The organism is Paenibacillus sp. FSL E2-8871 (assembly GCF_038000345.1).
Taxonomy (GTDB): Bacteria; Bacillota; Bacilli; order Paenibacillales; family Paenibacillaceae; genus Paenibacillus_AQ.
This window is the reverse complement of the sequence record NZ_JBBOBV010000001.1, coordinates 2422201-2479871: the sequence shown is the minus strand read 5'-3', so window position 1 is coordinate 2479871 and position 57671 is coordinate 2422201. Positions and strand designations below refer to the sequence as shown.

Below are 57671 nucleotides of genomic sequence, written 5' to 3'. Positions count from 1 at the left end.
CCTCACCATTGCGCTTGCACCACTGGGCGGCTGGGTAGCTGTGACCGGTAGTGTGAATTGGACTTCAATGGTATTTTACTTCACAATTGTGTTTTGGACGGCTGGTTTTGATGTTATATACTCTTGTCAGGATGTTGAATTTGATCTTAAAGAAGGCCTGAAATCCATTCCAGTGCGATTTGGGGTCCAAGGTGCACTCGTTATTGCCCGTGTGTTTCACATTCTTACGGCGATTGGATTCGTATCGCTGCTGTTTTTGACGGATTTAAGCTGGTGGTATGTGGCTGGTATGATCCTCGCATATATTATTCTCTTTTATGAGCATTATATTGTGTCTCCGAGTGATCTCAGTCGTTTACAGACCGCTTTTTTCACTATGAACGGCGTGCTAAGCATCGTGGTGTTCTCTTTCACTTTGATTGACTTGGTGGTGCATTTCAAAAAATGACGCTTACTAAACCGAAAAACTTCGTGGTAGGAATTACAGGGGCAAGCGGTGCTATTTATGGTATTCGTCTGATCGAAACGTTGCTATCGCTAGGCTACTCCGTTCATTTGGTAGTAAGTAATGCGGGCTGGCGCGTTTTTAAAGAAGAACTAGGTTATATCGCATCAGACCGGGAAGGCTTTTTGAACGAAAAGTTCAAAGGCTATCCCGGTTCTCTACTTTATCATCCTGTCGCTGATATCGGTGCATCTATTGCAAGTGGTTCGTTTCGTGTGGAAGGGATGATTATTATGCCTTGTTCCATGGGAACATTGTCTGCGGTTGCTAATGGAACCTCCGACAATCTGATGACTCGTGCTGCTGATGTTATGCTTAAGGAAGGACGTCCACTGGTCCTTGTTCCTCGTGAGACACCTCTGCATGCTATTCATCTTGAGAATATGTTGAAGCTGTCCCGTCTGGGGGTTCGGATCATTCCGGCAATGCCGGCGTTTTACTTTGGGCCACAAAGTATGGATGATCTGATTAATTTCATGGTGGGTAAAGTGCTTGACAGCTTTAATATTGAACATCAATTATTTCGCAGATGGGGGGATTGAAAGGATGGAGAATAACAGCCACACCATCATAGGTAAAATCAGCTATACTAACTCATGGCCGGTATTTCACAATTTTCATCCCTCTGCACTGAAATATCCGGCAGAGATGGTGAGTGAGGTACCTGCCATTCTTAATCAGGGGATGAGTCGTGGAACGATTCATGTGGGTGCATTATCCTCTTTTGCGTATGCTGAAGCCAGTGATAAGTTATTGCTGCTACCTGATTTATCGGTAAGTGCGGACGGTCCTGTGAGGTCTATTTTTCTTTTTTCTCGAGTGCCTCTTGCACAGATAGGTGCAGGTACGATTGCTGTTACGAACACTTCTGCAACATCGGTAAATTTGCTGAAAATTTTAATGGAAAAGGCTTTTGGCAATAAACCAGAATATATTAGCGCTAATCCTGATTTGGATGCTATGATGCATCAAGCAGATGCCTGCTTACTCATTGGTGATCATGCGATTAAAGCCTCTTGGCAGGATCAAGGGTATATCGTTACGGATCTGGCGGAGCTTTGGAAAGAATGGACGGGCTTAGGGATGACCTTTGCGGTCTGGGCAGTGAATCGAAAAGCTGCGAATGACAAACCGGAAGCCATTGCGGAGATTGCAGAAGCTTTTGCTGAGAGTAAACTGCGGGGATTAAGTGATTTAGATCCTATAGTACTTGCAGCCTGTACGACAATTGGAGGAACTAAGTCTTATTGGGAAGGGTACTTTCGCAATTTAAGCTATGATTTTGGAGAAAGGCAGCAGAAAGGTCTGAACCTCTATTTCCGCTATGCCTATGAGATGGGTCTGCTGCCGCAGGCAGTGAAGATGGAGATTTGGAGTCATAAACTGTTGACACGGGTGAAGGAATGAAACGACTGCAAATATTCGGATTACTGAACAGAGACATGGATCAGATTGAAAAAGATTTGTACCGTAGCGTACAGGGTGATGACGACCTACTAACCGAGACTTCTCTGCATTTACTAAAAGCTGGCGGTAAAAGATTGCGTCCCGTATTTGTTTTGATGGGTGGGAAATTTGGAAAGTATGATCTTGAGAAGCTGAAGCGTGTGGCGATACCGCTAGAACTAATTCATAGCGCTTCACTAGTTCACGATGATGTCATTGACGATGCAGAACTGCGCCGAGGTGAACTTACTGTTAAGGCCAAATGGGGCGATAAAATTGCTATGTACACCGGTGACTACATATATGCGAAAGCACTGGTGATGACGACGGAGCTGAAGAATCCGCGAATTCATCAGATTTTGTCCAAGGCTATGATTGAAATGTCGATCGGTGAGATGGAGCAGATTCGTGACTTCTTCAACAGTGAGCAAAGTGTGCGTCATTACCTGCGGCGGATTCGCCGTAAAACAGCGCTGTTGATTGCAGTCAGTTGCCAATTAGGTGCACTTGCTGCTGATGCTGAACCAGAGGTGGCTCGTCTACTTTATAATTATGGATATAATGTAGGGATGGCTTTCCAGATTCGTGATGATTTACTTGACCTCTCAGGCACTGAAAAGCAAATCGGTAAACCTCCAGGAAGTGATATGCGGCAAGGGAACATCACCCTTCCTGTCATTTATAGCCTGGAGGATGAAAGATTGCGAGCTCCGCTTCTTGAAGAGTTGAAGTCTATTCGTGAAGGGCACAGCACAGTAGGGCGTGCTATTGATCTTATTCTTTCTGGAGACGGAATCACCCGTTCGGAGGAGCTGGCTTCGCGATATATCGCGAAGGCACTTGCTGCACTAGATCAGTTGCCTAACAACAAGACTAAGCGTAATCTGCGCGATATTGCCTTTTTTGTAACAGGTAGAGCTTATTAGTATTTTGGTGATCATGAAATTAAACGTTTCCAGAAAGCTCGGTTTCTGTTAAGATAGCGTCAAAACAACCCAACTAATGGGAAATTGGAGAGTGCCTCTATGGAAAAGACGTATCTGATGGTCAAACCGGATGGAGTACAACGTGGATTAATTGGGCGTATTGTCTCACGCTTTGAAGATAAGGGCTTTAAGCTGGTCGCTGCAAAGCTGATTACAGTTAGTGAAGACCAAGCAAAAAGACATTATGCGGAGCATGCTGGTAAGGACTTTTTTGGGGAGTTGGTTTCTTTTATAACTTCAGGTCCAGTGTTTGCAATGGTATGGGAAGGTGATGATGTTGTAGCATTATCCCGTACACTCATTGGTAAGACGAAGGTAGGAGAAGCCTTGCCGGGTACGATTCGAGGCGACTTTGCCAGCCATACACCGCTTAATTTAATTCATGGATCAGACTCGCCTGAAAGTGCAGAACGAGAAATTGCTAATTTCTTTACTCCAGATGAATTGAATCTTTATAACAAAGAGATCGCAGTCTGGATGTAGGAGCCAAGCGAGAGGCGGGGGATTAACATGTCTGATCGTAATGTTGCAGCATTAACAGCAGATTCAGATTACATCGGGTTTATTCATCATGTTAAGCAAAGCACCGGAATTGATCTGGCTCAGTATAAAGAAGCGCAGATGAAGCGGCGTTTAACGACTCTTCGTGTGAAGAATGGATATCAAACCTTTAGTGATTTTTTTGCAGCAATGATGAAGGACAAGGAATTATTTTATGAATTTTTGGACCGAATGACGATTAATGTCTCCGAGTTTTGGCGGAATCCGAATCGGTGGGAAGTACTGCGAGATATCATTCTTCCTGACATACAACAATCTGGTCGCAGATTGAAACTGTGGAGCGCTGCATGTTCCACTGGAGAAGAACCCTATACGCTGGCTATGATTTTATCGGATAAGAATTTATTGGGACAGACTGGTATTCTGGCTACGGATATTGACGACGGTGCGCTTTCCAAAGCAAAGCAAGGTTTGTATCTGGAACGTTCTTTAAAGGATGTGCCTAAGGATGTTGCTGCGCGTTATTTTAAACCCGAGGGTCATTTATTCAAAGTTAGCGACACGCTTAAGAAAAACATAGATTTCCGTAAACAGAACCTACTGCTGGACAAGTTCGATGAGGGTTTTGATCTTATCATTTGTCGCAATGTAATGATCTATTTTACTGAAGAGGCGAAGAATAAGCTCTACCATAAGTTCTCGGCTAGTTTACGTCCAGGCGGGTATTTGTTTGTAGGTAGTACAGAGCAGATCTTTACGCCAGCGCAATATGGCTTTGAATCGACGGAAACCTTTTTCTATCGTAAAAAATAAATACTTCTTGCTCCTTCGTCTGTGTACTTTTATAGGTATACTTTCGCTATCGTTCAGTGATACTGGGTAGTAGAATCTGTAAGCTAAGCGAAAGGATCGTTAAACCGATGGACAAAAGCAAGGTCATTGCCGCGTACAAACGAGGCTTTATTACCGTTCGTGAGTGCGGGCAAATTCTCGGTGTAGAAGAAATGCAATTGAAGCGCCTTCTGCAACTGGAAGAGCGTAAGTCTACATTTCCTTCAACAAGTCAGCGGATCGGAAGCTAACAAGTGCCGGACCGAGCCGAGGAGCGCCATTCATACTCTTTAGAGTATGAATGGCGCTTTTTCTTTACACAAAAACCAATTCATTTTGTCACGAATGGAGTCGTTTTAGGGAGATCCCTTTCTTGTCAAAGAGGATTGCCTATACTATAATGAGCAAAGATCATTAGGATTTTAGCGGTTTACAGTTTAAAAGTATAAAAGGGGGAACGCAGCATGAGTTTGCGCTATTTAACAGCGGGGGAAACGCACGGCCCCCAGCTTACGGCCATTATTGAGGGATTGCCAAGTAATTTGACATTGGATTTTGAAGAGCTTAATTTTCAATTGCAGCGTCGACAAAAGGGTTATGGACGTGGACGTCGCATGCAGATTGAGAAAGATACGGCACAAATTGTAGGTGGAGTGCGTCATGGCTATACTACAGGTGCTCCAGTAGCCTTGGTAGTAGAGAATAAAGACTGGACCCACTGGAAGAACATCATGAATATCGAGCCTATTCCTGGCAGTGACGAAGAAAAACGCCGCGTAAATCGGCCGCGTCCTGGCCATGCAGACCTGAATGGCGGATTGAAGTACAACCATACGGATCTTCGTAACGTACTGGAGCGCTCCAGTGCTCGCGAAACAGCAGCCAGAGTAGCATGTGGCGCTGTAGCCAGACAGCTGCTTGCAGCTTTTGGCGTGAAGGTAGCAGGGCAAGTTATTCGTATCGGTGAAATTGAAGCACCTGCTAACGATCTGCCTATCGATGAGCTGATTGAGCGGACAGAACAGTCCTCTGTCAGAGTTGTCGACAAAGAAACGGAACAGAAGATGGAGGCTTACATAGATCAGATTAAGGAAGAGGGCGACTCCATCGGTGGAATCGTTGAATGTATCGTCGAAGGACTTCCTATTGGACTTGGCAGTTATGTACAGTCTGATCGGAAGCTTGACGGAGCAATCGCTGGGGCGGTAATGTCGATTAATGCATTCAAAGGCGTTGAAATCGGCATTGGGTTTGAAGCTGGCAAATTGCGTGGATCGCAAGTCCATGATGAAATTATGTATGAAGCTTCTAAAGGATACTACCGTGCAAGTAACCGCTTAGGTGGTTTTGAAGGTGGTATGACTAACGGCATGCCGGTTGTAGTTCGCGGTGTCATGAAGCCGATCCCTACCCTTTATAAACCGCTTCAAAGTGTGGATATTGACACGAAAGAACCATTTACAGCGCAAGTTGAACGCTCCGACGCTTGTGCAGTTCCAGCGGCGTGTGTTGTTCTGGAAAACGTAGTAGCTTGGGAAATCGCAAAAGCTTTCCTTGATAAATTCGGTGGCGACTCACTGGAAGAAATTAAAGCGAACTATGAAAATTACCTATCACAGCTGGAGAGCTACTAATTATGCGTACTATTAATGTAGATTTGGGCGACCGCTCGTATCCTATACTTATCGGTAGTGGTTTACTAAAGGACATCGCCCATTATTGTACTGAGGCCGGATTTTCGGAGCGTAGTCCACTGTTAGTAGTGAGTGATACTGAAGTAGCGCCAAGGTACTTGCCGGCACTTGAAGAAGCTTTACGTTCTCACGGTTATACTGTGGTTAGTCACATAATGACGGCAGGTGAAGCCTCTAAATCATTAGCCGTGTATGAAGAAGTCATGACAACCGCGATTCAAGCAGGATTAGACCGCAATTCAGCAGTTTTAGCTTTAGGCGGCGGCGTGGTTGGCGATTTAGCAGGATTTGTAGCAGCAACCTATATGCGTGGAATCGGCTTTCTGCAAATTCCAACGACGATCCTAGCTCATGATAGTAGTGTGGGTGGTAAAGTGGCGGTCAATCATCCATTAGCCAAAAATATGATAGGGGCTTTCTATCAACCGTCAATGGTACTCTACGATTTGGATACATTACGTACTCTTCCAGCACGGCAAGTGTCATCAGGTCTGGCTGAAGTGGTAAAGCACGGTCTCCTCGTGGACAAAGAGTTCGCATATTGGTGTCGTGATCATGCCGAAGAGCTGCTAGAGCTGAATGTCGAAGCCTTAGGTTATGCTTTAGAGCGTGGCTGTGCAATTAAGGCAGAGGTAGTGGCGAATGATGAGCGTGAGCATGGACTTCGAGCGATATTGAACCTTGGACATACGATCGGACATGCCATTGAAGCAGTTGGTGGGTATGGTGTGTTTCTGCACGGAGAAGCGATTGCGATTGGGATGGTGGGTTCAGCGCTATTGGCTGCGAAGCTTGGGCGGGATACTTCCATTTATGAGGATACTGTATCTATGCTGACCGCGCTGTCACTGCCTGTACGGCTTCCTTCCGAGTATGATGAAGATGAACTGATGGACGCTATGATGCATGATAAGAAATTCAAGGAAGGCAAGATGACCTTTATCGTGCCTGATTCCATAGGCTCTGTAAGCATTGTGAACGATGTGCAGGAGTCGCTTGTGCGAGAGGTTCTCGCAGAGCTTAAGAAGGAGGGAAGACCGTGGTAAACCGAGGAATTCGCGGAGCAACAACCGTGACTAAGAACGAAGAGGCAGAGATTTTACGTGAGACCGTTATATTACTGCGGGAGATCGTAGAACGTAATGATGTTATAGCTGAGAATATAAGCAATGTATGGATTACGATGACCAATGATCTGGATGCTACTTTTCCTGCAAGAGCTATTCGTGAGATTGAAGGCTGGGAAATGGTTCCACTTATGTGTTCAACGGAAATCCCGGTTAAAGGAAGCTTGCCGATGTGTATCCGGTTGATGGTACAGATTAATACGGGTAAATCGCAGCGTGAGATTCGCCACGTTTATCTGAATGAGGCTCAGAAGCTACGTCCGGATTTATCAGAGAGCAAGTCTTAAATTATAGTTGTGGGTTGTCAATGACCCTCGTCATCATGTATAGTGTAGTTAGCCGAGTATAGAAGAGTTTAGTTGAGATGAGTATAGTTGAGCAGAGTGCGAGAAGTTTTTAGATTAGCATGTATCGTGTAAGCAGAGTCTTTATTTTGATATGCACTGAAGTCATTTATCAGTGATATATCTTGTTTAGGGATAAGTCTGTAAACACTACATTATTATGCTAATCCATGCTCAAAAACATATACTTACTTACACAAACCCTCTACTTCGGTAGAGGTTTTTTTTGTATTTCGGAACCATTCATATATCTAAGGGGGCATCTAACAATGACGAATCCAAGTGTTCAAGAGGTGGTAAAGCTGTCGCGGGATTATAATCTGATTCCTGTTGTAAAGCGACTGCTCGCGGATATGGAAACACCTATCCGGTTATTCCAACGTTTCGCTGAACGTGATCGCGCGTTCTTACTTGAAAGTGTAGAGGGTGGAAAACAATGGGCACGGTATTCGTTCATCGGTAGCGATCCCTTTTTGATGATATCCGGTAAAAAGGGTGCAATTAACGTTGAAGTCGGCGGAGAGAAGAAGCAACTATACGGAAAGCCGATTGAGGAGCTTAAAGCGTTACTCCGTTCATACCGTAGTCCTAAACTTGACGAAATGCCTCCATTTACTGGAGGGGCTATCGGATTTTTCGGATATGATCTGCTGCAATATTATGAGAAGTTACCTCAGCATCCTGTGGATGATCTCCAAATGGATGATATAAGATTTATGTTTTGCGATCGGATCATTGTTTTTGACCATGTGAAGCAACAGATTCTGCTTGTTGGTAACCTGCATGTAAAAGATGGAGATACAGATTCGGATATCAGATCCAATTATGAAAGCCTGAGTCGTAAGCTGGAGGCTATGGCCGAAGATCTGCAAAAAGAAGGCCCTAAGGAAAATGTGAATCGTCGCAGCATTCCGCAGGATATCGAGCTTGGAGAGATTCATTCTAATCTCACTAAAGAGCAGTACATCAACAATGTAGAACAGGCGAAGGAATATATTCGCTCAGGCGATATTTTTCAAGTGGTATTGTCACAGCGGTTGCATATTGAAACGGAAGTTTCTCCATTGCATGTATACCGGATGCTCAGAACTCTTAACCCCTCTCCTTATATGTACTATTTGAAAATGGACGAGGAGATTATTGTTGGCACTTCACCTGAAGCACTCGTAAAGGTAGATGGAAATCGTGTGGAGACACGGCCGATTGCTGGAACTAGACCAAGGGGTGACAGTGAAGCATCAGACCGGGCGTTTGCTGCGGAGCTCTTGGAGGATGAAAAAGAACGTGCGGAACATCTGATGCTTGTTGATCTGGGTCGTAATGATCTAGGGAGAGTATCCAAATTTGGTTCAGTAAAATGTGATTCCTTTATGGAGATTGAAAGATACTCCCATGTCATGCACATGGTATCGAATGTGTCAGGCACGCTCAGTGAGGATAAAGATTTCTTTGATGCCTTTCTCTCCTGTCTGCCTGCAGGAACGGTTTCTGGGGCACCGAAGCTGCGAGCTATGGAGATTATAGCAGAGCTGGAAAAAGAAGCTCGAGGTGCTTATGCCGGAGCAATTGGATATTTAGGGTTCTCAGGAAACATGGATTCTTGTATCACCATTCGTACCATCATCTTCCGGAAAGGTCGTGCGTACGTACAGGCTGGAGCGGGTATCGTTTGGGATTCGGTTCCCGAGAAAGAGTATGAAGAAACGGTGAATAAGGCGAAGGGCATGCTGAAAGCTATTCGTATGGCAGAAGCTATGTTTCCATCCGAAGTGAAAGAGAAACAAGTTATCAACCAAGATTATATGTACGAATATACCCCTGAACAAGTGGTTTGATTTATATAGTAACTCATTAAGGCTGGGAGGAAGAACATTATGGATGCAACGAAATTAATTCAATCAGGAATCGCGGGACTAATCGAAGGCAAGAATCTGACACGTACAGAAGCACGGGATATAATGGGTGCTATAATGCTAGGAGATGCTTCACAAGCGCAAATCGGTTCACTGCTGACCGCCTTACGAATTAAAGGAGAAACCGTGGAGGAGATTACGGGTTTTGCAGAAGCTATGAGAGGGTTCGGCACATCCGTACTGACTGATCGCGCACGCTTGTTAGATACTTGTGGTACGGGCGGTTCCGGCATCCATAAATTTAATATTTCAACCGCCTCAGCAATTATTTCATCAGCGGCTTCTGTAAGAGTTGCCAAGCATGGAAATCGCTCTGCTTCAGGCAGAGCGGGAAGTGCGGATGTACTTGAAGCCCTTGGCGTAAACATCCATCTGAATGCAGACCAAGCCCGAGAATGTCTGGATCGTATCGGCATCTGCTTTTTATTCGCACAGATTTATCATCCTTCGATGCGGCATGCAGCAGCTCCTCGCAAAGAGCTTGGTGTTCGTACGATCTTCAATATGCTGGGTCCTCTTACGAATCCCGCTGGAGCTGACCGTCAGCTCCTAGGGATTTATGACCGAAATAAGACGGAGACGGTGGCTAATGTACTGAAGGAGCTGGGTTCCAAGCGCGCAATGGTTGTAAGCAGTTCGGATGGTCTGGACGAGATCAGCATCTCTGCCTCTACATTAGTGTCTGAATTAAAAGAGGGTGTAGTGACCACTTATGAAATTACTCCGGAGGGATTAGGTCTTAACAGACATCCACTTGAAGCTGTTTTGGGTGGAGACGCAGCAGAAAATGCAGCAATTATTACCTCTGTGCTCCAAGGTGAGATCAATCCCTACCGAGATATCGTGTTAGCTAATGCAGGAGCATGTATATATGTAGCGGGTCTGGCAGATACCATGGCCGGAGGCGTCGAGAAAGCTAAAGAAGTAGTGGATTCGGGTAAGGCATTATCCAAGCTGAAACAGCTTGTTGTGATGACGGAGGAGCTTAATTATGTATCTTGATAAAATTGTCTCTACAAAGATCAAAGAGGTGGAGGCGCTCAGTAATAGCTTTTCTCTAGCTCAAGCTGAACGTGATATAGCAGCACTCCCTCAGACTAGAGGCTTTCGTAAGGCTCTGACCCAGGGGAAGAACAGGGATATGGGTTTGATTGCGGAGGTAAAGAAGGCATCTCCTTCAAAAGGGCTGATTCGTGAGGATTTCGATCCTGTTTCCATTGCAAAAGGTTATGAAGCGGGCGGAGCTGATTGTTTATCTGTTTTGACGGATACAGATTATTTTCAGGGCAGCGCTGCTTACTTGCAGCAAGTGAAGGAAGCTGTAAATCTGCCGCTGCTACGCAAAGATTTTATTATCGATGAGAAACAGATTTATGAAGCGCGTATTCTTGGAGCAGATGCGGTGTTGTTAATCGTTGCTATTTTGACACCAGATAAACTGTCTCATTTTATAGAAATAGCTACTGAGCTTGGAATGGATGTATTAATCGAAGTTCATGATCGGAATGAGCTTGCGGTGGTATTAAGTACAGACAAGATAACACATCCTAATATTCTGCTGGGTATTAATAATCGTAATCTGCGTACCTTTGAGACGTCCTTAGAGACAACGGCAGAGCTGGCAGCACTAGTACCTCAAGGGGTTCCTGTGATCAGTGAAAGCGGAATTGCAGGGCCAAGTGATATTGACTACTTAAGAACGACTGGCGCTCACGGGGTCCTCGTAGGGGAATATCTAATGCGTCAAGCAAATGTAGAAGAAGCGGTAAATGGATTGCTAGGAATGCTTCCAAATGGAAAGGACCGTGTCCGGCATGGCTGAGACATTGGTAAAAATCTGTGGACTTCAGGACGTTGAAGTGCTAAAATCTATGTTACACTTACCACTAGATTATATTGGATTTGTATTCGCTCCTAGTCGTCGCAGGGTTACTCTGGAACGTGCTTCCGAACTGATTGCTGAACTTCCGCAATGGAAGACTAGTGAAAAACCTAAAGCTGCTGGGGTTTTTGTTAATCCAGAGCTGTATGAGCTGAGCGAACTGCTCTCCGTTGTGTCACTAGATGTCATTCAGCTACATGGGCAGGAAAGTCCGGCCTTTTGTCAAAAGGTTCGGCAAGCTTTCCCACACGTTCAGGTGTGGAAGGCATTGTCTGTTGCTGATAAAGAGCGTGATGACGCGGATAACAAATATACATTGGAACAATACGCAGGCTTCGTTGATGCTGTATTGTTAGATACTTATGATCCTAAGCAGAGCGGCGGCTCTGGGCGCACGTTCGCTTGGGAGAGGTTGCCTGATTATCAGGAAATCGCGCTACGAAATGGTTTGCCGTTATTTGTGGCTGGCGGACTTCATCCTAATAACGTAGGAGAGTTGCTAGATACTTATGCTCCGTACGGAGTAGACGTATCTAGTGGAGTAGAGAGTGAAGGCGTTAAAGATATTATTAAAATGACAGCTTTTGTGGAAAGGGTGAAGCAATCATGACACAAGTACCGGACCAGCATGGACGTTTCGGTTCATTCGGAGGGCGCTTCGTGCCCGAAACTTTGATGACTGCATTGATTGAGCTGGAGGAAGCCTATGAGAAGTATTCGGCAGACCCTGCTTTTCAAGAAGAAATAGATTATCTCTTAAAGCAATATTCCGGACGGGAGACCCCACTGTATTATGCGGAACGTCTAAGTAAACATCTGGGAGAAGCAAAAATATATTTGAAGCGTGAAGATTTGAATCATACGGGTGCTCATAAGATTAACAATGCGATTGGTCAGGGAATTCTGGCTAAAATGATGGGTAAAACCAAGGTGATCGCTGAGACTGGAGCTGGTCAGCATGGTGTAGCTACTGCTACGGTTGCAGCCCTACTTGGTATGGAATGTAAGGTGTTTATGGGGGAAGAGGATACTCGTCGCCAGGCACTCAATGTATTCCGTATGAAGCTGCTTGGTGCTGAGGTGATTCCCGTTACTTCCGGATCGCGTACCTTAAAAGATGCCGGCAACGAAGCGCTTCGCTACTGGGTTAGCAATGTGGAAGATACTTTTTACATTCTCGGTTCTGCCGTAGGCCCACATCCTTATCCAATGATGGTTCGTAACTTTCAGCGGGTTATTGGTGATGAAACGCGGCGCCAGATTCTTGAGGCTGAAGGAAGACTGCCGGATGTGCTTGTTGCTGCAGTAGGCGGCGGTAGTAATGCTATCGGCATGTTCTATCCATTCGTAGAGGATAAAGGTGTCGGTATGATTGGCGTTGAGGCAGCAGGCAAGGGAATTGACACACCATTTCATGCGGCGACGATGAGTAAGGGGACTCATGGCGTATTCCAGGGTTCGATGAGTTATCTACTACAGGATGAGCATGGCCAAGTAACAGAAGCTCATTCCATCTCCGCAGGGCTGGATTATCCTGGTGTAGGTCCTGAACACTCTTATTTAAAAGATATCGAACGCGCAAAATATGTTCCGATTACGGATGCAGAGGCGCTTGATGCACTGAAGCTGCTATGTGTAACGGAAGGTATTATTCCAGCTTTGGAGTCAGCACATGCGATAGCCCATGTAGTGAAGATGGGTCCAACCCTTACCAAGGATGATATTGTTGTTATCTGCCTGTCAGGCCGGGGAGACAAAGATGTGGAATCGATCATGGCGTACACAGAAGGGAAGGGAAATGAATGACAACCGAAACTACAAACCGGATGGATTTGGTATTCCGGAAGCTTAAAGCTGAAGAACGGACGGCATTAATTCCTTTTCTGACGGTTGGAGACCCTGATCTGGAGACTACGCTTGCCATCATCGCAGAACTGGAGGCGGCAGGTGCAGACATTTTGGAGCTAGGAGTACCTTACTCTGATCCGCTAGCAGATGGCCCTGTCATTCAGCGAGCGTCTGCACGAGCTCTGCGGGGGGAGGTTCACCTGCGTACCTGTATGGAGACCGCGTTAAAAGCTCGTCAAGCCGGAAGCAGCCTGCCCTTTATTTTGTTTTCCTATTACAATCCTATCCTGCAAATGGGGCTGGATACATTTTTCGCAGAACTGAATGCTCATGAGATTAGTGGTCTTATTATTCCAGATCTTCCTGTCGAGGAATCAGAGGAGATGCGTCGCCGCAGTAGTGAAGTTGGCGTTAATCTCATTCCACTAGTTGCACCGACCTCAAGTGAACGTATTGCGAAGATTGTCTCAGGTGCGAGTGGGTTTATCTATTGTGTATCCTCGTTAGGTGTGACAGGGGAACGATCCACTTTCCATGCTGATGTAGAGGCGTTTATTGATTCCGTGCGTCAAGCTACGGATCTGCCGGTGGCTGTAGGATTTGGGATCTCAAATGGCGAACAGGTTGCCCGCTTTGCTCAGATTTGCGATGGCGTGGTAGTAGGTAGTGCGATTGTTCGTAAAATAGAAGAGGTCATTCCGCTGCTCGATAATCCCGCTACACGGAATGAGGGGCTGTTGCAAATTCGAGAATTTGTGGCACAATTAAAAAGACCATAACAGTGTCATTTTGACCTGTGTATAGTGGAGTAATCAACTATGGAGAGCGAGGACTATTCATGAATCCAAAACCGAATATAGTTAATCTCCCTGTCTACAAACCAGGGAAACCTATAGACGAAGTTAAGAAGGAGCTTGGCTTAAGTGAGGTTATTAAGCTTGCATCCAATGAGAACCCGTATGGAGCTTCCCCGAGTGCTAAAGAAGCTATTCTAGCAGAGCTTGAGAATCTTTATCTATATCCAGACGGATCGGCCGTTGAGTTGACGGCAGCACTTGCCAACCGTCTTGGTGTGAACAGCGATAATATTATTTTTGGCTGTGGTTCTGATGAGATTATTGCTCTTATTGCTCGTGCCTTCTTCTTGCCAGGTGATGAGACAATCATGGCTGACCAGACCTTCTCTGTGTATAAGAGTAACGCAGATATCGAAGGCGCTGTGTCCATCGAGGTACCACTTGTAAATGGTACACATGATCTGGATGGGATGCTGGCCCGTATTACGGACCGTACGAAGGTTATCTGGATTTGTAATCCGAATAACCCAACAGGAACGATTGTACCAGAGGAAGCCTTGGTTTCTTTCCTTGATGCTGTTCCTTCCAATGTAATGGTTGTTCTTGATGAAGCATATTGTGAGTACGTAACAGATCTATCTTACTCCAACGGTATCCAATTATTAAATCGTTATACGAATTTGGTTGTGCTTCGCACATTCTCCAAAATTTATGGCTTAGCTGCATTGCGTATTGGTTATGGCGTTGCTAGTCCTGAGATTATTTCATTGATCAACAAGGTACGCGAGCCTTTCAATACCACTCGTCTTGCGCAAGCCGCGGCTCTTGCTGCCTTGAATGACCAAGAATACGTGGAGGAATGCCGTCGTCTTAATAGCGCGGGTATTGTCCAATTACAAGGTGAATTCAAACGTCTGGGCCTTGAATCCTTCCCTGCACACGGGAACTTCATTATGGTAGATGTTCGAAAACCTGCAACCGAGGTTTTCGATGCTTTGATGCGTAAAGGAATCATAGTAAGAGCGGGTCATCAAGTTTACCCTACTTATATTCGTGTTACTGTGGGCTCTGCTGAACAGAACACAGCGTTTATAACTGCGCTGGAACAAACGCTTATAGAGTCTGGTGTGCGCGCTTAGTAATAAACAGCAAGACTAGACTAAAAAAGGCAGGTAGTTCAAAGAACATGACGACAAAAATAGCTATATTCGGTGTCGGTCTGATCGGAGGCTCACTGGCCCTTTGCTTTAAAGGCAAGGAGGGCCTGACCGTCGTAGGACATGCCCACCGTCCTGAATCCGCGAGTAAATATATAAGCAGAGGTGTGGTTGATCAAGCCACGCTTTCTGTTGAAGAAGCGGCACTTGATGCTGATTTCATTTTTTTATGTGTACCGGTAGGGATGTTAGAGGATTATCTGCAGCAATTAAGTAAGTTGCCTCTAAAACCCGGCTGCATTATTACAGATGTAGGAAGCACGAAAGCTAGTATTGCCGCATGTGCGGTCTCCTTAGATATTCCTGGAGTACATTTTATCGGCGGACACCCAATGGCAGGATCAGAACGCTCAGGTGTTGAGGCAGCTTCATCACTGCTATTTGAGAATGCCTATTATGTGTTGACGCCCCCTCCAGGAGTGCCAGATGAGGCTTATCATGCACTGGAGTCTTTACTACACCACACAAGAGCGCAGATTGTACGCCTTGATCCAGAACGCCATGATGAGATTGTAGGTGCCATTAGTCATTTACCGCATATTATTGCTGTTGCTTTGGTAAATCAGATTCGTGCCTATGACGATACCGACTCCTTATATAGCACGCTAGCTGCAGGGGGCTTTCGGGATATCACTCGGATTGCGTCCAGCGATCCTATAATTTGGCGAGACATTTTGCTGAACAATCGTTCCGTAATGCTTCGTTTATTGAAGGATTGGAACGAGGAAGTTTCTTCTTTTGTTCATCTCCTGGAAAGTGAAGATGGCGTAGGAATTGAAGAGGCTTTCCAAGAAGCGAATGGCTTCCGCAGTCAGTTGCCTGAACGGCGCAAAGGCATGATCGCACCTTTATTTGACCTACATATTGATGTACCGGATCATCCGGGGATTATTGGTCGTATTGCAACTGAGCTGGGGGACCAAGGCATTAACCTTAGCAACGTACAAATCATCGAGAGTCGTGAAGATGTGCCGGGAATTATGCGCCTATCTTTTCGTCAGGAGAACGATATGGAACGTGCGAAGGTGCTTCTGCAGCAGCACGATTATACCGTATATGTGTAGTTAGTAGCCCTTCCAATATGGAGGGGCTTTTATTTCGTTATAGGATCTGAAATAGGATCTGAAAGAGCATACTGCTGAAAACAGCTACTGCTTCAAGTGGATGCAGAAGAGGTTATTAATAATGAGTGGGGCTAATACAGCGCTTACAGGACAAAAAAAAGACCGCTTACAAAGTAAGCGGCTACAGTTCACAATAAATTGGAACCGTGTAGTATTTGGATAGGAGTGGAGAGAAACCATACTGTACTTTTATTATATGTATACGTTTACATTTTGTCAACAGTTTATTGAAAAGAGATTAAAGTCACATTACAGTGATCAAAGTCTTATGGTTGAACTTCATGTTCGTTTATAATCTGTTGTCAGGTCATGCTGACGAGATTACTGCTCTGAAGTCTATTAATGTCATCCTATGAGAATCTGTGATACAATAGATCTGGTATATTTCTAGATTCGTTATAAAATTTATATGCTCATAGAAATATGCCATTTTTCTTTTTATATTCATCACAATCATCATGCCTTAATTATTGGGTGTTTGAATATACATAGGTGTATTTCAAAATTGAAGAACGGATAAGTTGCACGTCATTTATTTTTCCTTAAATTCCCACAAGGAACGTTTGTCTTACATAAAAGGTCGACAATATCGTTTCTTCTTGTAATAAACTAAAAAGTTGTAGTAAACCAGCGCAACTTTTAAAGCCCAAACCGGTATAATAAGTACGGACCGGACGGGAAAAGACGTGCAAGGGCGAGGAGGGCCAATCTCACCATGACGGATTCCCAGTTGATCCAGGAAATTAAACAAGGCAACACAGAATTATATTCAGAATTAATGCGTCGTTATCAACGAAAAATATTGGCATTTGTATATCATATGCTTAGAAACTCACAAATGGAGCTAATTGCAGAGGACCTTTGTTCGGAGACTTTCTACAAGGCATTCCGTAGCTTGCATTCCTTTCGAGAGGTAGATGCTTCCTTTTCAACGTGGTTGTACACTATTGCTCGTAATACCGTGCTGAGTGAGCTTCGTAAGAATCGTGCCGGAAATGTATCCCTAGAAGAGAGTGGATATACTCCCGTTGCACCGTTTGAAGTAGCGCCTGAGCAGGCTGCATTGCGTAAAGAACGGATGAATTTGGTTCGTGAGGCAATTAATAATCTTCCGGAGAAACAACGCTCTGCGCTAATCCTGCGTGAATACGATCAGATGGATTATCAAGAAATTGCAGAAATTTTGGATCAGAGTGTAAGCTCCGTGAAATCATTGTTGTTTCGTGCCAGAAGTAGTGTGAAGCTTCAACTCGAATCCTATTTCAATGAGCCTGAAGTTGAAGAGCAGGTTGAGAGGGTGTAAGGCGAATGAATTGCAGGGAAGCGCAAGAATGTATTCCGCTCTTGTGGGACGCTCCCCCCACACATCCTAGGCGGATTTTGCTCGAACAACATATTGAAACTTGTCCTTACTGCGCTGCTGAATGGTCTCTGTGGCAAGAGAGTAGCCAGCTTATGCATGATTTGAAAGAAGAGATTAGTGAAGAGCGTGCAGAAGTTATAAATGTTAAAGTTATGGAGCGGATTTATCTAGAGAGTCCTTGGTTGATGCCAGGGGATGGGAAATCCGCAGGGACATCTACCATTGTTCGTCATAGGCTTAGTCTCTGGATCGCTTGCTTCCTGGCGGTATTTTTGTCTAGTGTTCTTTACTTTACTATGTTTAGAACACCTGCAGATATCACTGTGGCTCAAAGTGGAATTGTAGAGACTGGCGTTGCTGGCTCTATGGAATGGACTTCTACTTATCCCATTTTAGGCTCTGAAGGTGGGATTATTGAACCGCTTGTAGTAAATATGGGACCTACTCATCCTCAATATTGGATGATGTTATCCATGCTTGGCGTGGGTTTTGCAGTGTTTTCGTTAACCCGGCTGAATCGATATCGCAGATCATAAAGGGTCTATTGATGTATGACTTAGCTATTTCAGTATATAATAGTGTTAAGAACGATGTAGGAGTCCCTTTATGTAAAGATAAGGGGCTTTTTTGTATTCTAATACGCATAAAAGAAGACTTTTTATTTCATCCATGTTACATTAAGAGACAAATACTTGGGTGAAAAGGGGGAGGCAATATGTTAATCGGCTTGATACGCCATGGATTGACGGACTGGAACGCAATTGGAAAGATACAGGGGCAAAGTGATATTCCGCTTAATGATGAAGGACGCATGCAAGCTGCTATGCTTGCTGACCGCTTATTACAAGAGCCGTATCGCTGGGATTATTGCATTACAAGTAACCTTTCCCGGGCAGCAGAGACAGGCAAGATCATCGCTGATAAATTAAATGTACCGTTGCTTGATCCTGATGATCGGATCCGGGAACGTGCCTACGGGCAAGTAGAAGGGCTTACTGCCGCTGAGCGTGAAGAGAAGTGGGGGAAAGATTGGAGTCAGCTTTCACTTGGTCAAGAAACTGACGAACAGCTTCAAGCACGTGCACTTGCCTTTATGGAGGATATTTCTGCACAGCATCCCAATCGGAACATACTAGTTATATCTCATGGAGGGTTCCTCGCTCAACTGTATACTGCATTTTACAAAGATAAGTATTCTGAGCGAATTGGAAATTTATCCCTGACAATTTTGGAGAAGAAAGAACGGGAATGGAACCCTATTCTATATAATTGTACTCGCCATATCCTGCAAAATCAGCGTTAACCCGTGCATCGGGTTATTTTTTTTGCGCAAAGGGGAATAAAAAGGGCTGTATTTCCCATAATGGTAGTAAAACGGTGAGGCGATAAAACATGAATCTGGCGGATATGCTCACTTATGCAGATATTGGACAGCTGACCGCCATAGCGGGACGCTACCGGTGTGAATGCAAGCAGAATTCCAAACATGACTTGATCCAGAGTATTTTGATTATGCTTGGAAGCAGAAGTTTTATGGAGTCTCATATCCGGGAATGTGCTCCGGAGGATCTACGGTTTCTGAATACATTACTTTTTGATGAACGCAGCTACTTTAGTCTGGAAGATTTGTTGGCAGTAGCTAGACAGGCTTCTTTTGATGCTCCAGAAGGAAAGACCGGAGGCTTCCGGGAAATGGTTTCTCGTTTCAAAAGCGGAGGCTGGCTCTTTAGCGGTTCCTCCCAGCAAACCAGATACTTGTTCCAAGTGCCTAAAGACTTGAAAGATCGCTTTCGTGAGACTATGAGCGCACATATCAAGGATAAGATTGCGGTTAGCTCTGAACCAGCCATGTATCGAAATGAAGGAGAATTGTTATTAAGTGATCTGGTTATGCTTCTGAGATATACCAAGGAAAATGAGCCAGAGCTTAATCAGGAAGGGGCAATGTATAGGCGGTATCAGCAAGGAGTGATGAATGCACTTCATATTCCGGAGGATCTTCTTAGCAAAGGCGGCTGGAGATTTGGCTATGGTAGGGCATGTGAGCATTATCCGCCTAGATTAGCGCTCCTGTATGATTATGTTCGTCATCGCCGCTGGATCACTGAAGAAGGTTTTCGGCTAAGGCTTACGGCGACAGGAGAGTCAGTGTTAGCCGACGGAAAATGTGACTCGTTGATGCAGATATTCTCTTTTTGGTTAAAACTATATAAGGGGGCTGTACCAAACCTGCCTTCACTTGTGTATTGGGTAAGCATTAGTGCTGGGAATTGGGTGAGCGTACCTTCATTAGTGGATGGTATTGGGTGGTTAATTAAACCGTTCTATTATGACAATGCTGCCTCTATTCTGGAGCAACGAATTATTCGGATGATGGTGCACCTTGGGATGCTTAAATTAGGGGAGACTACTGCTGGTCTCACTGTGATGATGACGCCGTGGGGGATGGAGATAGCCGTGCCTAAACATCTATAGTAGTATGGAGGCATACAAGCAAATGCTTATGCTTATGAGGATTACATACGTAGATGAGGACTTCGCTTTGGTTGTTGATAGGAACAATAGATGAAGTATTGATCAGAATGGGTAAATATGTAGAACGTAGACAGGATTGTTGAATATGATTTAGTAGGTGCCGTCACTTTTGAAACCGAAAACAAAATCATCTTGATGGATATCAAAATATTAAAGCAATAAGGATCTCTTAAACAGCGGAGGTGTATCGAATGGACAAAATGAAGGCTACGTACGAAGTGATGCTAGGACTTGCGGCAGAAATGGTGTGGGATGAAGCGCTGCGAAAGCGTCGCTCCGACATCTTGCACCGTGAGATTGACACGGCGCTGGCTACAGGAGATAAATTGGCTTTTCGAAATCTTACAGAAGAACTTAAAAGTTTGGCATAAAGAAATGCGCTTAGCGCATTTCTTTTTTATTAAATAGGTACCTGTTCAACTCACTTTCTGTATCAATTAGAGGTGAAGGAAGACGGGTCAAAATCTAAATCTAGACGTTTGTCTTCCTCTTTCAATATAATGGGATTTATAACATCGGGCAAATTTGTGAAAAGTGGACGCGAAGAAGGATCGCAAATAGGGAGATGACATTAATGAAATTCAGTGATTTTGAAGTTGAACAGTGGGAAGAAAATCGAAAGTTCTATGATACATGTCTCATACCTTTTACAGGATTAAGTGGGTCCGAGAGTCCTCCTGAGACGGTTCGGGCATTAGAAAGATTACGTGATTTTATGGATTTGGTGGAAATACCGTTTAAGGGACGGATTGTAACTTACCCGGCGATTCAGTATGGAGGGGAAGGATATGTCGATCTAATTAATGAGGTTTGCCGAAAAGTCAAATCCAGTGGTTTCCAGTATGCCGTGGTATTAACAACAGATATAGCACTTCTGGAACAAGAAATTTTTGAAAGCGATTTAGTACTCTCTCTGCCTATCATTGAGGGCTCTCTGGAAGGTAAGATTAATAGTGATATTGGTATGAAAATTCAAAAGATGTGGGGAAGGTGAGTCTCTTTTAAATGTGACAGAAAATCAACAATTGTAAGTGAAAATCACTTTTTGGCCTGTCACAAATTAGACAATATTCTTGACGGGTTTTAGTGCCTAAGCTATTATTAGGTTGAATCGAAATGGTATGTGATGTATTTCATTGAAAAGATTTGAAAACGGATTATTTATAGTAAGGCATCTCTGATCGGACACCTTAGATACTTTCTTATATCTTGAGAAGGGGGTTATATAACAGTATGAGCAGCCATAATGATCAACAGGATATTTGGCCTGAACAACCACCCAGCCGTAAAGAGATGTCGCGCAGGCAATTTTTGACCTACACGCTAGGTGGCGCTACTGCTTTTATGGGAGCAGGTACAATTCTCCCAATGGTCCGTTTTGTCGTGGACCCAATATTACATAAGAAGGGCGCAGGTGATTTTATAAAGGTTGCTGAAATTAGCAAAATCACCGAAGAGCCCCAAGAGTTTACGTTTGAATTGAAACAGAAAGACGGATGGTACGACAGCACAGCGACGCTGACTGCGTGGATCCGTAAAGACGCAAAGGGTGATATTTATGCGCTTTCACCCATTTGTAAACATTTAGGATGTACGGTTGGATGGAACAATGATAAGGCACATCCGGACGAGTATCACTGTCCTTGCCACGGTGCGCGTTATACCAAACTCGGCAAAAATCTCGAAGTAGCTCCAAAACCGCTTGATCAGTATAAAACGAAATTTGATAACGGGTGGGTTCTTTTGGGTGATATTGTGCCTAATACAGTAGCTAGTGAGGAGGCGTAGGTTCTAATGTTTAAAAATGTCTATAACTGGATTGACGAACGTTTGGATGTTACGCCAATTTGGAGAGACGTGGCCGACCACGAGGTTCCTGAGCATGTTAACCCGGCCCATCACTTCTCTGCGTTTGTGTATTGTTTTGGCGGACTGACCTTTTTTATTACAGTGATTCAGATCTTATCGGGTATGTTCTTAACGATGTATTATGTTCCAGATATTATCAATGCTTATGCAAGTGTTGAGTATTTACAATCTAGTGTTGCCTTTGGACAAATTGTTCGCGGAATGCATCACTGGGGTGCCAGTCTTGTCATTGTTATGATGTTCCTTCATACGATGCGCGTCTTCTTTACAGGCTCTTATAAAGCTCCGCGTGAGATGAACTGGGTAGTTGGAATGCTCATCTTCTTCGTAATGTTGGGGCTTGGTTTAACGGGTTACTTATTGCCTTGGGACAATAAAGCTTACTTCGCGACTAAAGTAACACTCGAAATTGCTAACTCTGTTCCAGTGATGGGACCCGTATTGAAAGAACTTATGCAAGGCGGTACGATTGTTGGTGCAGAAACGTTGACTCGGTTCTTCGCACTTCATGTATTCTTCCTCCCAGCGGTGCTTCTTAGTCTGCTCGTAGGACACTTTATTATGATCCGCAGACAAGGGATTTCTGGACCGTTGTAAGTTAATCTAAGAGAGGAGGAATACGGATGGCACATGGAAACAATTCTAAGGAAAAGGTTGTATATGTCGGTGATACCAGAGTTCGTAAAGGCAATGGATTTATCACACCTCCAGACTATTCAGCCTATCCTGGTAAATCGGAAGCCTTTATCCCTAACTTTCTACTGAAAGAATGGATGGTTGGCGTCGTTGTACTTGTAGGAATATTAGTGCTTACTATTTCAGAGCCAGCGCCGCTAGGGTTTCCAGCGAATGCGAGTGCTACGGTTATCCCAATTCCTGACTGGTATTTCTTGTTTCTCTATCAGTATTTGAAGCTTCCTTATGCTTCAGGTGATTATATCGTTCTGGGTACATTAGGTGTAACCGGTGTGGCTTTTGGTTCACTTCTTTTAGCACCATTTCTTGACACGGGCAGAGAACGTCGCTTCTATCGTAGACCGATCGCTTCATCTTTGATGTTCTTATCGCTAGCGGCGATTGTGTACTTAACAAATACCGCTTGGACGGAATACAAACATGAAATGGCTGAAACTGGTCAAATTCCTGAAGATGTTCAACGGGAAGAGAAGGCGGCAGAGAATAGGGCGAAGGGGCTTCCAACCTCGAGTGCAGTTAAGGCAAAGGAAGTAGCGATTGTAGATAAGGATGATCCGGCTATGGGGCTGTTTAAGCAAGCTACTTGCATCTCTTGTCATGCGGCGGATTTGAAAGGGGCAGGCGGGCCTTCACTTCGCGGCGTTGGGGACACCCATGATAAAGAAGCAATCCTTACTATTATAAAAGAGGGTCAAGGACAGATGCCGAAGATGTATGATATTGCTCTGGGAGCGGGGCTTTCGGATCAAGACATTGATGCCTTGGCAGACTGGCTTGCCAAACAAAAAAGCGAACAGTAAAATAAAAATAACGCAAAACCTGATCGAAACTGCGGTCAGGTTTTTGTATGTCTAAATGTAAAGTTGCCACTACTTGGGAGGTTAATGATCTGTATGTCCGTTCTTGATAAACTGTTTAAGCACCGAGGAATCATTTGGTTGTTATTTATTGTGAATCTTCTCGGTACCATTTATGGCTACATATGGTATGGCAATCAATTGGAGTTCACGGCGGCTAACTTTCCGCTTTGGTTGCTCCCGTTTGTTCCAGATAGTCCAACCGCGAGCTTGTTCTTTACCTTGGCGCTGTTGCTAATGCTCTTTCCTCCAAAAAGCTATACGGGAAACAATGTAAGGGAGCTTATTGAGGCGTTAGCGGTTGTGACGTCTGTGAAGTATGGGATTTGGGCAGTAAGTATGATTTTTGCTGGAGGTTATCAAGGAGATATTCTGGTTTGGAAAGACTGGATGCTGGTGATCTCTCATTTGGGGATGGCGGTAGAAGCTTTGATCTATGCACGATTCTTTTCTTTCCGCAAAATGATTCCGCTAGCGCTGTTCTGGACCCTTGCTAACGATATGCTGGACTATTCCTATGGAATATACCCATGGTTACCTTCTGTACTGAATGATGATGTCACACAGGTGCAATATTTCACGATGGCGCTTACGGTGTTTAGTGTAATTGTTGCTTGGTTGTTTAGTAGTAGACAAAGACCAGTAGACTCTATCTATCAGTTTAAGAACAGGTTCTAGTAAGCAGTTCTAACCCTTGTCCGCCTGCCATACATTTAGAATTATAAGAAGTATAAGTTTTATACTATACTTTATCCTTATAATTTTTCGAGAAACGAATATCGTCTAATAAAGACGACAACGTCGTTTCTTCTTAGGTAGGAGGGGGATGTCTCATGCTCCGAGGGAGATATTATGTGTTGGTTATTCTAGTGTTTTGCTGGTTACTGACCAGCATGAATGTTGAAAAAGCCTCAGCAGCGCAAGGGAATGCTGGTGAAGGTTCTGGCAAGGTTTCGAAGCAAAGCGCCGACGTTAGTTCGGGCAACGGTTTGACAGTGATGAGCGGAAAGACTGGAGCACAGCAGCTAGAACAAGCCGCTGAGGCATTGTATGGGTATGTCTTGGAAGGGGATGTGATGAAGGTCCGACAAGAGACCGAAGAGATCTCTAGGATCATAGTGTCCTCTTCTTTTGAAGGAATGACCTCTGTAGAGGGCATTAATGCGTTGTCAGGGGTCATTATGGACCTGAAGGCTGCTGTGGCAAGTGCAAAAGTATCTCAGCAGCAATTGGAGGCTACAGCTACCAGGTTACGATTAGCTGCCAACAGTCTGAATCAACCCGGACAACCCATTTGGCTTCAGTATTATAAGCTAATTCGCGAGGATTTAAATGCGATGGAGCAAAGTGGTGCTACAAATGATCTGGCGGGATGGAAAACGGCTGTAGAGAGGCTACAGGGCAGGTATGAAAATATCCGGCCAGCGGTGATCGTCTCTCGGAAACCTGAAGTTGTAAATGCTTTTGATTCTTGGCTCTCTTATGCCGCAGGCATTCCTTCTTCCTCACAAAAAATCGAACGGGCCCGGTTGCTTGAAATCGTGTCTTATGGTCAGGATACTGTGCGGGTAATGTTCGGAAAAGAGAAGGATGAGCCGGCTTTGTCAGTACCCCTGGCCTCACAAGAATTTGGGATTTGGGGAGGACTAGCCGCAGGGTTTATTATCGCTGTATTAGCTTATGCGGGTTATCGTAAGTACCGTGGAGAGAATCAGAACTTCAAACCAATTTAGTGGAATGGTTATATAAATAAGTAAAAGGAGCGGGGAAGAATCCCCCGCTCCTTTTTTAACGAATCAAAACTTATATATTTGGGGCCCCCGCAAAGTACCTGAGTACGTATCGAAGTAAGGCCCCACTTTGTGGGGATATTTTATGTTTCTCTGAATCCCTCGCCTTGTACGTCGTGCACATCGCTAATAATTACGAACGCGTGCGGATCAATCGATTTGACCAGTAAACTAAGACGGCGAATTTCCTGCCTTGAAACTACACAGTACACCATATGTTTGGCTTGCTTAGAATACGCACCGATTGCAGGGATGAGTGTTACACCTCGTTCTAGTTCAGCAGTTATTAGATCAGCAATTTGGGGTGCCTCATCACTAATGATTGTAAATGCTTTGGCGGCATAAGCGCCTTCCTGGATAAAATCGATGACACGCGATGCGATGAACACTGCAACGAGTGTGTATAGAATTTTTTCTTTGGGAATATAGAAGATGGAAGAGCCGATAATGAAAATGTCGATGGCCAGAATAATCTGCCCCATACTCCAGCCGAAATTCCGTCCCAGAATTCTTGCCACAATGTCTACGCCACCTGTAGTGCCACCAAAACGAAACACAATCCCAAGCCCGGTTCCAAGTGTTACCCCTGCGTATAGTGCAGCAAGAATAAAGTCATGTTCGGTACTGAAAGGAACAATCCATCCAGCAGAGATCAATCTTTCGAAGATCCACAAGAAAAGGGACAAAGATCCGATTCCTACCCCTGTGTATACAATTTGGCGGCCGCCTAGAACTTTCCAACCGAGCAGAAACAATGGGAGATTGATAAGGAGTGTTGTTAAAAAGATTGGAATGTCAAAGGCATAATTAAGCAGCAGTGTGATTCCCGTTACGCCGCCTTCCATTAGTTGACTGGGAATGATGAAATACAGTAGTCCGAATGCATATACTGCGGTTCCGAGCATGATAGGGGCAACTGTTTTGCTGATTGAAATTACCTTGTTTGAATTCATGGAATCCCTCGTTAGGCCTTGTTTAGGCAGTTTTTCTTTTCCTATAGTAAGTATACCTTTTCTTGCGGGTGTTAAAATATTCAAAAAAGATTTGTCTTCAAAACGTCTTTACGATAACATAGGGGCAAACAGAAGGCAAGATATACAGAGGGGGCAAAGATACATTTTATGGACAAAAGTCTTGGTGACATTCAGCGTGAAGTAGACGCTTATATATCGCAATTTAAAGAAGGATACTTCAGTCCGCTGTCTATGTTAGCCCGCATGTCCGAGGAAGTCGGAGAGTTGGCGCGGGAAGTCAATCATGAATTCGGTGAGAAGCCGAAGAAATCTGATGAAGCAGAGAATTCTATAGAGCTTGAATTGGGAGATATTTTGTTTATTACTGTTTGTTTTGCAAATTCTCTTGGGATTGATCTGACTGAAGCACATAATAAGGTCATGCATAAGTTTAATACCCGAGACGCTGGTCGTTGGACACCAAAAGACACCGATTAGGCCTCTATAACATATGCTGTACCAAACGAACGGGATTTAGCCGTGAGGATGGTGAGGATATGGATCAAAGGGATTATGTAAGAGAAGCCTATCGCTCTATATTGCGTAGTGACTTTGCAGAAGCTATTGTTTGCTTTGAAGCCGCGATTGCAGCAAGTCCGGCTGATGCTGAAGTCAGATATCGTTGTTCCATAACGTATGCCCGCAGTGGTATGCTAGATAAAGCTTTAGTTCATGCTCAGGTGGCTATGAAGTTAGATGGCAGCAAACCTGAGTATAGTCTACATCTACAGCATCTTCAAGCTATGATGCATGTACAGGAAGCTAAGCGGTTGATAGAAGATGAAGATAACAGAACTCGTAACCCGTATCATCCGATTACGCTACTTAAAGAGGCCATCACCCTTGATCCATTATATGGGGATGCTTATGTATGGCTTGCCATCGCACATAGTCGGGTGAATGAACATATGCAGGCTATGGCCGCCTTGAAAGAAGTGATTTCTTTACATCCGGATGATTCTGGCTTGCGAGAATTGATGGTAGACCTTCAGAAATCCATACAATCGTATATGCAGTAACTATATAACTAGTGAAAGCGAGGATGAAAAGATATGAGCAACAAGATCAGAGTTATCGTATCCGGTGCAGGCGGGAGAATGGGTAAAGAGGTTGTTAAACTTGTGCTGCAGGACGAAGAGTTGGAACTAGCGGCTGCGGTAGATCGTTCAACAATGGATATAGATGCAGGCCGTCTAGTAGGTCTCGAAGACTCAGGAGTTATTGTAACTTCAGATCTTGAGGCTGCCCTCGCGGGAAGCAACGGAGATGTTGTGGTCGATTTCACTACACCACAATCAGCGTATATGAATACAGTGCTAGCCATTAAATATGGAGTGCGTCCGGTTATCGGTACAACCGGATTCACACCGGAGCAAATTGTGGAACTGGACAAGCAGTGTCAAGACCAGGGGATAGGTGGACTTATTGCTCCGAACTTCTCCATAGGGGCTATTCTGTTGATGAGATTTGCGGCTCAAGCTTCAAAATACTTTCCACATCTGGAGATTATCGAGTATCATGGTGACCAAAAACTGGATGCTCCATCCGGAACTGCAGTCAAAACAGCAGAGATGATTTCAGAAGTACGGGAAGAGCTTCGTCAAGGAAACCCTAAAGAAGAAGAAACGATTGAGGGTGCGCGTGGGGGTTACTATAATGGATTCCGGATACATAGTGTCCGTCTTCCTGGTGTGTTTGCCCAAGAAGAAGTGATTTTTGGTGGGTTCGGACAATCCTTAAAAATTCGGCATGATTCTTATGAGCGAGCAGGCTATATGCCAGGCGTTAAGATGGGTATTCAAAAGGTAATGGGATACACTGGCTTGATCTATGGATTTGAGCACTTTATAGAATAGACAGGGGAGAACACCATGTTAAAGATCGCATTTATTGCACATGATCGTAAAAAAGATGAAATCGTAAATTTTGTATTAGCCTATGAGCATGTATTTGTAGGTCATGAACTATTTTCTACGGGGACTACTGGCCAACGGATCATGGATGTGACTAGCTTGAAGATTCATCGCTATATGTCAGGACCATTGGGTGGAGATCAGCAAATTGGGGCAATGGTAGCCCAAGATGAATTGGATCTTATTATTTTCTTGCGCGACCCATTAATGGCACAGCCACATGAACCAGATATTACAGCTTTACTTCGTCTATGTGACGTATATGGTATCCCTGTAGCAACGAATATCGCAACAGCTGAGGTGCTTGTGAAGGCGATTGATCGTGGTGACTTTGCTTGGCGTGAACTCGTCCATAAATACAAACCAGGTGTTGATGAATGAAGCTGGACATTCTTGTATTTGGGGCTCATGCGGATGATGCGGAGATCGGAATGGCAGGTACGATTGCGAAGCATACCGCTGCAGGACTAAAAGTAGGTCTGTGCGATTTAACAGCTGCGGAAATGTCCTCGAACGGTACTGTAGAGCTACGCATGGAAGAGGCACAGCAAGCTGCTGATCTGCTTGGCGTGTCTGTGCGGACGAATTTGGGTTTATCTGACAGAGGGCTGTTTATAACAGAAGAGCATGTGGCCGCTGTGACAGCAGAAATTCGCCGGTTTGCTCCTGCGATTGTTTTTGCTCCTTATTGGGAAGATCGTCATCCGGATCATATTGCGTGCAGTAAGTTAGTAGAAGAGGCTGTTTTTAATGCTAAACTACGTAAATATATGCCGGACAAGCCGGCAGTTCCGGCTCCACAGCTGTTTTTTTATTTTATAAATGATCTAGGACGTACGGATCTTATTGTAGATGTTACTAAACAATATGGGCTGAAGGAGCAGGCGTTGTCCTGCTATCGCTCCCAGTTCACCAAGCCGCTCGGTGCCGATGCTGTATCCACACCGCTAACGGAAGGTTATATTGAACGTGTTCGTTCCAGAGACATGTTGCTTGGACAGCGGAGACTTATTCCCTATGCGGAAGGGTTTGCAACAAAAGTTCCCTATGCAGTAGATCTGTTTAATGCAGGGGATCAAACTATATAAGGTATAGAAGGGGACGGAATATGGATCGTTTGAAAATAGGCATCACTTGTTATCCGTCTCTTGGCGGCTCAGGCGTAGTAGCGACTGAATTAGGAAAACTTTTGGCCGAGAAGGGACATGAAGTTCATTTTATTACACACAGCATTCCGTTTCGGCTAGGGAAATTCCAGAAAAATATATTTTACCATGAGGTAGAGGTTAATGATTATTATGTATTCAAATATCCTCCTTATGATTTAGCACTTGCTACGAAGATGGCTCAGGTTGCCAAAATGCAGAATTTAGATCTGTTGCATGTTCATTACGCCGTTCCGCATGCTGTTTGTGCTTTCCTTGCTAAGCAGATGCTTGGTAATGATATAAAAGTTGTAACGACTTTGCATGGCACTGATATTACGGTACTTGGACAGGATGAATCGCTAAAAGATCTAATCCGTCTTGGAATAAATGAAAGTGATGCCGTAACAGCCGTATCGAAGGATCTCATTAGAGAAACACGAGAAGTGCTGGATATTACGCGCGAGATCGACCTCACTTATAACTTCGTTGATCATCGTGTCTATTATCCACGGGATGTATCGAATCTGCGAGAAGATTTTGCTTCTCCTGAGGAGAAGATCTTGATGCACATCAGTAACTTCCGCCCAGTTAAAAGGGTAAGCGATGTTGTCGATATCTTTGCTAAAGTGAATCGTGAAATCCCTTCACGTCTGCTGCTTGTTGGCGAAGGGCCAGATCTTCCTAAGATTCAAGCTAAGATCAGTGAAATGGGTCTGGATGATAAAGTCCGCTTCTTAGGAAGACAGGATGAGATTGCTCAAGTTATTTCGTTGGCTGATCTTCTTCTGTTACCTTCTGAGAAGGAAAGCTTTGGTCTGGTCGCCCTGGAAGCGATGGCCTGTGGTGTTCCGACTATAGGTTCTCAAACCGGAGGCATTCCGGAGCTCATAGAACATGGCAAGACAGGATTCATTGCTCCAATTGGTGATACAGAAACTATGGCGAAATATGCAATCAAACTCCTATCGGATGATCGCATGGTGGAGCGGTTCAGACAAGCTTGTCTGGAAACGGCCTGCAAAGATTTCTGTAAGGATTCGATTACAAGTCAGTATGAGGATATATATTACCGTGTGCTCGGGCGCAAGGTACCTAGACTGGATACAGTCAGGGGGTAAGGAGTTCGTAATGAAATGGAAAATGGCGCCATCTGCTATGGCTCTTGCGGCGGAAAATGTAATTTCTGAGCTAACGCAAAACGGCCATGAGGCTTTTTGGGTTGGAGGCTGCATTCGCGATGAGCTATTGGGTAGGCCAGTGCATGATATGGATATTACAACTTCAGCAGTGCCGGAGGAAGTGATAGCCATCTTCGCACGCAGTATTCCGACAGGACTAGCACATGGGACGGTCACCGTGCTTCAGGATGGGCATGGATTTGAGGTGACGACATACCGAACTGAAAGCGGATATGTCGATCATCGTCGTCCGGACCATGTTGAATTTGTTAGTGATGTGAAGGAAGATCTTCGTCGTCGTGATTTTACGATTAACGCTATATGCTGCGGGCTGGGTGGAGATTTGATTGATCCCTTCGGAGGCGAGAAGGATCTAGCTCTCCGTGTGATCCGCTGTGTGGGTGATGCAGAGGAACGGTTCGATGAGGATGCGCTTCGCATGCTTCGCTGCGTTCGTTTCGCATCGGTGTTAGATTTCTCCATCGCTAAGAATACGTGGAGAGGGCTCCTGCGTCAGCGAGATAAGCTGGCGCATATTGCTGTGGAGCGTGTCCGCGCGGAGCTGGACCGCATCGTAGAGGGGCCGCATCCTCGGCGCGGCCTTGCTATGCTAGTGCGCTGTGAGCTGCTCGCGCGTGGGAAAGCCCCGTTCCCCTGGAACGGAACCGATCTGGCGGCGGCTGCCGCCTTAACGGCCGGGATAGGGGAACTGGAGAGCGCCCACCTGCGGTGGGCGCTTCTCCTCCATGCCCTGAAGCAGTCGGCCCAGGAGGCCGATGAGCTGCTGCGGGCATGGACGTTCTCTGGGACGACGCGTACCAGCGTCGTCCAGGTGCTGCGGGTCCGCGAAGCTTGGACCGCTGCCCTGGAGGCTATGCCGCCGGGGGAACCGGGCGGCATGGATCTACTGCGGCGGCGCTGGATCGCCGCCGTGCTGACCTTCGGCGTGGAAGCCGCCGAAGGGTGGCTCTCGCTGCTGGCGATCCTGCCAGCAGCTGCCCTTCCCGCTGCGAACTCGCCAGCGGACTCGGAAGTCTCACCCGCTGTCAACACCCAAGCGGTCTCAAAAGACTCGCCCGCTATCACCACCCCAGCGGTGCCTGCAAAAGAGTGGATCGCACAAATGCCATTGAAGAGTCTCTCGGAGCTTGCTGTTACGGGCAATGAGTTGGCGGAAGTGCTTGAGAAACGTCCAGGACCTTGGCTTGGCAATATGCTGAGTGCACTTCTGCAGGCGACTGCTTCGGGAGATCTTCTTAACAATAAACAAGAATTGCTGCTTGAAGCAAAAAGGATGGATGGACATGAGCTATGAAAAAGCGCTGTCGCTAACCGGGTTGAAGCAGGAAGCTTCTGATTCGAATTGGCTAGACAGAGTTCAGCTCCTGGAGTCTGTCGTATCTACTCAGGAGGAAGCCAAACGAATGGCGGAAAACGGTGCACCAGAAGGAACAACCGTAATCGCTGAAGAACAGACCGGTGCTAGAGGACGAATGGGTAGAAAATGGTTTTCTCCTCGTGGCAAAGGCATTTGGATGAGTATTGTATTGCGTCCGAATTTACCTTTGTTACAGACTCCTCAGTTAACACTGCTTGCTGGGGTTGCAGTCTGTAAGGCAATTCGCCGTGTAACCGGAGTAGACGCCGGGATTAAATGGCCAAATGATTTGCTTGCGGGCGGTCGAAAGATATGTGGAATTTTGCTCGAGTCTTCGCTAAGAGAAGGAGAGCTTCATTATTGCATCGCCGGGATTGGAATTTCTGCGAACTTGACTGAAGACGATTATCCTGATCATCTGAAGAAAGTAGCGACTTCTCTTCGGATTCAGCGGGGCGGTGTCCCTATTGACCGTTCGGAGCTGGTAAGAGCTGTATTGAATGAGTTAGAGCTGCATTTCAATCTTTACATGGAACAAGGTTTTAAACCTATCAAAGAGCTGTGGGAGTCGATGTCAGTTACTTTGGGTCGCCAAATCGCTCTGAATAGCCCTCAGGGACGCTCTGAAAGCGTTGTGGTAGGCTTGGATGAGTTAGGTGGACTAATCCTTAAAAACAGCGCAGGAGAGATTTCTAGCGTATGCTCAGGTGAAATCGAGCTTTTATAAATCTTTTTTATATGACAGGGTGTCATCCCCTGTCATATTTTTTTCGTGTATTTCCGAGTCCTTTTTGTTATACTATGGGGCAGAGGCGGTATCGTTTTGCGAACTGTACTCTTGATCTGATGTACTTATAATGGTTTTATTATTGGAATCACCTTCATAACTGCGTTAGACGGTTACGTTGGATTCTGCTCTGAGCCGTAAGGACCGAGACAGAAGGGACGATCGCGAGTGACTCTTTTTTGCCCTTCGGACCTTTTTAGCAAATCGTTGCTAAAAGGTTTTTTTGTTGCGATTTTTACGGGGATGTAATTTCAAAAAGGAGGACGAAGAGAGAAATGGCAAACAAACAAGCACTTAATATTGTAAAAATGAAAAAAATGAAAGCAGATGGTGAGCGGTTAAGCATGCTGACTGCTTATGATTACCCATCGGCTCTACTTGCTGAAGAAGCCGGTATCGATCTTATTCTGGTGGGTGACTCCCTGGGAAATGTGGTACTTGGATATGATACAACTTTACCTGTTACGATTGACGATATGGTCTACCACACTCGTTCGGTAACTCGGGGCGCACAAAAAACATTCATTGTGGCAGATATGCCATTTATGACCTACCACGGAAGTATAGATGAAACCTTGCGGGGTGTGCGCAGACTGATGCAGGAAGGGCGGGCTCATGCCGTCAAAATGGAAGGCGGTCTCGAAATTTGTGAGACAGTTACTGCGGTTGTAGCTGCGGGAGTTCCTGTGCTGGGGCATATTGGACTTACACCACAATCGGTAAATATGATTGGCGGCTACCGCATTCAAGGTAAGGACGCCAAAGATGCAAAACGTCTGATGGATGAAGCTAAGGCCCTTGAAGCAGCAGGTGCTTTTGCAGTGGTACTGGAGCTGGTGACAGAAGAAGTAGCACAAGCAATTTCTGAGGCACTGAGCATTCCGACCATTGGGATTGGTGCAGGTCGTTATTGTGATGGACAGGTATTGGTTTTCCATGATTTGTTGCGTTATGCCTCACCCTACCGTGAGAAACGTTTTGTCAAAACCTACGCGGATGTGGGTAGCCTGATTCGTGAGGGTATCAGCCAATATGTGCAAGAAGTGAAGGATCGCTCGTACCCAGATGAAGGTCATGTTTTTAAAGCAGATGAAACCGTTCTGGAATCTTTATACGGCGGTGCCGGAAAGGATGGGGAATAAGATGAGAGTCGTCAGAAGCATTAAGCAACTGCGCGAAGCTTTGGAATATATGAGACAAGGTGGGCATACCCCGATTGGGTTTGTTCCAACCATGGGATACCTGCATGAAGGACATGCCAGTCTGCTTCGGCGGGCAGGAGAAATGAGCAACACGGTCGTTATGAGCATATTTGTGAACCCGCTGCAGTTCGGACCGAATGAGGATTATGATTCCTATCCGCGCGATGAAGAGCGTGATTTGGAGCTTGCGGAACGCGAAGGTGTCGATATTGTATTTATCCCCAGTGTGGAAGAAATGTATCCGCAGCCTACCCGGACTACTGTCTCGGTATCAGAGCTCACCACTCGACTTTGTGGGGCTTCGCGTCCAGGACATTTTAATGGCGTAACAACAGTTGTTAATAAGCTATTCAATATCGTGCAGCCAGATTATGCTTTCTTCGGGCTAAAGGATGCTCAGCAAGTAGCTGTGCTCCGCAGAATGGTATCTGATTTGAATATGAATGTTGAAATTGTACCTTGCCCTATCGTTCGTGAAGGAGATGGACTTGCACTTAGCTCGCGTAACGTATTCTTATCTCCAGAGGAACGTTCTCAAGCACTGGTGTTATCTCGTTCCTTGCGTGAAGCGCGTCAGTCCATTGAAGAAGGAAAAGTAACAACCGTTGCTGAAGTGCGGGAATTGTTGACCTCGGTTATTTCCAGTTCTCCTTTGGCGGTCATTGATTATGCGGAAATACTGACTTTCCCTAATCTGGAAGGCTTAGAGAACGAAGTTTTATTAACGGATGTAAATGGGGAAATTATTATAGCGCTTGCCGTGAAGTTTGGCAGAACGCGATTAATTGACAATAATGTATTTATTCCAAAGGAGGTTGCCGCTCTTGTTTAGACATATGATGAAATCCAAAATTCACCGCGCGACGGTGACAGAAGCGAATTTGAATTATGTGGGAAGTATTACCATTGATGAGAACTTAATGGAAGCGGCAGATATTCTTGAGAATGAAAAAGTGCAGATCGTGGACAACAATAATGGTTCACGGTTAGAAACCTATGTTATTCCAGGGCCTCGCGGCAGTGGTGTGATCTGCCTAAATGGTGCAGCTGCACGTCTTGTTCAACCGGGAGATACAGTAATTATTATTTCGTATGCGATGTTGTCTTCGGAAGAACTGGAGTCGCATAAGCCAACGGTGGTATTCGTGGATGAGAACAACAGACCCGTGAAGCTGGCTGATCATGAATTGCATGCTACAATCGCTTAAATTATGGACTTACGCCATGTAATGAATGGCAGGGATGAAAGACCCCGTTCTCGCAGAAAATGAAGTCAGGCAAGCTGAACTGATTTCATCTTCAGTAAGGGGGGATAGCCCATGTTTCAACATTTGTTTGCTGAAATGAACAAGGTGCTTCAGGAGATCGTTACAGATTACCCTACAGCGGAGGGTGCCCGCCGGAATGAGCTTTTATGCAATTATAATATGCTGCATCGACTTAGTGATAAAGTGATGGATGAATGGCTGGCCTTTGCAGAGAAGCTAAGTCACTTTCGTGAAAGTGTAGATTTTACGACTGTGGTTGAAGAGGAAGTGCCAGAGCAGGAAGCACCCGAGCTGTGCATGGATACTTTTGTTAGAGGTCAGGGGTATTATAAGCTGCTGATGTATGGGAAATGTATTGAACAGTTTAAGGAAGTTATTGTGCAATATCCGGATAGCTTGGCTGCTCGATTATATTTAGCCATCTCTTACCTGCAGGAAGGGGAGGGGGAAGCTGCTTGGAGCCATCTGAACCATATGCTCGGTTTGATACGGGAAACCAAGCTGAAGGCAATGGTTTATAACGCTTTAGGTTGCATCAGGGCCTCTCAAGAACGTTTCAATGAAGCGCAGGAGCTGTTTGGCCTTTCTTTGCAACTTGACCCGGCACTTCCTGAACCAACCGTTAATTTGGAGGTTTGCCGCCGCCGAGGAGGTAAGCTTCATTTCGGAAATCAGCTTGTTTCATTATTGTAAATTATTACGTTTACGGTTTATTATTCCGCATTTTCATTCAAGCGATGCATCCCCTGAACCAGTGGTGTGCATCGCCTTTTTTCGCAACTTCTGTTATGCTGATTAAGAGTCTCAATTGAAAGGGAATAGAATTATAATGAAATTTGCCGTGCTTGATTTCGAAACAACGGGAACCCAATCCGTGGGTGAAATTATCCAGGTTGGCCTTGCAATTATAGAAGAAGACCGGTCCATCTCCCGGGTATATGGTTCCTACGTCAAGCCCGGAACGCCGATACCTCCTTTTATAACTGGTCTAACGGGGATTACCGACGATGATGTAAAGGATGCACCTGAGCTGGATGAGATGATGATGGAGCTTGTCCCACTCTTGGATGATGTTGTGCTTGTAGGGCATAATGTCGCATTCGACTTCCATTTTTTGCAAAATGCTTTAGACCGATGTGGGTATTTACCATTTCAAGGGCGGATTTTAGATACGATTGATTTTCTGAAAATCTGCTTTCCTTCCCTCACATCCTATCAACTAGGATCAGTTAGTGCACATTTTGGAGTGACGCATGATCGTCCGCATCAGGCAGACAGTGATGCACTCGCAACTGCTCTTGTATTGCTGAAATGTCTGGAGGAGCTCTACGATTTGCCTCTGCTGACGATTCAGAGACTCTGTGAGCTGTTTACGGAAGAGGATAGTGATCTGGGTTGGTATTTTGATGGTCTGCTGCGTGAACGGGAAGCGGAGACGCTTCAGCCCGAAGGTGATCTGACTTTCTATCGTCAATTAGCGCTTGCTGTAGGAGACTGGAATGAATTAGCTCCACCTCGAGACGAGCATGCTGAGAATCCACTACACAATTTATCTTTTACAGATTATATGGATGAAGTAACGAAACGACTTAAAGAAACTTTGCCACAGTATGAAAGCCGAGAAGCTCAGGATATTATGATCAATGAGGTGATGACGGCACTTGCCGAAGACAAGCATCTATTGATCGAAGCAGGGACAGGAACCGGTAAATCCCTTGGTTATTTATTGCCTGCCATATACCAAAGCGTACGCACTAATGAAAAAGTCATGGTCAGCACTCATACTATTAATCTGCAGGATCAATTGCGTGAGCGTGATATTCCTTTGTTAACGCAGGTAGTTCCTTTTCCATTTAAAGCTGCAATTTTTAAGGGCAGAGGGCATTATTTGTGTCTTCGTAAGTTCGAACATAAAATTAATAAAAAAGACTTTATAAGTCCGAGGGAAGATGCGCTTACTGCGGCTCAGATGATCGTTTGGCTGACACAAAGTGAATCAGGAGATGACGAAGAGCTCAATCTAAGTGGACGTGGCGGAGATTTTTGGGAGACGGTGGCAAGCGATACCGATTCTTGTCTGGGTCGCTCGTGTCCTTGGTTCCGTAAGTGTTATTATCATCGGGCTAAGCATGAAGCTGGTATTGCAGACGTGGTCATTACGAACCACTCTAAGCTTTTCGCTGATGTTAAGGCTGGGCATCAACTACTTCCCGCTTATGAACATCTTGTAATAGATGAGGCCCATCATCTGGAGGACGTGGCTGGCAAGCATTTAGGCATGCATATGAAGCATTTCACGGTGGCACATACATTATCGCGTCTTTATAAGGATAGTCGAAATGGCCAACTTCCTACACTTCGCCAAATGCTTCAGTCATCAGGCAGTGAGGAAGCTTCTGAATGGAGCGGAGTGATCGATAGAATCTATCCGGACCTGCTTACCGTAAAAGAAACCTGGGATCTGCTTAGTGATAAACTATTCAGCCTCTTGCCGGAACGTAGCGATGCAGCGGCGGGAGAAGCCGGCCAGTTAGTCATGCGGCTACTTCCTACCCGTAAACCGAAAGATTGGGATGAATTGGTTGCTTTAGAGAATACTATGAATCTGACATTAAGCGAAATTATCCGTAAAGGTGATAAAATGCTTAATGAGATGCGAGATCAAGAAGGTCAATCTTCCTCAGATAGTCTAGTTACCGATATTAGCGGCTTATTTAAGGATTTAGCTTCTATACGTGAGCAAGTACGGTTTTTTATGGGATTAAATGATGAGAATGTAGTATATTGGCTGGAGGCGAATGGAAATTATCGCAGTAAATCGCTACAGCTGTATGCCGTTCCTGTTGATGTTAGTACTCAGCTTAAGGAGCTGTTTTTCGACAAGAAGAAAAGTATCGTGCTAACTTCGGCGACACTCTCTGTCGATAAATCTTTCCAGTTTATGATTGATAATCTCGGACTTAATGAAGCTGCGGAAGAGGGGCGTCTGATGACATCACTCCTGCCTTCTCCCTTTAAGTATCGGGAGCAGGCGCTGTTAGTTATTCCGCGGGATTTCCCTAGTGTGAAGGGGAGTGTAGGCGATGCCCGATTTGTCGATACACTCGTACAGTCACTAGCAGAAGCAGCTATTACAACACGTGGGCGGATGCTTGTCCTGTTTACTTCTTACAAGATGCTACGCCAGGTTTACGATCCTCTGAAAGAGGCTCTAGCCTCACAAGAGATCACGGTGCTAGGTCAAGGCGTGGAGGGGGGCAGCCGTAGCAAGCTGATCCGCCGTTTTCAGGACAGTGCAGCTTCTGTACTATTAGGAACAAGCAGCTTTTGGGAGGGTGTAGATATTCCAGGTGAAGCATTAACATGCTTGGCCATCGTGAGGCTCCCATTTCAACCGCCAAACCACCCTCTAGCGGAAGCGAAGTCTGAGTTATTACAAGCCCAGAAAAAGAATCCGTTCATGAAGTTGTCTGTTCCTCAGGCGGTTATTCGCTTCAAGCAAGGATTTGGGAGGCTGGTACGGACAGCGCAAGATCGGGGTATTGTTATTGTGTATGACACAAGGGTGATAGAATCTCACTATGGGAAGTATTTCCTCTATTCGTTGCCTGGCCCGAAAATGGAGCATATGCTTACGGATCAAATGGTTCCTCGTATAGCGGAGTGGTTGGAAGACGGAGGCGTTTCTTGAAAAGAACGTCATCGATCTTATTAATCACTCTACAAGGAAGGGCGGTATAAGAATACCGCTCTTCCTTGAGACGAGGTGCAGATATTTCGATAGGATTTGAACAGAATATCACTTAAATTAGGAGGTAAATTATGAAATCGGATAAAATATCAGAAGCCGTTGTTCGCAGACTTCCTGTGTACTTGCGTTTCTTGAATGATCTCCAGAAACGTGAAATATTAACCGTTTCCTCACAAGAACTAGGACAAAAACTTGATTTAAATCCTGCTCAAATTCGTAAAGATTTAGCTTATTTTGGAGACTTTGGTAGAAAAGGTATCGGGTATGACGTAACTTATCTTATTGAAAAAATCCGTCATATTCTGAAGCTGGATCAACAATTGAATGTGGCTTTAGTAGGTGCTGGTAACCTTGGACATGCATTATCTAATTACAATGCTTATCTGAAAGATACTATGAAGATTACCGCTATATTTGACTCCTATGCACCTAAGGTAGGGCGGAAAATCAACTCTCTTACCGTTCAACCGATGGAGGAGCTTGGTCAGACGGTTCGTGAGCAAGGTATTCGAATTGGGATAATTACTGTGCCTGATTCAGAAGCGCAGAATGTAGCAGATATTCTCATTGAGTCTGGCATTGAGGCGATTTTGAATTTTGCACCAGTGATTCTAAAAACACCATCGAATATCCGTGTTCATGCTGCCGATTTTACAACGGATTTGCAAAGCCTTGCTTATTATTTGAAAGACGGAAAGGAAGAAAGCGGAAATGAAGAGCAGTAAAACGATTATTAAGGGCGGGCGTTTTCTTATTCCGGGAACGGATGAGCCGGTTCTGAGCGGATACATGACTATTGAAGATGATTTGATCACTTACATAGGAAAAGAAGAGCCTTTAATGGAAGATGATGTGCAAGTTGTTGATGGCAGTCGTCTGCTGTTTATGCCAGGTCTGGTAAACACACATGGCCATGCCGCAATGTCATTGCTTCGTGGTTATGGAGATGATTTAGCACTTCAGGTGTGGCTTCAAGAGAAGATGTGGCCAATGGAAGCGAAATTCACTGGAGAAGATGTATACTGGGGAACCTCCTTGTCGGTACTGGAAATGCTAAAAGGTGGTACTACAACCTTCTTGGATATGTATGATCATATGGACCGAGTAGCAGAGGTGGTCGAATTATCAGGCATCCGTTCCGTACTGATGAGAGGCGTAATCGGATTATGCCCAGAGGAAGTACAAAATCACAAGCTTGCGGAAGCGATTTCTTTTGCACGAAATTGGCATGGTAAGGCTGGCGGCAGAATTACGACGATGATCTCGCCACACGCCCCATATACTTGCCCACCGGACTTCTTTGTTAAGTTTGTACAAGCGGCACATGATTTGGATTTACCGATGCATACCCATATGTCCGAGACCAAACGCGAAGTGGAGCAGAATGTGGTGGATTACGGACTTCGGCCTGTAGCGCATTTAGAGAAGCTTGGAATGTTCACTCGTCCGTCTATTGTTGCTCATGGCGTTCATTTGAATGATGAAGAGATCGAGATACTGGCTCGTCATGATGTAGGCGTGTCTCATAACCCAGGAAGTAATCTGAAACTGGCTAGTGGAGTGGCTCGGGTTACGGATCTTCTAAAGGCTGGTGTGAAGGTGTCACTGGGTACAGATGGTGCGGCAAGCAATAATAACCTGGATATGTTTGAAGAGATGCGTCTTGCAGCCCTCATCCATAAAGGTGTAAGTGGTGATCCGACGGCTGTTCCAGCTCCGGAAGCGCTGCGTATAGCTACAGAGTATGGCGCAAAGTCTATCTTTTTAAATGATGTGGGTAGACTCGCTGTTGGCAAGAAAGCGGACTTTATCGCGATTGATATAGACCAGCCGCATATGCTACCACACACAGATCTGTTGTCTCATGCTGTATACTCTGCCAGCGCCAAGGACGTTGAGCATGTATGGGTGAATGGTAAACAGGTTGTAAAACATGGAGAATGTGTAACGCTAGATGAGGAAGCAATCCGTCGTAAGGCGCAAGAATCATTTGATGGACTGCTTAAACGATAGTCTAAGATCATAACGAATAACTGAAAGGCTGTGACTTTCTGCGATTGCAAAGTTACAGCCTTTTGTGTTTCTGATAATTAGATCATTGAATTGGATATGAAACTTTGGATAAACACACAGGTGTGTTATATAATCAAAAAAGATATATTACTAGAAAGGGAGCTGTACCTTGAAGAAAAGGAAAAAATGGATCCTCCTGGGGTCAGTTCTGATTCTGCTCCTTCTGTTCGGACTTATCCAGTTCTATGCTTATATTATGAAAGATCAATGGAACGAGCGAGATATCGCTAAGGATGTCGCTAAAACCAGTGCTGGTCTGACAGAGGTAACCAAAGCGCAGAAATCCGTGTGGGATGATAATGCGGTGTACTGGGTCTTAACAGGGAAGAATGAAGCCGGGACCGAGTTGATGGTTTGGGTACGTTTTACTGTAGATGGGAAGTTTGCTGAAGGAACCGACGCAGTATATGCTGAAGAACTAAGTAAAGGGACCTCTGAAGCGAAAATGCGTAGCCTTATAAAAGCCGATCTTCCGGACATCAGCATTGAGCGGTTGTTGCCAGGAGTATATAACGGGGAGTATGCTTGGCAGCTTTTTTATAAACAAAGCGGTCGATATTATTATCAATTTTATCGGTTCTCAGATGGGGCTCGAATGGGTGAAGGTTACAGTTTACCTAGCCGCTAAATTAAACAAAAGCATTATAGGAGAAACAAGCGGACCATTTATGGTTCGCTTGTTTTTTAAAATGACATATTATTTGATATACTATAAGTACACGAATTGTGATATACTATAAGAGTAGATTTTATATATTGGGATTTAAAGATTCATACGAAAAAAGGTCTGTTATTTAAGAGTAACAGCCCTTTTTTTGTCGAATTAAATCAATAAATTAAATAAAATGGAAATAATTAAAAAATAAAATTTTAAATATCTTCACACTTTTTTTCAATATAGTATATACACCTGTGATATACTACTGTTTGTAATTAGAACAGTGTTAGTAGAACGTCAGGCTCTGATGAGCTCTTAGCAGCTATGACTTTGGATCATTCTGTTTACATTTTTTCATCTTTGAGAGGAGGACGTTTCTTGAAATTACGTCTTGTACCTGTACTGATAACGTCTCTACTGTCGGCTATGCTATTATTCGGAGGATTCTTTTTATATCGTCAGTTTGCTTTACAGGAACCGCTCCAAAAGATTGTAACCGGATTTGAGGGAGTAAATACTTCACATATTAGTATTAACCGCGATGAGGTCACTTTGAAACTTGATTTGCAGCCGGGCACGAATTTACGTGATCTAGTATCGTATGTATCCAAAGAAGGAAAATCAGTGATTGAAGGACGTAAACTTAAACTCGATGTGGAGCAAAATTCAAGTGAACTATTGGATGATTACTGGGATAAAGCGATGTTCTCTGTAGCTGAAGCCATGGAGAGCCGTAAATATACGATTATACCTACAGAACTTGATAGATTGAAACAGCAAAATACGGAATTTAAAGATGTGATAGCATCTACTGATATCGACGACAACAATGTGTACGTAAGCTTGAGTAATGGAAAAGAAAGCAAATTTATTATTTTGCCGCGAAAACCTGCGACCTTGGGGGTATGGAATAATGCCTAAGTACCTTAAAGAAATTTTACTCGGATTTATTCCTGTGCTGTTTATTTTCATGGCTTTTTTAGGTATTAATATATTCCCGATTGTTATAGCAGCTGGAATGCTTACTGCATTACTTATAATTGCTCATTTGCGTGGCGGGCTTACGGTGAACGCTGGTGCGGGGAAGAAACGCCAGAAGGAAGGGCCTTCAAAGCTCACTTTTGAAGAAATTGGTGGGCAAGACAATGCGAAGCAAGAGCTTCGTGAGGCACTCGATTTTTTGATCCGGCACGAGGAGATTAGTAAATTTGGGATTCGTCCTTTGAAAGGGATTCTGCTCACTGGCCCTCCAGGAACAGGTAAGACCCTTATGGCCAGAGCAGCAGCGCATTATACAAACTCCGTATTCGTAGCTGCATCAGGTAGTGAATTTGTAGAAATGTATGTTGGTGTCGGGGCTGGTCGGATCCGCGATTTGTTCAAGGATGCTCGTAACCGTGCTGTTAAGGAGAACAAACAAAGTGCCATTATTTTTATTGATGAAATTGACGTAATTGGCGGTAAGCGCGAAGGCGGTCAGCAACGTGAATATGATCAGACCTTAAATCAGCTATTGACCGAGATGGATGGTATTTATAATAACGAAACTCCGCGTATTTTGCTGGTAGCTGCAACAAACCGGAAAGAAATGCTTGATTCAGCATTGTTACGTCCTGGACGCTTCGACCGTCATATTCAAGTGGACATGCCTGACAAAAAGGGCCGCAAATCGATTCTCGAATTGCATGCGAAGAATAAGCCTCTTCATACAGAGGTGAGTCTCGACAAAATCGCTGAAGAAGCCTATGGCTTTTCCGGTGCTCAGCTTGAAAGTGTCATGAATGAGGCTGCGATTTATATGATGCGTGAGGACTTGACGAAAGTGGAGCAGCGGCATCTGTCGATGGCGATTGACAAGGTAATGATGGGTGAAAAAACGGATAGAGAAACAAATCATGAAGAGAAAAAGAGAGTCGCCATTCATGAATTGGGACATGCCATCATGGCAGAGCTCCTTCGTCCCGGAAGCGTTAGTCAGGTTACGCTGACTCCGCGTGGGCAAGCCCTTGGTTATGTGCGACATAATCCTCAGCAAGAGCAGTATTTGTACACCAAAGATTATCTCGAAGATCAGATTATGATTGCACTTGGTGGAGCAGCTGCTGAAGAAATGTATTATGGTGGACGAAGCACAGGTTCACGCGGTGATTTCGATCAGGCGCTGAATATTGTGGAAACGATGATGAAGTCAGGTTTAACTTCGCTGGGTATCGCTAAGCTGGAAATGGTTACCACTGAAGAACTTATGAAGGAAAATAGTAAGATATTGGATGAGTTGATGACGCGCACTCGTGAGCACCTTGAAAAGCAACGAAATGTATTTGATTACTCTCTTGACATTTTAATGAAGGAAGAAGTACTCTCTGGAGAGCAATTTCGATGTCAATTTCGTGACAGCGTCCTTTTACCAGCATAAATATTTATGCTGGTTATTTTTTTTTACTTTTCAGGCATGCTAAGATATCATTATATGTCGGGCTTTATAAATTTTTGCGACAGACAAGGTACAATACAAAAGTATAGATACCTGAAAGGATGGAGACTTTTTTATGAATTTCAAAAAAATAGGTGTCATCGGCGGTGGCACAATGGGACAAGGTATTGCTGAAATGTTAGCAGCCAAAGGCCTGGATGTATTACTAGTGGAGAAAACCGCGGAGAAACTGGACTACTCTTACGAAATGATCGAGACAAGTCTAGATAAGCAACTGGAGAAATGGGCGATCACTCAAGCTGAGAAGAAGCTGATTCTTAGCCGCATTCAAAAAGTGACACATTTCGCGGAGCTCAGCTCTTGTGACATGGTTATCGAAACCATTGTTGAGGATTTGGAAGAAAAGAAAAAGATTTTGAATCAATTGGATCAAGTATGCCCGAACCACATTATTCTTGCCAGCAATACATCAACACTTAGCTTGACTGAACTTGCAAGTTCTACGATGTATCCGGAACGCGTGATCGGAATGCATTTCATATATCCTGTAGCTAAAGTGGATCTTGTAGAAATCGTACGTGGTCTGAAAACTTCAGATGCTACTTTTGAAGATACAAAATCCTTTGTTGATGAGATTGTTGAGAAAAAAGGTGTAATGATTTATGAATCCCCAGGATTTGTAACATCACGCCTCATTTGCTTGTTTATCAATGAAGCTATGCATGTGCTGCAAGAAGGCGTTGCCTCCGCACAGGATATTGACGATGCTATGCGTATTGGTTATCAATTCCAATATGGACCACTTGAAATGGCTGACAGATTTGGCCTGGATTCGGTACTTGCGGCACTCGAAAATATGTTCCGTGAATACGGAGAACTGAAATACCGTCCTTCTACAATTCTTAAGAAGATGGTACGTGCAGGACAACTAGGTATGAAATCAGGAGAAGGCTTCTTCAAGTACGACAAGGATGGTGACCGTGTATGAATATTTTAGTTATTAACTCAGGTAGTTCTTCTTTGAAATATCAGCTGTATAACATGACCGATGAATCGGTTTTGGCTAAGGGTTTGGTTGAACGTATCGGGATGGATTCCTCCATTCTGAATCATAAACCTACTGGCAAAGCGGAAGTGACAGAAGTAAGCGAAATTCTGGAACATAATACTGCGATCCGCAAAGTCCTTGCTTGTCTTACAGACAAAGAGCATGGTGTAATTGAATCTATTAAAGAAATTGATGCTGTAGGTCACCGCGTAGTGCATGGTGGAGAGTTCTTCAAATCCTCCGCACTTGTGGATGCTGACGCAAAAACGAAAATTCGTCAATTGTTTGACCTTGCACCACTGCATAACCCAGCAGCAATGATGGGGATTACGGCTTCTGAAGTAAATATGCCAGGTGTACCGCAGGTTGTTGTATTCGATACTGCATTCCACCAAACCATGCCTGAAAAAGCTTATATGTACGCTATTCCTAGAGTATTGTACAATAAATATAAAGTTCGTCGTTATGGCGCACACGGTACATCACACGACTTCGTAAGCAAGGCTGCTGCGGAGTACTTAGAGCGTCCACTGGAAGATCTGAAGATCATTACTTGTCATATCGGTAACGGCGGTAGTGTAACTGCAGTTCAAGGTGGAGTGTCCGTGGATACTTCCATGGGTATGACCCCTCTGGAAGGTTTGATGATGGGTACTCGCAGTGGTGATCTTGACCCAGCAATTGTCCCTTACGTGATGAACAAGGAAGAATTGTCCGTAGGCGAAGTTAACTCCATGTTGAATAAACATAGTGGCCTCTTAGCAATTTCGGGCGTAAGCAGTGACATGCGCGATATTATTGATGGTATGGAAAAAGGTGAGCCTAATTCCACACTAGCTTTTGAAATGTATGAGTACCGCTTGCGCAAGTATATCGGTTCATATACGGCTGCTATGAACGGTGTAGATGCGATCGTATTTACTGCCGGTGTTGGTGAAAATGCTTCATTGCTTCGTGAGAAACTGCTAAATAACCTTACGTTCCTGGGTATTGAGTTGGATGCTGAAGCTAACAAAGTTCGTTCCGGCGATCCACGTCGTATCTCTACGGAAGATTCCAAGGTACAAGTGCTAGTAGTTCCGACAAACGAAGAACTTGTCATTGCACGTGATACACACCGTATTGTGCAAGGAATTAACGGCTAAATTAGAGGAGAGATTGAAGGCATGGCTAACAAGAGTGTAATTAAGAACGTGAATGAACATGTTGGAGAGAGTGTTGTTATCGGTTGTTGGGTAAACAACAAGCGCTCCAGTGGTAAAATTCAGTTCCTGCAGCTTCGCGATGGTACAGGTTATATTCAGGGAGTTGTAGTGAAATCAGAAGTGCCTGAAGAGGTATGGGATGCAGCTAAGAGCCTCACACAGGAAAGCTCTTTGTATGTGACCGGAATTATCCGCGAGGAACCTCGCAGTCAATCTGGTTTTGAAATGACTGTAACTGGAATTGAAGTCCTGCATCTTACAGAGAATTATCCAATTACTCCGAAAGAGCATGGCGTAGATTTCTTGATGGATCACCGTCACCTCTGGCTGCGTGCCTCGAAGCAGCGGGCTGTTCTGGTAATTCGTGCGGAAATTATTCGTGCAATCCAACAGTTCTTCAACGAGAGTGGATTTACAAAGGTGGATCCTCCGATTCTGACGCCAACGTCAGCAGAAGGAACTACTAACTTGTTCCACACGAAGTACTTCGATGAGGACGCCTATCTAACACAAAGCGGACAGTTGTACATGGAAGCTGCGGCAATGGCACTAGGCCGTGTATATTCCTTTGGACCAACTTTCCGTGCAGAGAAATCTAAGACTCGTCGCCACTTAATTGAGTTCTGGATGATCGAGCCAGAAATGGCCTTTACAGATCACGAAGAAAGCTTGAAGGTTCAGGAAGAATTTATTAGCTTCGTAGTGCAATCTGTATTGAAGAATTGCCGTGCGGAGTTGGAAGCGGTAGGTCGCGATATTTCCAAGCTGGAGAATATCAAAGCACCATTCCCACGCATTACTTATGACGATGCGATCAAGTTCTTGAACGATAAAGGCTTTGAAGATATTGCTTGGGGTGATGATTTCGGTGCACCTCATGAAACAGCAATCGCAGAAGCATACGATAAACCTGTATTTATTACTCACTACCCTGCTTCTTTCAAAGCGTTCTATATGAAGCCAGATCCAAACCGTCCGGAAGTCGTACTGTGTGCGGATATGATCGCTCCAGAAGGCTACGGAGAGATTATTGGTGGTTCACAGCGGATCGATGATCCTGCGCTGCTTGAAGAGCGTTACAAAGAGCATAATCTTTCGATGGACTCTTACAAATGGTACATGGATCTGCGTACTTACGGATCTGTACCTCACTCTGGATTTGGACTTGGACTTGAGCGTACTGTAGCTTGGATCTGTGGCCTTGACCATGTACGTGAGACTATTCCATTCCCACGTACACTGTACCGTCTCTACCCATAAGTTCTTATATTTGAAGGGGGACGTTCATGGACGGCAAAGGATGGAGTACCTGGGGCGAAGGCGTCTCCTTCGGTCTGGAGAACGGAATGGCCGTCATACCTTACGCATTACTGAAGTATTACCGGAAGCTGAATTTAAGCGGAAGTGAAGCTATGCTGCTGATACATCTGCTTTCTTTCAGGCAGGTGGAAGGGATTGACTTCCCTTCTCTTGAGGAGCTTCAGGTTGTAACTGGCCGTAGCATATCTGTACTAGCAGGAGAGTTGCAGAAGCTTATGAAGGAAGGTTTTATTAGCATCGATGGAGACAACGATGAGCTAAGAGACATCCATTATGAACGCTACAATTTCTCAGGGTTATACGGAAAGCTTGGTGCTTATCTAGCGACAGTTGTACAAGAGCATGAGCAAGATAAGCACGTAGGTGGCTATGCGACGTCGGCACCGCGGGCTGCTTCAGGGGGTGGATTCGGCGCAAAGCCCCCCTCATCTCCTTCTCAACTTGGGGCTGAAGAGCAAAGCCGAAATCTATTCAGTATTTTCGAAAAGGAATTCGGACGTCCGCTATCTCCAATGGAGTGTGAGACGATATCCAGTTGGGTGGATCAAGACCGGTATCCCGAGGAGCTGATTCTGTTAGCGCTGAAGGAATCTGTATTTGCAGGAAAGGTTCATTTCCGTTATATTGATCGAATATTGCTGGAATGGGCCCGCAACCGGGTCAAGAACGCTCAGGATGTTAAGAACTATACACAAAAATTCCGCAATGGCGGAAGATAGATTAGGAGAGAACCGCACTGCTTTAGCCCATCGCTAAAGTCAGTGCGGTTCTTTTTAATATTTTTATTAAAAAGTGCAGGGGTAGTTGTAATCGGGCGCGTCTATTGCTGTGGGAAGGAGGGGAGAGTCATTGAAGAAGAGGTATTAATCCAGCGGATTTGCCAAGGTAACGAGGATGCGTTCCGTCAATTTGTAAATACATACAGTCAGCAAATTTACAAAATTACTTATTCTGTATTACGCGATGTCAAAATGGCTGAAGATGCTGCTCAGGAAGCTTTTTTACAAATGTACAAATCTCTCCCTGACTACCGTTATCAAGGCTTAAAGTCATGGATTACACGGATTGCCTTAAATAAGGCAATTGATGCGAAACGTAAACGTGATCGACTTAGGGAACTTCCTGTTGACTATGAGCTTGTACTGAGCCAGACCGCTTCCAACGAAGAGGATGTGTTGTCAGGTGTTATACGCCGTGATCGGATGGATCGGCTGCTCGGTGAAATCAATAGCCTGCCTGAAACTCATCGTGAAATTATGGTGGCTTATTATCTGGAACATAAAAAATATGATCAGATTGCTGCAGAGCAGGGAATTTCCCTGAAGACGGTAGAGTCCAGATTGTATAGGGCGAGACAATGGATTCGAAATCATTGGAAGGAGGACGAATGGCTATGATGAAGCGTGGAGACGATCTAATCCAACGGGAACAAGCAAAAGCTTATATTGAAGGTCACATGGACGAGGCGATCAGAGAAGATTGGGAACAATTACTGCTGGAAGATGAAGAAACGTTTACTTCATACATGAAAATGTTGGATGAGCTACAGGAGGATCTGCCTTCATTGGAGAATTCGTCTGTTTTTACAGAGAAAGTTATGGGAGATTGGGCTAACCTGACGGAATCTTCTACAGCATTGGAACAAGTGACGGTTGAAGAAGGGGGGCGGCGATATCGCTGGTATGAAAAGACAATCTTTCATTATGCGGTTGCCGCGTCACTTACGCTGTTGATAATGTCATCTGGTATGTTTGATAAGCTGCACACAGGTCAAATGGAGCTAATGATCCCTAAAAAAGATAATTCCCTATCATTTAGCGAGCAAGTCATACAGGCAACTAGCGGATGGTTGGATCAGCTAATGGGCAGCAGAAAGTGATGAGAGGAGAAATGAAACATGCAACAGCAGCGTAGTAAATTAAAGGCTTTTTTTCTTAATTTGATTCCTGGAGCAGGTCATTATTATATGGGAAAACGCCCACAGGGAATTGTTTATCTTCTGTTAAGCTTTGGCATCTTATTTATGTCATTCTTAATAGCCGTGGCTGAAGGTGCCGAGGATATTCTATTAATGGGTGTGATAGGGTTCCTACTTATTGGGACGGTTTCGATGGTGCATCTGGTGGTTAAAATGCTGCAGATGCCTGCTCCGGCAATGACTCCAGATGGATCGAATTTTGATTTTTCTTCAATGCCCGTTAAGACAGACGATAATGAGCGTGTACATGTAATTTTATTATCGTTCATTCCAGGATTGGGTCATTTTCATATGGGGTTGATGCAGCGAGGATTGTCTTTCCTCATTTCTTTCTTCGGTTTCATGACCGTGATGTTATTCCTGGCAGGGATTACGTCAAGTGATGTTTTCCTTCTCCTGTTTGGCGTATTACCAGTGATTTGGTTATATTGTATGTTTGATGCGGTTCAGTTAATCCATCGCAAGCAAGCTGGTGAAGCGCTGGTTGATCGCACTTTATTCGAAGAGATGGAGGCTGGTCGTGAGGAAGGACGCCGTAGCAAAGTTTTGGCAACATTGCTTTCTGCTTTTCCGGGTGCCGGACAAATGTATCTAGGGCTGCAAAAAAGAGGATTACAGCTCATGTTACTATTCCTAGGAAGCATTTATGTCATGGACCTACTGCGGTTAACGCTACTCTTCTTCCTGATCCCAGTCATTTGGTTTTACAGTTTGTTCGATGGCTTACAGCTTGTCAGCCGACATGGACGTGAACCCTTGCAGGATAAGCCAGTCATAGAAGGATTTTTAAATCATCAAGGATGGCTTGGAGCTGCTCTGATGTGTCTAGGACTGTATTATATTGTAGTTAATGTCGCAGTTCCAGCGCTTGATATCAGATTTCCTGAATGGCGTTTGGAGTATAGAGTCAATGAATATTTCAGGACTATTATCGTATCTGTTTTATTGATTGGCGGTGGTTTGAAGCTGATGGCGGGAAGCAAGAACAATAAAGGGAGAAAAGGGACAGGTGGTCATTCTTGAATAATCCGACAGAATTACAGCAGGGAGTCATTGTTCCAAGTGAACGTCCAGTCACTGAAGATAAATCAAGACGCTGGCGTGTAGGAACGTTGTCGATGGGATTGAGCCTTTTATTTCTGGGAGCTCTAATTATGGTCTCGCAGTGGAGGGGCGCGGAGGTGTTCGAGACGACGTTAGCTTGGTGGCCGATCATTTTTATATTATTAGGATTAGAAATTGTAATATACACTTTATGGTTTCGTGGAAAAGGAAAAATGTATTATGATGTGCTAAGCGTTCTGTTTGTTGGGTTTATAGCTGTATGTTGTCTGGTTTTTGCAGCATTTAGTTCTTTAGGATTAACACAGGAATTTCGCCGTACCGTTTCAGCTGTGCAAGAAAGTTACGCATTGCCAGATTGGAAGGGAGCCGTTCCAGAGGGCGTTAGTACCATCATTATCCAAGCTGCAGAGCCTTATGGGATTAAAGTAGATCAAACGGGTGGAAACGAGCTGAATGTATTCGGGAGTTATTCTTCAAATAAAGGGAAGCTACAAGAAGCACAAGAGCAACAGCTGCTTCAAACTAAGCATGTTGGGAATACGCTATACATCATTTTAGGGGAAACTCCTAGAGATCTGCTATTCGATAATTCTAGGAACACGCTGGACGTGACTGTTGGGGCTCCGGCTAATGTTAAAGTGATTGTTCGAGATACTTATGGAAATGTTGTAACGGGCTAATCATGGCCTTAAATTGAAAAAAAAGATCGCTTCCTGACCAATGTGGTATGGGAAGCGATCTTTTTATTTTACGAATGCAGCTCTTTCTCAAGCGCAGCGCCCATTTCACGGGAACGTTCGGCACAGCGATTTACTGCCGCGATGACAGTTTCAAAAAATTCTCCCTGCTCGAGTACTTCTATCGCTGCTTGTGTAGAGCCATTCGGGGATGTGACCTTCTTACGAAGTGCAGCTGGATCCTCGCCCGTCTGTTGTACCATTCTAGCAGCGCCTAGCACTGTTTGAACAGTTAGCTGTGTGCTTTGTTCAAGCGGCAATCCGCCACGGATACCTGCGGCGATCATAGCTTCCATCATATAATAAATATAGGCAGGCCCACTGCCGGAGATACCCGTTAAGGTCTCCATGCGTTCTTCATCAATGACTGTTGTTAGTCCGACAGCTTCAAAGATGTTGAGTGCTAGGCGTCGTCCTTTCTCATCTACTTCTTTGGAAAAGGCTATGCCAGTGGCACCAAGACCTATGGAACTAGAAGTATTCGGCATAGTACGGACGATGGGTTGCTCTTTACCAAGCAGACCTTGCATCGTTCGAATGGACAGCCCAGCAATTACAGAGACTATGATCTGATCAGGTGAGAGAAGTGGGCTGAGTCCCCGAAGTGCTTTTGCAGCGTCTTTTGGTTTCATAGCCAACACGATTACTGGTGAGTTCCGTAGGTAATCTGTTTTTTGTTCAGGATCATTTGTACCGATTACACCGTAACGACTTCTTAGTTCTGCCAGACGTTCACTACTGCTACGGTTAAGCATAATAACATTATCGGATTTTACGATACTACGGCTAATCATCCCGCGAACGATGGCTTCTGCCATAGAGCCTGCGCCATAAAATACAATATTATGATTCATAAGTGGAATGGAAGGTTGCTGACACATGGCTCAAAATCCTCCTAAAAGTGGTGTAATTAATAACGGATGCATGGACACTAACCCCGAATTTGACCTGTTCCGTAAATCTTATATTTGGTTGAAGTAAGAGCAGGCAGACCCATCGGTCCACGGGCATGGAGTTTCTGTGTACTAATGCCGATCTCTGCACCAAATCCAAATTCAAAGCCGTCTGTGAAGCGGGTTGAAGCATTGTGGTAAACAGCTGCAGCATCAACCTCCTGTAAGAAGCGTGAAGCGTTATCCGGATCTTCAGTTACGATACATTCCGAGTGCTTCGTGCCATACTGGGCGATATGCTGCATAGCTTCGTCTAAATCGCTGACGATTTTGATATTCAAGATATAATCATTATATTCAGTAGCATAGTCCTCTAATGTTGCAGGTAATGCCCATGGGACAAAGGATAATGTTTCCTGGCAGCCACGTAATTCAACGTTAACATCACGGAAAACTTCGGCCAAAGAAAGCAGATACTCGTTTGCGTAATCCTTATGAACGAGTAGCGTCTCCATGGAATTGCAAACTGAAGGGCGCTGTGCTTTGGCATTCAGACTAATGTTCTGAGCCATTTCTGGCAAAGCGCTTGCGTCGAGATAAGTATGGCAGATGCCTGCACCCGTTTCAATGACGGGCACGGTTGCGTTAAGAACAACATTTTGAATCAGAGAACTTCCTCCGCGAGGGATAATCACGTCAAGTAGTCCGTTGAGCTTAAGCATTTCATCAACGGAGGAACGGTTGGGATCTTCGATCAACTGTAGCGCATTTTTCGGCATTGAAGTATTTGCTAGAGCGTTGTGAAGAACCTCGACAATTTGTCGGTTGGAGGACAGGGCGGAGGAGCCACCACGCAACACAACAGCGTTACCAGTCTTTAGACACAGACCAGCGGCATCAACAGTTACGTTTGGACGTGCTTCATAGATGATGCCGATGACACCGAGTGGAACACGGAGTTTCTGGATGTTGAGACCATTTGGACGTTCAATAGTTTCTAGCGTGTCACCAATTGGATCAGGTAATACAGCGATTTGTTGAAGTCCTTCTGCGATACTGTTAATTCGGCCTACATCTAACGCTAGTCGATCAAGCATGGACTCGGGAGTACCACTTAAGCGTCCGCGTTCCAGATCTTCCCGGTTGGCAGCAATGATGGCTGGAGCTTCACGACGCAGCGCATCAGCCATAACTAAGAGTGCTTCATTTTTTTGGCCGGTAGTTAGACTCGCTAATACTCCGGTGGTTTCCTTGGCTAATTTTGCTTTATTGACAACTTCACTCATGACGATTCCTCCTTAAATTTGTATGGGCAAAATTTTTACCTCAATGTAATCCATTCGTCACGGTGAATGACCTCCAGCCGGTGTACTTCTCCCAGCTTCGGTACAATCTGACGGCTGGGTAAGCCTTGAATACTGCGCAGCTGAGTGTCATCGTAATTCACAATCCCGCGTCCCAGTAATTTGGAGTCTGGTCCAAGGACTTCTACAACATCCCCAGCGTGAAAGTTACCTTCGATCTGCTTGACGCCGACAGGCAGCAGACTATGACCGCCATGAAGCAGCGCTTCAACGGCGCCTTCGTCAACGTACAGGGAGCCGAGTGGGGTGGACATAAAGCCAAGCCATTGCTTTTTAACAGGTAAAGAAGATAACTTGGTTGCAAAATAAGTACCTCGGCCCGAGCCTGTCGCTGCGAGTTGTAAATCCCCTGGTTCGGTAGCCCTCCCAACAAAGACGGGCACACCGCCTCGTGTAGCGATTTTGGCAGCATCGATTTTTGAACGCATGCCACCTGTCCCCACACTAGAGCCAGCTCCACCAGCAATAGCATAAATCTCCGGCGTAATATCATCAACGAACTGATAGCGAACAGCGTCGGGATGTTTCCGAGGATCTCCACTATATAAGCCATCCATGTCAGTTAAGACGAGCAATCTGGTGGCTTTCAGCAGGTTAGCTACCAGCGCGGACAAAGTATCGTTATCACCGAATTTTAACTCATCAACGGAGACGGTGTCATTCTCGTTAAATACGGGTACCGCTCCTAGGCGAAGCAGCTCTTCTACCGTCATCATAGCGTTGTTCATAGCTCTGCGACTGCAAAAGTCGGTACGGGTTAGTAGGATCTGTGCTGTGGTTATTCCATGCTCGGCAAAAGCTTCCTGATATGCCTGCATGAGCAGTACTTGGCCTACAGCTGCAGCTGCTTGCTTCTCATGCAGCAGCTTCGGACGTGTAGGATAACCGATACTGCGAAAGCCTGCGGCTACAGCACCGGAGGTTACTAATAACACCTCGCAGCCGTTTCTCTTCAATTCCGCAATCTCTGAAGCGAAGAAGGACACGGCTTCGCGATTCAATCCGCCTTCTGTTCCAGTCAGTGAGCTGCTGCCTATTTTGACTACGATTCGTGTCGTCATATCTGTTCACTTCCTCAGTATTTTTATAGATGCTGAAAACGACAAAAAGCCCCCATCCTTAGACTTAGCAAAGGACGAAAGCTTGTAAACTTCCGCGGTACCACCTTCATTGATGAGGGATCATCCGACTTCATTCTCGTAACGGGAGGATCCGTCCTGCTTAGCACAGGCCGCTCGGGGGTAGGATTCGGAACGAAAACCGCGGTAAATTCTTTCAGCCTGTCGGAATTTACTCTCTAGGCGCGGTTAGACTCATTCTTACTGGTCCCGTCTGCACGTTTCACTTATTTTCAATAGAATACCATGGAGATGGTTGCTTTGCAAAGGAAAAACGAAGGAACTATTTCTCGCATTAGAAAGCTTTGATTATTCTGTTTAAGCTCTAAGTAAGGGTATAATCTGTTACCAAGAGGTGGATTGAATTGACTAAAGACAACAATCCTGAGCAGGCGCAGAATCAAGATCTAAACGAAAAAGCGGCCAGTTAATGAAAGTGTGGCTCGGTGTCAGATGATCAGAGCGGCCTTCCAAGGGGCTATTCTTCGGTTAATTCAGATACCGTAGATTTAAATGTTTCTACAAAAGCCTTAGCGGCTTTAGATAAATAACGTCCGCGTCGATAGGCTACGACAAGTGTTCGGCTAGGGGCAGGATCAGTGAGCGGTAAGTAGACAGGGACGAATTCACTCCGCGGTGCACGGGCAATAAAATGAGGCACAAGAGTTACACCCATTCCAGTGGCGACCAGTGACTGAACTGTTTCCATGTTATTGCTCTCAAAAACAATTTTTGGTTCGAAGCCAGCGTTTCGGCACAGATCCATAGTCATTTTACGGAAGCCTTGGCCTTCTTTAAGTACGATAAATGGCTCGTCCTTTAGTTCTTCCAAAGAGGTCTTAGTTCCATCTAAGCTACGTTTAGCTAGCGGGTGTTCGGGTGGGACTGCAAGATCGATCCTTTCCTCACCCAGTTCTTCGTAAGCAAGTGCCGGAATTTCGAGCGGCAATGAGAGCAGGCTTAAATCAGTCTGACCACTCGCAGTGAGCTTCTCTAGGTTCATGGAGGAGTCTTCGAGCAGAGTGATTTCTACTTCCGGGTAATTTTGTTTAAAAACCGGAAGCACATGCGGCAGTAAATGTGCACCAGTGATCGGCATACTGCCTACAACGACGCGCCCGGTACGCAGTTCAGAAATATCAGACATTTCTTGTCGCAGCAGTTCTACGCCATCAATGATGATTTGAGCTTGCTCTACGAATTTAGATCCAGCATAGGTCAGTTCAACAGAGCTGGTATTTCGCTGGAACAGCATTACACCGAGCTCTTTTTCCAGCTTGGAAAGCTGCTGACTGAGTGATGGTTGGGCAATGTGCAGCTTGTCCGCTGCACGGGAGAAGTTTTTTTCGGCTGCGATTTGCAGTACATATTGTAGTTGTCTCAGTTCCATGTATAAACTCCTTTGGGAGATTGTTTTTACTTATAAGTATAAACTATGAAACTGAAGTTTTATATAGGTTCACATGTAAGTTCGTGCACGAACGCACTGACCGGCAAATAGGAAGGGGTGGATTACCAGTATTCGCTGGAGTCCTTTATGTTTGCCGGTCTAATTTCGATGCTACGCTATTACGTCTTACTATACTTTGCGGGCTGGAGAGATGCTTTGAGGGTTGTTAAATATATTTCCCGGGTCATATTTAGCTTTGACTCTCCGTAATCTAGGATAGTTCGCTCCATAATATACTGGTCCGGAATTTTTAATTCCCTGGTCTGGAACGTTGATGTAGCTCCCCACGATAAATGGCTGCAGCTTCCGGCGTGTATTTCGTACTACGAATATATTTCTGGCAGCTTCCGATTTCTTGATCCATGAGCTATTCCACTCAACATAGAATTTCGCTTTACGCCAGTAAAAGGCTGTAGATTTGGGTGACTTACGGCTCACAGCTCCACCCCAGTTGAGGAAAAAGAAACCTGCGAATTCTCCCTCCACTTTCTCTAAGAATTCACGCATGGACTTAATTGCCTTGTCCGGGAAGGGTTTTCTTACGAAACCGCTGGAGAACTGGTTGCTGACTCTTTGAGTTAGCACTGGATCAGGCGCTAACATAAAACTCACTACTTTTGTATAGGGCAAAGAGCGGATGATTTGATTCGTAGGCGTTCCAACGCTCGTAACGGGCTTTAAGAGGCGGGAAGCCTCTGCCTTTGATCCGAGGAACAGCCCCGTCATAGTGACATTACCGCCTTTTTTCGGACCAATGGATAATTCACTGCCCAGTTTGGTATTAACGCAAGGAGCCCAGAGTTGCCAAGCTTTGAATACCTTCTCGAACTGATCCCAAGGCCAGGTGATACGAAAAACGGTAGCCGAAGCTGGAGCAGGACGTACTTTGAATTTGTAACTGGTGTAAACTCCGAAATTCCCCCCGCCACCTCCGCGGGAAGCCCAGAGGAGATCAGAGTTACTATTCTTATTGGCACGAATAATTTTCCCTTTGGCATCAACCATTTCGAGTTCGATTAGATTATCACTAACAAGGCCCACGGTTCGCTGGAGCGGTCCGATACCCCCGCCTAGGGTGATGCCTCCGATTCCAACCGTAGGGCTATCACCGAATGGAGCCATATATCCTTGCCCAGCAAGCGTGTGTGCAATTCTCCCCACTGTATTTCCGGTACCCACAAAAACAGTTCCTGATTTTTTATTTAGTTTGATTTTCTTCATTTCACTTACATCGATGACAATTCCTCCGGTGACCTGTGAAAGATTAACCTCCAGAGAATGTCTACCGCTTCTTGCGCGGATGGGGACTTTATTCTCGTTAGCCCATTTTATGGCGTTCGCAACATCTTGTGTTTTTTGTGCGAA

61 protein-coding genes (2 of these 61 only partly in view) are annotated in these 57671 nt (G+C 44.9%); 55 read left to right on the top strand and 6 right to left on the bottom strand.

The annotated features are described in order from the left end of the window. The 29 genes from NYE25_RS11430 to NYE25_RS11290 form a co-directional block, all read left to right on the top strand. On the top strand, window positions 1-448 hold the 3' portion of the coding sequence (locus tag NYE25_RS11430; RefSeq protein WP_042190197.1) for a UbiA-like polyprenyltransferase. It extends 428 nt beyond the left edge of the window; 448 of the gene's 876 nt are visible here — the last part of the coding sequence; the start codon falls outside the window, past its left edge; it ends in the stop codon at window positions 446-448. Then, window positions 445-1047, top strand: coding sequence for a UbiX family flavin prenyltransferase (locus tag NYE25_RS11425; RefSeq protein ID WP_042190195.1), 603 nt, complete (start codon window positions 445-447; stop codon window positions 1045-1047). The genes NYE25_RS11430 and NYE25_RS11425 overlap by 4 nt, the downstream gene beginning before the upstream one ends. Before the next feature lie 4 nt (window positions 1048-1051). Further along, window positions 1052-1912: a menaquinone biosynthetic enzyme MqnA/MqnD family protein gene (locus NYE25_RS11420; protein WP_149646816.1), complete on the top strand. Its 861-nt coding sequence runs from the start codon at window positions 1052-1054 to the stop codon at window positions 1910-1912. Next, window positions 1909-2877 (top strand): polyprenyl synthetase family protein, encoded by a 969-nt coding sequence (locus tag NYE25_RS11415; protein WP_042190190.1) that lies wholly within the window; start codon window positions 1909-1911, stop codon window positions 2875-2877. Before NYE25_RS11420 ends, NYE25_RS11415 begins: the two co-directional genes overlap by 4 nt. Window positions 2878-2976: 99 nt before the next feature. Next, a complete protein-coding gene (gene ndk, locus NYE25_RS11410; protein WP_339242717.1) occupies window positions 2977-3420 on the top strand; it encodes a nucleoside-diphosphate kinase in 444 nt (147 codons plus the stop codon). Window positions 3421-3447: 27 nt separating this feature from the next. Continuing rightward, window positions 3448-4251, top strand: a complete 804-nt coding sequence (locus NYE25_RS11405; RefSeq protein ID WP_076284563.1) for a CheR family methyltransferase — start codon at window positions 3448-3450, stop codon at window positions 4249-4251. Window positions 4252-4358: 107 nt separating this feature from the next. Continuing rightward, the gene (locus NYE25_RS11400) at window positions 4359-4520 is read left to right on the top strand and encodes a hypothetical protein (RefSeq protein WP_170880309.1); all 162 of its coding nucleotides are present in this window, start codon (window positions 4359-4361) and stop codon (window positions 4518-4520) included. 213 nt (window positions 4521-4733) lie between these two features. After that, complete coding sequence (aroC, locus tag NYE25_RS11395) at window positions 4734-5903, top strand: chorismate synthase (protein ID WP_042190184.1); 1170 nt, start codon at window positions 4734-4736, stop codon at window positions 5901-5903. Between the two features lie 2 nt (window positions 5904-5905). Next, the gene (gene aroB / locus NYE25_RS11390) at window positions 5906-7009 is read left to right on the top strand and encodes a 3-dehydroquinate synthase (RefSeq protein ID WP_341145948.1); all 1104 of its coding nucleotides are present in this window, start codon (window positions 5906-5908) and stop codon (window positions 7007-7009) included. Next, window positions 7003-7377 carry a chorismate mutase gene (gene aroH / locus NYE25_RS11385; RefSeq protein ID WP_341145947.1) on the top strand — a complete coding sequence of 125 codons (375 nt, stop codon included), beginning with the start codon at window positions 7003-7005 and terminating at the stop codon, window positions 7375-7377. The genes aroB and aroH overlap by 7 nt, the downstream gene beginning before the upstream one ends. A gap of 326 nt (window positions 7378-7703) precedes the next feature. Continuing rightward, window positions 7704-9269: an anthranilate synthase component I gene (gene trpE / locus NYE25_RS11380; protein ID WP_042190178.1), complete on the top strand. Its 1566-nt coding sequence runs from the start codon at window positions 7704-7706 to the stop codon at window positions 9267-9269. Between the two features lie 39 nt (window positions 9270-9308). After that, window positions 9309-10349, top strand: a complete 1041-nt coding sequence (trpD, locus tag NYE25_RS11375; RefSeq protein WP_042190176.1) for an anthranilate phosphoribosyltransferase — start codon at window positions 9309-9311, stop codon at window positions 10347-10349. Next, on the top strand, window positions 10339-11169 hold the full coding sequence (gene trpC, locus NYE25_RS11370; RefSeq protein WP_341145946.1) for an indole-3-glycerol phosphate synthase TrpC: 831 nt from the start codon (window positions 10339-10341) through the stop codon (window positions 11167-11169). Before trpD ends, trpC begins: the two co-directional genes overlap by 11 nt. Beyond that, on the top strand, window positions 11162-11839 hold the full coding sequence (locus NYE25_RS11365) for a phosphoribosylanthranilate isomerase (RefSeq protein WP_341147717.1): 678 nt from the start codon (window positions 11162-11164) through the stop codon (window positions 11837-11839). The genes trpC and NYE25_RS11365 overlap by 8 nt, the downstream gene beginning before the upstream one ends. Further along, a complete protein-coding gene (trpB, locus tag NYE25_RS11360; RefSeq protein WP_042190170.1) occupies window positions 11836-13035 on the top strand; it encodes a tryptophan synthase subunit beta in 1200 nt (399 codons plus the stop codon). Before NYE25_RS11365 ends, trpB begins: the two co-directional genes overlap by 4 nt. Continuing rightward, the gene (trpA, locus tag NYE25_RS11355; RefSeq protein WP_341145945.1) at window positions 13032-13856 is read left to right on the top strand and encodes a tryptophan synthase subunit alpha; all 825 of its coding nucleotides are present in this window, start codon (window positions 13032-13034) and stop codon (window positions 13854-13856) included. Before trpB ends, trpA begins: the two co-directional genes overlap by 4 nt. A gap of 59 nt (window positions 13857-13915) precedes the next feature. Continuing rightward, the gene (gene hisC / locus NYE25_RS11350) at window positions 13916-15013 is read left to right on the top strand and encodes a histidinol-phosphate transaminase (RefSeq protein WP_076284569.1); all 1098 of its coding nucleotides are present in this window, start codon (window positions 13916-13918) and stop codon (window positions 15011-15013) included. A gap of 47 nt (window positions 15014-15060) precedes the next feature. Further along, window positions 15061-16155, top strand: a complete 1095-nt coding sequence (locus tag NYE25_RS11345) for a prephenate dehydrogenase (protein ID WP_341145944.1) — start codon at window positions 15061-15063, stop codon at window positions 16153-16155. A 775-nt stretch (window positions 16156-16930) separates the two neighbouring features. Continuing rightward, window positions 16931-17518 carry an RNA polymerase sigma factor gene (locus NYE25_RS11340; protein ID WP_042190156.1) on the top strand — a complete coding sequence of 196 codons (588 nt, stop codon included), beginning with the start codon at window positions 16931-16933 and terminating at the stop codon, window positions 17516-17518. 5 nt (window positions 17519-17523) lie between these two features. Further along, entirely contained in the window at window positions 17524-18114 is a 591-nt protein-coding gene (locus NYE25_RS11335; RefSeq protein ID WP_341128791.1) for an anti-sigma factor family protein, read from the top strand. Between the two features lie 179 nt (window positions 18115-18293). Then, window positions 18294-18881, top strand: coding sequence for a histidine phosphatase family protein (locus NYE25_RS11330; RefSeq protein WP_042190151.1), 588 nt, complete (start codon window positions 18294-18296; stop codon window positions 18879-18881). A gap of 89 nt (window positions 18882-18970) precedes the next feature. After that, window positions 18971-20053 (top strand): hypothetical protein, encoded by a 1083-nt coding sequence (locus NYE25_RS11325; RefSeq protein ID WP_341145943.1) that lies wholly within the window; start codon window positions 18971-18973, stop codon window positions 20051-20053. A gap of 251 nt (window positions 20054-20304) precedes the next feature. Then, window positions 20305-20484 (top strand): IDEAL domain-containing protein, encoded by a 180-nt coding sequence (locus NYE25_RS11320; protein ID WP_042129535.1) that lies wholly within the window; start codon window positions 20305-20307, stop codon window positions 20482-20484. A gap of 203 nt (window positions 20485-20687) precedes the next feature. Further along, window positions 20688-21107 (top strand): DUF2487 family protein, encoded by a 420-nt coding sequence (locus tag NYE25_RS11315; protein ID WP_341145942.1) that lies wholly within the window; start codon window positions 20688-20690, stop codon window positions 21105-21107. A gap of 239 nt (window positions 21108-21346) precedes the next feature. Then, window positions 21347-21901 (top strand): QcrA and Rieske domain-containing protein, encoded by a 555-nt coding sequence (locus NYE25_RS11310; protein WP_042190144.1) that lies wholly within the window; start codon window positions 21347-21349, stop codon window positions 21899-21901. A 6-nt stretch (window positions 21902-21907) separates the two neighbouring features. Next, window positions 21908-22579 carry a menaquinol-cytochrome c reductase cytochrome b subunit gene (gene qcrB, locus NYE25_RS11305; protein WP_042129529.1) on the top strand — a complete coding sequence of 224 codons (672 nt, stop codon included), beginning with the start codon at window positions 21908-21910 and terminating at the stop codon, window positions 22577-22579. Window positions 22580-22605: 26 nt separating this feature from the next. Next, complete coding sequence (locus NYE25_RS11300) at window positions 22606-23478, top strand: menaquinol-cytochrome c reductase cytochrome b/c subunit (RefSeq protein ID WP_042190142.1); 873 nt, start codon at window positions 22606-22608, stop codon at window positions 23476-23478. A 93-nt stretch (window positions 23479-23571) separates the two neighbouring features. Next, window positions 23572-24213 (top strand): DUF1405 domain-containing protein, encoded by a 642-nt coding sequence (locus NYE25_RS11295; RefSeq protein WP_256716306.1) that lies wholly within the window; start codon window positions 23572-23574, stop codon window positions 24211-24213. 155 nt (window positions 24214-24368) lie between these two features. After that, window positions 24369-25268, top strand: a complete 900-nt coding sequence (locus NYE25_RS11290) for a sporulation protein YpjB (RefSeq protein ID WP_341145941.1) — start codon at window positions 24369-24371, stop codon at window positions 25266-25268. A gap of 140 nt (window positions 25269-25408) precedes the next feature. Here the strand turns inward: NYE25_RS11290 and NYE25_RS11285 are convergent, their stop codons facing one another. Then, the gene (locus tag NYE25_RS11285; protein WP_042190138.1) at window positions 25409-26278 is read right to left on the bottom strand and encodes a YitT family protein; all 870 of its coding nucleotides are present in this window, start codon (window positions 26276-26278) and stop codon (window positions 25409-25411) included. 168 nt (window positions 26279-26446) lie between these two features. Between NYE25_RS11285 and NYE25_RS11280 the strand changes: the two genes are divergently transcribed. The 26 genes from NYE25_RS11280 (at window position 26447) to NYE25_RS11155 (ending at window position 51424) form a co-directional block, all read left to right on the top strand. After that, window positions 26447-26776: a nucleotide pyrophosphohydrolase gene (locus NYE25_RS11280; RefSeq protein ID WP_036676271.1), complete on the top strand. Its 330-nt coding sequence runs from the start codon at window positions 26447-26449 to the stop codon at window positions 26774-26776. A gap of 59 nt (window positions 26777-26835) precedes the next feature. After that, window positions 26836-27357 (top strand): tetratricopeptide repeat protein, encoded by a 522-nt coding sequence (locus tag NYE25_RS11275; RefSeq protein ID WP_076299582.1) that lies wholly within the window; start codon window positions 26836-26838, stop codon window positions 27355-27357. 33 nt (window positions 27358-27390) lie between these two features. Then, window positions 27391-28194, top strand: coding sequence for a 4-hydroxy-tetrahydrodipicolinate reductase (dapB, locus tag NYE25_RS11270; RefSeq protein ID WP_042190132.1), 804 nt, complete (start codon window positions 27391-27393; stop codon window positions 28192-28194). Window positions 28195-28209: 15 nt separating this feature from the next. After that, window positions 28210-28632, top strand: coding sequence for a methylglyoxal synthase (locus tag NYE25_RS11265; RefSeq protein ID WP_042129517.1), 423 nt, complete (start codon window positions 28210-28212; stop codon window positions 28630-28632). Further along, window positions 28629-29339, top strand: a complete 711-nt coding sequence (gene bshB1, locus NYE25_RS11260) for a bacillithiol biosynthesis deacetylase BshB1 (protein ID WP_341145940.1) — start codon at window positions 28629-28631, stop codon at window positions 29337-29339. The genes NYE25_RS11265 and bshB1 overlap by 4 nt, the downstream gene beginning before the upstream one ends. 20 nt (window positions 29340-29359) lie before the next feature. Next, window positions 29360-30517, top strand: coding sequence for an N-acetyl-alpha-D-glucosaminyl L-malate synthase BshA (gene bshA / locus NYE25_RS11255; protein ID WP_341145939.1), 1158 nt, complete (start codon window positions 29360-29362; stop codon window positions 30515-30517). Then, window positions 30471-31892, top strand: a complete 1422-nt coding sequence (locus NYE25_RS11250) for a CCA tRNA nucleotidyltransferase (protein ID WP_341145938.1) — start codon at window positions 30471-30473, stop codon at window positions 31890-31892. Before bshA ends, NYE25_RS11250 begins: the two co-directional genes overlap by 47 nt. Beyond that, a complete protein-coding gene (locus NYE25_RS11245) occupies window positions 31882-32682 on the top strand; it encodes a biotin--[acetyl-CoA-carboxylase] ligase (RefSeq protein ID WP_341145937.1) in 801 nt (266 codons plus the stop codon). The genes NYE25_RS11250 and NYE25_RS11245 overlap by 11 nt, the downstream gene beginning before the upstream one ends. 335 nt (window positions 32683-33017) lie before the next feature. Next, complete coding sequence (panB, locus tag NYE25_RS11240; RefSeq protein WP_042190123.1) at window positions 33018-33884, top strand: 3-methyl-2-oxobutanoate hydroxymethyltransferase; 867 nt, start codon at window positions 33018-33020, stop codon at window positions 33882-33884. A gap of 1 nt (window position 33885) precedes the next feature. Next, window positions 33886-34776 (top strand): pantoate--beta-alanine ligase, encoded by an 891-nt coding sequence (gene panC / locus NYE25_RS11235; RefSeq protein ID WP_339242680.1) that lies wholly within the window; start codon window positions 33886-33888, stop codon window positions 34774-34776. Then, complete coding sequence (gene panD / locus NYE25_RS11230; protein WP_042129504.1) at window positions 34769-35152, top strand: aspartate 1-decarboxylase; 384 nt, start codon at window positions 34769-34771, stop codon at window positions 35150-35152. Before panC ends, panD begins: the two co-directional genes overlap by 8 nt. 111 nt (window positions 35153-35263) lie before the next feature. Continuing rightward, the gene (locus NYE25_RS11225) at window positions 35264-35905 is read left to right on the top strand and encodes a tetratricopeptide repeat protein (RefSeq protein ID WP_042190119.1); all 642 of its coding nucleotides are present in this window, start codon (window positions 35264-35266) and stop codon (window positions 35903-35905) included. A gap of 136 nt (window positions 35906-36041) precedes the next feature. Beyond that, window positions 36042-38903: an ATP-dependent DNA helicase DinG gene (gene dinG / locus NYE25_RS11220; protein ID WP_042190117.1), complete on the top strand. Its 2862-nt coding sequence runs from the start codon at window positions 36042-36044 to the stop codon at window positions 38901-38903. A gap of 131 nt (window positions 38904-39034) precedes the next feature. Then, the gene (locus tag NYE25_RS11215; protein ID WP_076284581.1) at window positions 39035-39688 is read left to right on the top strand and encodes a redox-sensing transcriptional repressor Rex; all 654 of its coding nucleotides are present in this window, start codon (window positions 39035-39037) and stop codon (window positions 39686-39688) included. Continuing rightward, window positions 39675-40976 (top strand): amidohydrolase, encoded by a 1302-nt coding sequence (locus NYE25_RS11210; protein ID WP_341145936.1) that lies wholly within the window; start codon window positions 39675-39677, stop codon window positions 40974-40976. The genes NYE25_RS11215 and NYE25_RS11210 overlap by 14 nt, the downstream gene beginning before the upstream one ends. A 169-nt stretch (window positions 40977-41145) precedes the next feature. After that, entirely contained in the window at window positions 41146-41664 is a 519-nt protein-coding gene (locus NYE25_RS11205; protein ID WP_076284583.1) for a cell wall elongation regulator TseB-like domain-containing protein, read from the top strand. Between the two features lie 408 nt (window positions 41665-42072). Further along, a complete protein-coding gene (locus NYE25_RS11200) occupies window positions 42073-42615 on the top strand; it encodes a hypothetical protein (protein ID WP_042190109.1) in 543 nt (180 codons plus the stop codon). Then, a complete protein-coding gene (locus tag NYE25_RS11195; protein WP_076284584.1) occupies window positions 42608-44110 on the top strand; it encodes an AAA family ATPase in 1503 nt (500 codons plus the stop codon). The genes NYE25_RS11200 and NYE25_RS11195 overlap by 8 nt, the downstream gene beginning before the upstream one ends. A 133-nt stretch (window positions 44111-44243) precedes the next feature. Further along, on the top strand, window positions 44244-45116 hold the full coding sequence (locus NYE25_RS11190; protein ID WP_042129488.1) for a 3-hydroxyacyl-CoA dehydrogenase family protein: 873 nt from the start codon (window positions 44244-44246) through the stop codon (window positions 45114-45116). Then, a complete protein-coding gene (locus NYE25_RS11185) occupies window positions 45113-46321 on the top strand; it encodes an acetate/propionate family kinase (RefSeq protein WP_042190106.1) in 1209 nt (402 codons plus the stop codon). Before NYE25_RS11190 ends, NYE25_RS11185 begins: the two co-directional genes overlap by 4 nt. Before the next feature lie 21 nt (window positions 46322-46342). Further along, the gene (gene asnS / locus NYE25_RS11180) at window positions 46343-47641 is read left to right on the top strand and encodes an asparagine--tRNA ligase (RefSeq protein WP_036676308.1); all 1299 of its coding nucleotides are present in this window, start codon (window positions 46343-46345) and stop codon (window positions 47639-47641) included. A gap of 26 nt (window positions 47642-47667) precedes the next feature. Beyond that, on the top strand, window positions 47668-48420 hold the full coding sequence (locus NYE25_RS11175) for a DnaD domain-containing protein (protein WP_341145935.1): 753 nt from the start codon (window positions 47668-47670) through the stop codon (window positions 48418-48420). Window positions 48421-48462: 42 nt separating this feature from the next. Continuing rightward, a complete protein-coding gene (locus NYE25_RS11170; RefSeq protein WP_256721643.1) occupies window positions 48463-49098 on the top strand; it encodes an RNA polymerase sigma factor in 636 nt (211 codons plus the stop codon). Then, window positions 49095-49580, top strand: a complete 486-nt coding sequence (locus NYE25_RS11165) for a hypothetical protein (protein ID WP_341145934.1) — start codon at window positions 49095-49097, stop codon at window positions 49578-49580. Before NYE25_RS11170 ends, NYE25_RS11165 begins: the two co-directional genes overlap by 4 nt. Before the next feature lie 18 nt (window positions 49581-49598). Further along, window positions 49599-50702, top strand: coding sequence for a hypothetical protein (locus tag NYE25_RS11160; protein ID WP_341145933.1), 1104 nt, complete (start codon window positions 49599-49601; stop codon window positions 50700-50702). Then, window positions 50699-51424, top strand: a complete 726-nt coding sequence (locus tag NYE25_RS11155) for a hypothetical protein (protein ID WP_341145932.1) — start codon at window positions 50699-50701, stop codon at window positions 51422-51424. Before NYE25_RS11160 ends, NYE25_RS11155 begins: the two co-directional genes overlap by 4 nt. 68 nt (window positions 51425-51492) lie before the next feature. Here the strand turns inward: NYE25_RS11155 and proC are convergent, their stop codons facing one another. The 5 genes from proC to NYE25_RS11130 form a co-directional block, all read right to left on the bottom strand. Beyond that, window positions 51493-52362: a pyrroline-5-carboxylate reductase gene (gene proC, locus NYE25_RS11150; protein WP_076284587.1), complete on the bottom strand. Its 870-nt coding sequence runs from the start codon at window positions 52360-52362 to the stop codon at window positions 51493-51495. A gap of 50 nt (window positions 52363-52412) precedes the next feature. Then, window positions 52413-53660: a glutamate-5-semialdehyde dehydrogenase gene (locus tag NYE25_RS11145; RefSeq protein ID WP_076299592.1), complete on the bottom strand. Its 1248-nt coding sequence runs from the start codon at window positions 53658-53660 to the stop codon at window positions 52413-52415. A gap of 35 nt (window positions 53661-53695) precedes the next feature. Continuing rightward, window positions 53696-54799 (bottom strand): glutamate 5-kinase, encoded by a 1104-nt coding sequence (gene proB, locus NYE25_RS11140; protein WP_042190091.1) that lies wholly within the window; start codon window positions 54797-54799, stop codon window positions 53696-53698. 535 nt (window positions 54800-55334) lie between these two features. Then, window positions 55335-56246, bottom strand: coding sequence for a LysR family transcriptional regulator (locus NYE25_RS11135; RefSeq protein WP_076284590.1), 912 nt, complete (start codon window positions 56244-56246; stop codon window positions 55335-55337). A 189-nt stretch (window positions 56247-56435) separates the two neighbouring features. Then, a protein-coding gene (locus NYE25_RS11130) for an FAD-binding oxidoreductase (protein WP_340971511.1) crosses the window boundary here: on the bottom strand, window positions 56436-57671 show its 3' portion. The gene runs 114 nt beyond the window's last position; 1236 of the gene's 1350 nt are visible here — the last part of the coding sequence; its start codon lies off the right edge, out of view; its stop codon occupies window positions 56436-56438.

What these genes read in the sequence shown, in the direction of transcription:
- NYE25_RS11175 (WP_341145935.1), top strand. Translation starts at nt 47,668, where the DNA reads ATGGACGGCAAAGGATGGAGTACCTGGGGCGAAGGCGTCTCCTTCGGT.
- trpA (WP_341145945.1), top strand. Translation starts at nt 13,032, where the DNA reads ATGACAACCGAAACTACAAACCGGATGGATTTGGTATTCCGGAAGCTT.
- qcrB (WP_042129529.1), top strand. Translation starts at nt 21,908, where the DNA reads ATGTTTAAAAATGTCTATAACTGGATTGACGAACGTTTGGATGTTACG.
- trpC (WP_341145946.1), top strand. Translation starts at nt 10,339, where the DNA reads ATGTATCTTGATAAAATTGTCTCTACAAAGATCAAAGAGGTGGAGGCG.
- NYE25_RS11340 (WP_042190156.1), top strand. Translation starts at nt 16,931, where the DNA reads ATGACGGATTCCCAGTTGATCCAGGAAATTAAACAAGGCAACACAGAA.
- bshA (WP_341145939.1), top strand. Translation starts at nt 29,360, where the DNA reads ATGGATCGTTTGAAAATAGGCATCACTTGTTATCCGTCTCTTGGCGGC.
- NYE25_RS11165 (WP_341145934.1), top strand. Translation starts at nt 49,095, where the DNA reads ATGATGAAGCGTGGAGACGATCTAATCCAACGGGAACAAGCAAAAGCT.
- NYE25_RS11135 (WP_076284590.1), bottom strand. Translation starts at nt 56,246, where the DNA reads ATGGAACTGAGACAACTACAATATGTACTGCAAATCGCAGCCGAAAAA.
- NYE25_RS11210 (WP_341145936.1), top strand. Translation starts at nt 39,675, where the DNA reads ATGAAGAGCAGTAAAACGATTATTAAGGGCGGGCGTTTTCTTATTCCG.
- NYE25_RS11420 (WP_149646816.1), top strand. Translation starts at nt 1,052, where the DNA reads ATGGAGAATAACAGCCACACCATCATAGGTAAAATCAGCTATACTAAC.
- NYE25_RS11160 (WP_341145933.1), top strand. Translation starts at nt 49,599, where the DNA reads ATGCAACAGCAGCGTAGTAAATTAAAGGCTTTTTTTCTTAATTTGATT.
- NYE25_RS11330 (WP_042190151.1), top strand. Translation starts at nt 18,294, where the DNA reads ATGTTAATCGGCTTGATACGCCATGGATTGACGGACTGGAACGCAATT.
- NYE25_RS11405 (WP_076284563.1), top strand. Translation starts at nt 3,448, where the DNA reads ATGTCTGATCGTAATGTTGCAGCATTAACAGCAGATTCAGATTACATC.
- NYE25_RS11245 (WP_341145937.1), top strand. Translation starts at nt 31,882, where the DNA reads ATGAGCTATGAAAAAGCGCTGTCGCTAACCGGGTTGAAGCAGGAAGCT.
- aroC (WP_042190184.1), top strand. Translation starts at nt 4,734, where the DNA reads ATGAGTTTGCGCTATTTAACAGCGGGGGAAACGCACGGCCCCCAGCTT.
- trpE (WP_042190178.1), top strand. Translation starts at nt 7,704, where the DNA reads ATGACGAATCCAAGTGTTCAAGAGGTGGTAAAGCTGTCGCGGGATTAT.
- NYE25_RS11365 (WP_341147717.1), top strand. Translation starts at nt 11,162, where the DNA reads ATGGCTGAGACATTGGTAAAAATCTGTGGACTTCAGGACGTTGAAGTG.
- proC (WP_076284587.1), bottom strand. Translation starts at nt 52,362, where the DNA reads ATGTGTCAGCAACCTTCCATTCCACTTATGAATCATAATATTGTATTT.
- NYE25_RS11345 (WP_341145944.1), top strand. Translation starts at nt 15,061, where the DNA reads ATGACGACAAAAATAGCTATATTCGGTGTCGGTCTGATCGGAGGCTCA.
- NYE25_RS11185 (WP_042190106.1), top strand. Translation starts at nt 45,113, where the DNA reads ATGAATATTTTAGTTATTAACTCAGGTAGTTCTTCTTTGAAATATCAG.
- NYE25_RS11335 (WP_341128791.1), top strand. Translation starts at nt 17,524, where the DNA reads ATGAATTGCAGGGAAGCGCAAGAATGTATTCCGCTCTTGTGGGACGCT.
- panC (WP_339242680.1), top strand. Translation starts at nt 33,886, where the DNA reads ATGAGAGTCGTCAGAAGCATTAAGCAACTGCGCGAAGCTTTGGAATAT.
- NYE25_RS11310 (WP_042190144.1), top strand. Translation starts at nt 21,347, where the DNA reads ATGAGCAGCCATAATGATCAACAGGATATTTGGCCTGAACAACCACCC.
- NYE25_RS11195 (WP_076284584.1), top strand. Translation starts at nt 42,608, where the DNA reads ATGCCTAAGTACCTTAAAGAAATTTTACTCGGATTTATTCCTGTGCTG.
- trpD (WP_042190176.1), top strand. Translation starts at nt 9,309, where the DNA reads ATGGATGCAACGAAATTAATTCAATCAGGAATCGCGGGACTAATCGAA.
- NYE25_RS11415 (WP_042190190.1), top strand. Translation starts at nt 1,909, where the DNA reads ATGAAACGACTGCAAATATTCGGATTACTGAACAGAGACATGGATCAG.
- panB (WP_042190123.1), top strand. Translation starts at nt 33,018, where the DNA reads ATGGCAAACAAACAAGCACTTAATATTGTAAAAATGAAAAAAATGAAA.
- NYE25_RS11145 (WP_076299592.1), bottom strand. Translation starts at nt 53,660, where the DNA reads ATGAGTGAAGTTGTCAATAAAGCAAAATTAGCCAAGGAAACCACCGGA.
- NYE25_RS11215 (WP_076284581.1), top strand. Translation starts at nt 39,035, where the DNA reads ATGAAATCGGATAAAATATCAGAAGCCGTTGTTCGCAGACTTCCTGTG.
- NYE25_RS11315 (WP_341145942.1), top strand. Translation starts at nt 20,688, where the DNA reads ATGAAATTCAGTGATTTTGAAGTTGAACAGTGGGAAGAAAATCGAAAG.
- aroB (WP_341145948.1), top strand. Translation starts at nt 5,906, where the DNA reads ATGCGTACTATTAATGTAGATTTGGGCGACCGCTCGTATCCTATACTT.
- trpB (WP_042190170.1), top strand. Translation starts at nt 11,836, where the DNA reads ATGACACAAGTACCGGACCAGCATGGACGTTTCGGTTCATTCGGAGGG.
- hisC (WP_076284569.1), top strand. Translation starts at nt 13,916, where the DNA reads ATGAATCCAAAACCGAATATAGTTAATCTCCCTGTCTACAAACCAGGG.
- NYE25_RS11265 (WP_042129517.1), top strand. Translation starts at nt 28,210, where the DNA reads ATGTTAAAGATCGCATTTATTGCACATGATCGTAAAAAAGATGAAATC.
- NYE25_RS11290 (WP_341145941.1), top strand. Translation starts at nt 24,369, where the DNA reads ATGCTCCGAGGGAGATATTATGTGTTGGTTATTCTAGTGTTTTGCTGG.
- dinG (WP_042190117.1), top strand. Translation starts at nt 36,042, where the DNA reads ATGAAATTTGCCGTGCTTGATTTCGAAACAACGGGAACCCAATCCGTG.
- NYE25_RS11320 (WP_042129535.1), top strand. Translation starts at nt 20,305, where the DNA reads ATGGACAAAATGAAGGCTACGTACGAAGTGATGCTAGGACTTGCGGCA.
- dapB (WP_042190132.1), top strand. Translation starts at nt 27,391, where the DNA reads ATGAGCAACAAGATCAGAGTTATCGTATCCGGTGCAGGCGGGAGAATG.
- proB (WP_042190091.1), bottom strand. Translation starts at nt 54,799, where the DNA reads ATGACGACACGAATCGTAGTCAAAATAGGCAGCAGCTCACTGACTGGA.
- bshB1 (WP_341145940.1), top strand. Translation starts at nt 28,629, where the DNA reads ATGAAGCTGGACATTCTTGTATTTGGGGCTCATGCGGATGATGCGGAG.
- NYE25_RS11325 (WP_341145943.1), top strand. Translation starts at nt 18,971, where the DNA reads ATGAATCTGGCGGATATGCTCACTTATGCAGATATTGGACAGCTGACC.
- NYE25_RS11280 (WP_036676271.1), top strand. Translation starts at nt 26,447, where the DNA reads ATGGACAAAAGTCTTGGTGACATTCAGCGTGAAGTAGACGCTTATATA.
- ndk (WP_339242717.1), top strand. Translation starts at nt 2,977, where the DNA reads ATGGAAAAGACGTATCTGATGGTCAAACCGGATGGAGTACAACGTGGA.
- NYE25_RS11400 (WP_170880309.1), top strand. Translation starts at nt 4,359, where the DNA reads ATGGACAAAAGCAAGGTCATTGCCGCGTACAAACGAGGCTTTATTACC.
- NYE25_RS11300 (WP_042190142.1), top strand. Translation starts at nt 22,606, where the DNA reads ATGGCACATGGAAACAATTCTAAGGAAAAGGTTGTATATGTCGGTGAT.
- NYE25_RS11190 (WP_042129488.1), top strand. Translation starts at nt 44,244, where the DNA reads ATGAATTTCAAAAAAATAGGTGTCATCGGCGGTGGCACAATGGGACAA.
- NYE25_RS11295 (WP_256716306.1), top strand. Translation starts at nt 23,572, where the DNA reads ATGTCCGTTCTTGATAAACTGTTTAAGCACCGAGGAATCATTTGGTTG.
- NYE25_RS11425 (WP_042190195.1), top strand. Translation starts at nt 445, where the DNA reads ATGACGCTTACTAAACCGAAAAACTTCGTGGTAGGAATTACAGGGGCA.
- NYE25_RS11225 (WP_042190119.1), top strand. Translation starts at nt 35,264, where the DNA reads ATGTTTCAACATTTGTTTGCTGAAATGAACAAGGTGCTTCAGGAGATC.
- asnS (WP_036676308.1), top strand. Translation starts at nt 46,343, where the DNA reads ATGGCTAACAAGAGTGTAATTAAGAACGTGAATGAACATGTTGGAGAG.
- NYE25_RS11275 (WP_076299582.1), top strand. Translation starts at nt 26,836, where the DNA reads ATGGATCAAAGGGATTATGTAAGAGAAGCCTATCGCTCTATATTGCGT.
- NYE25_RS11285 (WP_042190138.1), bottom strand. Translation starts at nt 26,278, where the DNA reads ATGAATTCAAACAAGGTAATTTCAATCAGCAAAACAGTTGCCCCTATC.